At 65.1% G+C, this 54620-nt stretch carries 58 protein-coding genes and 1 tRNA gene (1 of these 59 running past the window's edge); 25 read left to right on the top strand and 34 right to left on the bottom strand.

Going from position 1 to position 54620, the window contains the following annotated elements; all coding sequences use genetic code 11:
* The 3 genes from GJ698_RS09330 to GJ698_RS09340 all read right to left on the bottom strand — a co-directional run.
* Positions 1-3138: response regulator (locus GJ698_RS09330; RefSeq protein WP_154357350.1), on the bottom strand; the 3138-nt coding region annotated here is incomplete at its 3' end.
* A 119-nt stretch (positions 3139-3257) separates the two neighbouring features.
* The gene (locus GJ698_RS09335; protein ID WP_154357351.1) at positions 3258-4004 is read right to left on the bottom strand and encodes an alpha/beta fold hydrolase; all 747 of its coding nucleotides are present in this window, start codon (positions 4002-4004) and stop codon (positions 3258-3260) included.
* 145 nt (positions 4005-4149) lie between these two features.
* Positions 4150-4584 (bottom strand): MarR family winged helix-turn-helix transcriptional regulator, encoded by a 435-nt coding sequence (locus GJ698_RS09340; RefSeq protein WP_154357352.1) that lies wholly within the window; start codon positions 4582-4584, stop codon positions 4150-4152.
* Positions 4585-4682: 98 nt separating this feature from the next.
* Here GJ698_RS09340 and fnr point away from each other — a divergent pair, with 98 nt between their 5' ends.
* Positions 4683-5441, top strand: coding sequence for a fumarate/nitrate reduction transcriptional regulator Fnr (gene fnr, locus GJ698_RS09345; protein ID WP_154357353.1), 759 nt, complete (start codon positions 4683-4685; stop codon positions 5439-5441).
* Between the two features lie 6 nt (positions 5442-5447).
* Here fnr and GJ698_RS09350 read toward each other — a convergent pair whose 3' ends face one another.
* The 12 genes from GJ698_RS09350 to GJ698_RS09405 all read right to left on the bottom strand — a co-directional run bounded on the left by GJ698_RS09350 (position 5448) and on the right by GJ698_RS09405 (position 18122).
* The gene (locus tag GJ698_RS09350) at positions 5448-5951 is read right to left on the bottom strand and encodes a FixH family protein (protein WP_154357354.1); all 504 of its coding nucleotides are present in this window, start codon (positions 5949-5951) and stop codon (positions 5448-5450) included.
* Between the two features lie 11 nt (positions 5952-5962).
* Positions 5963-7348, bottom strand: coding sequence for a cytochrome c oxidase accessory protein CcoG (gene ccoG, locus GJ698_RS09355; RefSeq protein ID WP_154357355.1), 1386 nt, complete (start codon positions 7346-7348; stop codon positions 5963-5965).
* Positions 7345-8301 (bottom strand): cytochrome-c oxidase, cbb3-type subunit III, encoded by a 957-nt coding sequence (gene ccoP / locus GJ698_RS09360; protein ID WP_154357356.1) that lies wholly within the window; start codon positions 8299-8301, stop codon positions 7345-7347. Before ccoP ends, ccoG begins: the two co-directional genes overlap by 4 nt.
* A complete protein-coding gene (locus GJ698_RS09365; protein WP_154357357.1) occupies positions 8294-8458 on the bottom strand; it encodes a cbb3-type cytochrome oxidase subunit 3 in 165 nt (54 codons plus the stop codon). Before GJ698_RS09365 ends, ccoP begins: the two co-directional genes overlap by 8 nt.
* A 1-nt stretch (position 8459) precedes the next feature.
* On the bottom strand, positions 8460-9074 hold the full coding sequence (gene ccoO / locus GJ698_RS09370; RefSeq protein WP_154357358.1) for a cytochrome-c oxidase, cbb3-type subunit II: 615 nt from the start codon (positions 9072-9074) through the stop codon (positions 8460-8462).
* 14 nt (positions 9075-9088) lie between these two features.
* Positions 9089-10510 (bottom strand): cytochrome-c oxidase, cbb3-type subunit I, encoded by a 1422-nt coding sequence (ccoN, locus tag GJ698_RS09375; RefSeq protein WP_154357359.1) that lies wholly within the window; start codon positions 10508-10510, stop codon positions 9089-9091.
* A gap of 91 nt (positions 10511-10601) precedes the next feature.
* Positions 10602-10763, bottom strand: coding sequence for a cbb3-type cytochrome oxidase assembly protein CcoS (gene ccoS / locus GJ698_RS09380; RefSeq protein WP_154357360.1), 162 nt, complete (start codon positions 10761-10763; stop codon positions 10602-10604).
* Entirely contained in the window at positions 10763-13225 is a 2463-nt protein-coding gene (locus GJ698_RS09385; RefSeq protein ID WP_154357361.1) for a heavy metal translocating P-type ATPase, read from the bottom strand. Before GJ698_RS09385 ends, ccoS begins: the two co-directional genes overlap by 1 nt.
* Positions 13204-13962 (bottom strand): sulfite exporter TauE/SafE family protein, encoded by a 759-nt coding sequence (locus tag GJ698_RS09390; RefSeq protein WP_154357362.1) that lies wholly within the window; start codon positions 13960-13962, stop codon positions 13204-13206. The genes GJ698_RS09385 and GJ698_RS09390 overlap by 22 nt, the downstream gene beginning before the upstream one ends.
* Positions 13963-13969: 7 nt before the next feature.
* The gene (hemN, locus tag GJ698_RS09395) at positions 13970-15382 is read right to left on the bottom strand and encodes an oxygen-independent coproporphyrinogen III oxidase (RefSeq protein ID WP_154357363.1); all 1413 of its coding nucleotides are present in this window, start codon (positions 15380-15382) and stop codon (positions 13970-13972) included.
* Positions 15383-15385: 3 nt separating this feature from the next.
* On the bottom strand, positions 15386-17026 hold the full coding sequence (locus tag GJ698_RS09400) for a methyl-accepting chemotaxis protein (protein WP_154357364.1): 1641 nt from the start codon (positions 17024-17026) through the stop codon (positions 15386-15388).
* 160 nt (positions 17027-17186) lie between these two features.
* A complete protein-coding gene (locus GJ698_RS09405; protein WP_154357365.1) occupies positions 17187-18122 on the bottom strand; it encodes a DUF808 domain-containing protein in 936 nt (311 codons plus the stop codon).
* Between the two features lie 100 nt (positions 18123-18222).
* Between GJ698_RS09405 and GJ698_RS09410 the strand changes: the two genes are divergently transcribed.
* Both GJ698_RS09410 and GJ698_RS09415 read left to right on the top strand, forming a co-directional pair.
* Entirely contained in the window at positions 18223-18861 is a 639-nt protein-coding gene (locus tag GJ698_RS09410) for a LysE family transporter (RefSeq protein ID WP_154357366.1), read from the top strand.
* Between the two features lie 91 nt (positions 18862-18952).
* Complete coding sequence (locus GJ698_RS09415) at positions 18953-20833, top strand: DUF6600 domain-containing protein (RefSeq protein ID WP_154357367.1); 1881 nt, start codon at positions 18953-18955, stop codon at positions 20831-20833.
* A gap of 118 nt (positions 20834-20951) precedes the next feature.
* On the opposite strand, the gene GJ698_RS09420 is transcribed toward GJ698_RS09415, so the two are convergent.
* Positions 20952-21434, bottom strand: a complete 483-nt coding sequence (locus tag GJ698_RS09420; RefSeq protein ID WP_154357368.1) for a phage regulatory CII family protein — start codon at positions 21432-21434, stop codon at positions 20952-20954.
* A gap of 83 nt (positions 21435-21517) precedes the next feature.
* On the opposite strand from GJ698_RS09420, the gene GJ698_RS09425 reads away from it, so the two are divergent.
* The 5 genes from GJ698_RS09425 (at position 21518) to GJ698_RS09440 (ending at position 24231) form a co-directional block, all read left to right on the top strand.
* Complete coding sequence (locus GJ698_RS09425) at positions 21518-22288, top strand: hypothetical protein (protein WP_154357369.1); 771 nt, start codon at positions 21518-21520, stop codon at positions 22286-22288.
* Complete coding sequence (locus GJ698_RS09430) at positions 22288-23067, top strand: DUF2491 family protein (RefSeq protein WP_229259910.1); 780 nt, start codon at positions 22288-22290, stop codon at positions 23065-23067. Before GJ698_RS09425 ends, GJ698_RS09430 begins: the two co-directional genes overlap by 1 nt.
* A gap of 30 nt (positions 23068-23097) precedes the next feature.
* A complete protein-coding gene (locus GJ698_RS09435; RefSeq protein ID WP_229259911.1) occupies positions 23098-23655 on the top strand; it encodes a restriction endonuclease subunit S domain-containing protein in 558 nt (185 codons plus the stop codon).
* 60 nt (positions 23656-23715) lie between these two features.
* Positions 23716-23886, top strand: coding sequence for a hypothetical protein (locus GJ698_RS30885; RefSeq protein WP_229259912.1), 171 nt, complete (start codon positions 23716-23718; stop codon positions 23884-23886).
* 69 nt (positions 23887-23955) lie between these two features.
* Positions 23956-24231: a DUF493 family protein gene (locus tag GJ698_RS09440; RefSeq protein WP_154357370.1), complete on the top strand. Its 276-nt coding sequence runs from the start codon at positions 23956-23958 to the stop codon at positions 24229-24231.
* On the opposite strand, the gene GJ698_RS09445 is transcribed toward GJ698_RS09440, so the two are convergent.
* Complete coding sequence (locus GJ698_RS09445; RefSeq protein WP_154357371.1) at positions 24232-25125, bottom strand: transcriptional regulator GcvA; 894 nt, start codon at positions 25123-25125, stop codon at positions 24232-24234.
* A 111-nt stretch (positions 25126-25236) separates the two neighbouring features.
* Here GJ698_RS09445 and yfcF point away from each other — a divergent pair, with 111 nt between their 5' ends.
* The 3 genes from yfcF to lipA are packed head-to-tail and all read left to right on the top strand — an operon-like array spanning position 25237 to position 27533.
* Positions 25237-25863 (top strand): glutathione transferase, encoded by a 627-nt coding sequence (gene yfcF, locus GJ698_RS09450; protein ID WP_154357372.1) that lies wholly within the window; start codon positions 25237-25239, stop codon positions 25861-25863.
* Positions 25864-25891: 28 nt separating this feature from the next.
* Entirely contained in the window at positions 25892-26551 is a 660-nt protein-coding gene (lipB, locus tag GJ698_RS09455) for a lipoyl(octanoyl) transferase LipB (RefSeq protein ID WP_154357373.1), read from the top strand.
* Positions 26552-26558: 7 nt separating this feature from the next.
* A complete protein-coding gene (lipA, locus tag GJ698_RS09460) occupies positions 26559-27533 on the top strand; it encodes a lipoyl synthase (RefSeq protein WP_154357374.1) in 975 nt (324 codons plus the stop codon).
* 29 nt (positions 27534-27562) lie between these two features.
* On the opposite strand, the gene GJ698_RS09465 is transcribed toward lipA, so the two are convergent.
* Positions 27563-27832 (bottom strand): hypothetical protein, encoded by a 270-nt coding sequence (locus tag GJ698_RS09465; protein ID WP_154357375.1) that lies wholly within the window; start codon positions 27830-27832, stop codon positions 27563-27565.
* Positions 27833-28009: 177 nt separating this feature from the next.
* On the opposite strand from GJ698_RS09465, the gene GJ698_RS09470 reads away from it, so the two are divergent.
* From GJ698_RS09470 to GJ698_RS09480, 3 genes are read left to right on the top strand one after another with little or no spacing between them, the layout of a single operon-like run.
* Positions 28010-28171: a hypothetical protein gene (locus tag GJ698_RS09470; protein WP_154357376.1), complete on the top strand. Its 162-nt coding sequence runs from the start codon at positions 28010-28012 to the stop codon at positions 28169-28171.
* 15 nt (positions 28172-28186) lie between these two features.
* Positions 28187-29620 (top strand): efflux transporter outer membrane subunit, encoded by a 1434-nt coding sequence (locus tag GJ698_RS09475; protein WP_154357377.1) that lies wholly within the window; start codon positions 28187-28189, stop codon positions 29618-29620.
* Positions 29621-29623: 3 nt separating this feature from the next.
* Positions 29624-31798, top strand: a complete 2175-nt coding sequence (locus tag GJ698_RS09480) for an FUSC family protein (RefSeq protein ID WP_154357378.1) — start codon at positions 29624-29626, stop codon at positions 31796-31798.
* Here the strand turns inward: GJ698_RS09480 and GJ698_RS09485 are convergent.
* Positions 31773-32669, bottom strand: a complete 897-nt coding sequence (locus GJ698_RS09485) for a LysR family transcriptional regulator (protein WP_154357379.1) — start codon at positions 32667-32669, stop codon at positions 31773-31775. The two genes, GJ698_RS09480 and GJ698_RS09485, sit on opposite strands and share 26 nt — an antisense overlap.
* Positions 32670-32797: 128 nt before the next feature.
* On the opposite strand from GJ698_RS09485, the gene cfa reads away from it, so the two are divergent.
* On the top strand, positions 32798-33973 hold the full coding sequence (gene cfa / locus GJ698_RS09490; protein WP_371865217.1) for a cyclopropane fatty acyl phospholipid synthase: 1176 nt from the start codon (positions 32798-32800) through the stop codon (positions 33971-33973).
* 74 nt (positions 33974-34047) lie between these two features.
* Positions 34048-34710, top strand: coding sequence for a uracil-DNA glycosylase (locus GJ698_RS09495; protein ID WP_154357380.1), 663 nt, complete (start codon positions 34048-34050; stop codon positions 34708-34710).
* Here the strand turns inward: GJ698_RS09495 and GJ698_RS09500 are convergent.
* The 5 genes from GJ698_RS09500 to GJ698_RS09520 all read right to left on the bottom strand — a co-directional run bounded on the left by GJ698_RS09500 (position 34686) and on the right by GJ698_RS09520 (position 40962).
* Positions 34686-35801, bottom strand: a complete 1116-nt coding sequence (locus tag GJ698_RS09500; protein ID WP_154357381.1) for a HupE/UreJ family protein — start codon at positions 35799-35801, stop codon at positions 34686-34688. The two genes, GJ698_RS09495 and GJ698_RS09500, sit on opposite strands and share 25 nt — an antisense overlap.
* Positions 35798-36961, bottom strand: coding sequence for a tetratricopeptide repeat protein (locus tag GJ698_RS09505; protein WP_154357382.1), 1164 nt, complete (start codon positions 36959-36961; stop codon positions 35798-35800). Before GJ698_RS09505 ends, GJ698_RS09500 begins: the two co-directional genes overlap by 4 nt.
* Before the next feature lie 130 nt (positions 36962-37091).
* A complete protein-coding gene (locus GJ698_RS09510; RefSeq protein WP_154357383.1) occupies positions 37092-37349 on the bottom strand; it encodes a hypothetical protein in 258 nt (85 codons plus the stop codon).
* Entirely contained in the window at positions 37346-38875 is a 1530-nt protein-coding gene (locus tag GJ698_RS09515; RefSeq protein ID WP_154357384.1) for a DUF4331 domain-containing protein, read from the bottom strand. The genes GJ698_RS09510 and GJ698_RS09515 overlap by 4 nt, the downstream gene beginning before the upstream one ends.
* 95 nt (positions 38876-38970) lie before the next feature.
* Positions 38971-40962, bottom strand: coding sequence for a TonB-dependent receptor (locus GJ698_RS09520; protein WP_229259913.1), 1992 nt, complete (start codon positions 40960-40962; stop codon positions 38971-38973).
* Positions 40963-41118: 156 nt separating this feature from the next.
* Here GJ698_RS09520 and GJ698_RS09525 point away from each other — a divergent pair, with 156 nt between their 5' ends.
* From GJ698_RS09525 to GJ698_RS09545, 5 genes are all read left to right on the top strand, one after another.
* Complete coding sequence (locus GJ698_RS09525) at positions 41119-41706, top strand: sigma-70 family RNA polymerase sigma factor (RefSeq protein WP_371865218.1); 588 nt, start codon at positions 41119-41121, stop codon at positions 41704-41706.
* A complete protein-coding gene (locus GJ698_RS09530; RefSeq protein WP_154357387.1) occupies positions 41703-42395 on the top strand; it encodes an anti-sigma factor in 693 nt (230 codons plus the stop codon). The genes GJ698_RS09525 and GJ698_RS09530 overlap by 4 nt, the downstream gene beginning before the upstream one ends.
* Positions 42396-42407: 12 nt before the next feature.
* Positions 42408-42830, top strand: coding sequence for a PaaI family thioesterase (locus GJ698_RS09535; protein WP_154357388.1), 423 nt, complete (start codon positions 42408-42410; stop codon positions 42828-42830).
* 67 nt (positions 42831-42897) lie between these two features.
* Complete coding sequence (locus GJ698_RS09540; protein ID WP_154357389.1) at positions 42898-43371, top strand: group I truncated hemoglobin; 474 nt, start codon at positions 42898-42900, stop codon at positions 43369-43371.
* 18 nt (positions 43372-43389) lie between these two features.
* The gene (locus GJ698_RS09545) at positions 43390-44274 is read left to right on the top strand and encodes a DUF3034 family protein (RefSeq protein ID WP_154357390.1); all 885 of its coding nucleotides are present in this window, start codon (positions 43390-43392) and stop codon (positions 44272-44274) included.
* A gap of 5 nt (positions 44275-44279) precedes the next feature.
* Here the strand turns inward: GJ698_RS09545 and cynS are convergent, their stop codons facing one another.
* From cynS to GJ698_RS09575, 6 genes are read right to left on the bottom strand one after another with little or no spacing between them, the layout of a single operon-like run.
* Positions 44280-44723 carry a cyanase gene (cynS, locus tag GJ698_RS09550; RefSeq protein WP_154357391.1) on the bottom strand — a complete coding sequence of 148 codons (444 nt, stop codon included), beginning with the start codon at positions 44721-44723 and terminating at the stop codon, positions 44280-44282.
* A gap of 54 nt (positions 44724-44777) precedes the next feature.
* A complete protein-coding gene (locus tag GJ698_RS09555) occupies positions 44778-45290 on the bottom strand; it encodes a peroxiredoxin family protein (protein ID WP_154357392.1) in 513 nt (170 codons plus the stop codon).
* A complete protein-coding gene (locus tag GJ698_RS09560) occupies positions 45287-45949 on the bottom strand; it encodes a BON domain-containing protein (protein WP_154357393.1) in 663 nt (220 codons plus the stop codon). The genes GJ698_RS09555 and GJ698_RS09560 overlap by 4 nt, the downstream gene beginning before the upstream one ends.
* Complete coding sequence (locus GJ698_RS09565) at positions 45942-46538, bottom strand: phosphoheptose isomerase (protein ID WP_154357394.1); 597 nt, start codon at positions 46536-46538, stop codon at positions 45942-45944. The genes GJ698_RS09560 and GJ698_RS09565 overlap by 8 nt, the downstream gene beginning before the upstream one ends.
* Positions 46539-46595: 57 nt before the next feature.
* Complete coding sequence (locus GJ698_RS09570) at positions 46596-46946, bottom strand: YraN family protein (protein WP_154357395.1); 351 nt, start codon at positions 46944-46946, stop codon at positions 46596-46598.
* 7 nt (positions 46947-46953) lie between these two features.
* Complete coding sequence (locus GJ698_RS09575) at positions 46954-48210, bottom strand: penicillin-binding protein activator (protein ID WP_229259914.1); 1257 nt, start codon at positions 48208-48210, stop codon at positions 46954-46956.
* Between the two features lie 157 nt (positions 48211-48367).
* Between GJ698_RS09575 and rsmI the strand changes: the two genes are divergently transcribed.
* Positions 48368-49270: a 16S rRNA (cytidine(1402)-2'-O)-methyltransferase gene (gene rsmI, locus GJ698_RS09580; protein WP_154357397.1), complete on the top strand. Its 903-nt coding sequence runs from the start codon at positions 48368-48370 to the stop codon at positions 49268-49270.
* Here the strand turns inward: rsmI and GJ698_RS09585 are convergent.
* On the bottom strand, positions 49267-49893 hold the full coding sequence (locus GJ698_RS09585) for a hypothetical protein (protein WP_154357398.1): 627 nt from the start codon (positions 49891-49893) through the stop codon (positions 49267-49269). The genes rsmI and GJ698_RS09585 overlap by 4 nt on opposite strands.
* Positions 49894-49968: 75 nt before the next feature.
* Here GJ698_RS09585 and GJ698_RS09590 point away from each other — a divergent pair.
* The 3 genes from GJ698_RS09590 (at position 49969) to GJ698_RS09600 (ending at position 52179) form a co-directional block, all read left to right on the top strand.
* A tRNA-Pro gene (locus GJ698_RS09590) sits at positions 49969-50045 on the top strand.
* Positions 50046-50164: 119 nt separating this feature from the next.
* Positions 50165-51448 carry a sensor histidine kinase gene (locus GJ698_RS09595; protein ID WP_166454841.1) on the top strand — a complete coding sequence of 428 codons (1284 nt, stop codon included), beginning with the start codon at positions 50165-50167 and terminating at the stop codon, positions 51446-51448.
* Positions 51449-51450: 2 nt separating this feature from the next.
* Positions 51451-52179, top strand: a complete 729-nt coding sequence (locus GJ698_RS09600; protein ID WP_154357400.1) for a LytR/AlgR family response regulator transcription factor — start codon at positions 51451-51453, stop codon at positions 52177-52179.
* Between the two features lie 79 nt (positions 52180-52258).
* Here GJ698_RS09600 and GJ698_RS09605 read toward each other — a convergent pair whose 3' ends face one another.
* The 3 genes in view from GJ698_RS09605 to GJ698_RS09615 are tightly spaced (at most 12 nt apart) and all read right to left on the bottom strand, a layout consistent with a single transcriptional unit that may run on beyond the window.
* Positions 52259-53170, bottom strand: a complete 912-nt coding sequence (locus tag GJ698_RS09605; RefSeq protein WP_154357401.1) for a hydroxymethylglutaryl-CoA lyase — start codon at positions 53168-53170, stop codon at positions 52259-52261.
* Between the two features lies 1 nt (position 53171).
* Positions 53172-54104 (bottom strand): 2-hydroxyacid dehydrogenase, encoded by a 933-nt coding sequence (locus GJ698_RS09610; RefSeq protein ID WP_154357402.1) that lies wholly within the window; start codon positions 54102-54104, stop codon positions 53172-53174.
* A gap of 12 nt (positions 54105-54116) precedes the next feature.
* Positions 54117-54620, bottom strand: partial view of an acetyl/propionyl/methylcrotonyl-CoA carboxylase subunit alpha gene (locus GJ698_RS09615; protein WP_154357403.1) — the end only. The gene runs 1428 nt beyond the window's last position; 504 of the gene's 1932 nt are visible here — the last part of the coding sequence; its start codon lies beyond the right edge, outside the window; its stop codon occupies positions 54117-54119.

The following is a 54620-nucleotide window of genomic DNA, read 5'->3' on the forward strand; positions in this document are numbered from 1 at the left end:
AGTCGTTGCCCATCGAACCGGTGGCTTCTTCGCCGGCGGCGGCGTCAGTGTCGGCGCCGGCACCGGCGCTGCTGCCGGGGCTGGCGCCGACGGCGTGGGCAGCTGGCGCCGCAGCACGTCCAGCATCTCGTCGACTTCGATCGGCTTGGGGATGAAATCGGTGATGCCGGCCTCGCGGCTGCGCTCGCGCTCGGATTCCAGCACGCCGGCCGTCATGGCGATGATCGGCAGCGTCAGCTTGAGTTCCTGGCGCAGGATGCGGGTAGCGGTGAAGCCGTCCATCACCGGCATCTGCATGTCCATCAGCACCATGTCGTAGTCGGCGGCGCGGGTGCGCATGATGTCGACCGCCTGGCGGCCGTCGCCGGCGATGTCCAGCGTGGCGCCGGCGTGTTCCAGGATGCCGCGCGCCACCGCCTGGTTCAGCAGGTTGTCCTCGACCAGCAGGAAGTGGATGTCGGCCAGGGTGCCGACGATGCCGTGTTCGGCCACCGCCTGCGGATCGGACTCGCTCTGCGTGGCCAGCGCCTGGTGCAGCGCGTCGAACAGGTTGGAACTGGTGATCGGCTTGACCAGCACCACGTCCGCCTCCGGCGCGTGCGAGATTTCCTCGATGCGGTCGCGGGCGAAGGCGTTCAGCATCACCACGATGGGCTGCGGCCTGCCGTTGGCGGCGGCGCGGATGCCCTTGGCCGTGGCCAGCCCGTCCATGCCGGGCATGTGCCAGTCGGCCAGCACCACGTCGTAGGGCTGCTGGTGGTCCATGCTCTGGCGGTAGCGGCGCAGCGCGGCTTCGCCGGAATCGACTTCGTCCGCCTGCCAGCCCCAGGCGCGGATCAGGCGCGCCACCAGCTCGCGGCTGGTGCGGTTGTCGTCGGCCACCAGCAGGCGCAGCTGGCCCAGCGCCGGCTTGCGCCGTTCGTCGGTCTGGTCGGACTGGATGTCGAACGGCAGGCTGAACCAGAAGGTCGATCCCTGCCCCGGCCGGCTGTTGACGGCGATCTGCCCGCCCATCAGCTCGATCAGGCGCTTGGTGATGGCCAGGCCCAGGCCGGTGCCGCCGAAGCGCCGGGTGATGCTCTGGTCGCCCTGGGTGAAGGCGTTGAACAACTGCGCCAGCTGGTCCTCGGTCATGCCCATGCCGGTGTCGCGCACCTCGAAGCGCAGCAGCGCGCTGTGGGCGTCGCGCGCGCTCAGCTGGACGCTGACCACCACCTCGCCCTGCTCGGTGAACTTGATGGCGTTGCCGGCCAGGTTGACCAGGATCTGCTGCAGCCGCATCGAGTCGCCGCGCAGCCGGTTGGGAATCGCCGCGTCGACGCTGATCGCCAGTTCCAGTTCCTTGTCGCCGGCGTTCATGGTCATCATGGTGGCCAGCGCGTTCATGGTCTCGTCCAGCGCGAAATCGATAGGCGCCAGGTCCAGCTTGCGCGCCTCGATCTTGGAAAAGTCCAGCACGTCGTTGAGGATGCCCAGCAGCGACTGACCCGACACCCGCACCATGTTCAGGTACTTGCGCTGTTGCGGCGTCAGCTGCGTGTTGCCGAGCAAATACACCATGCCCAGCACCGCGTTCATCGGCGTGCGGATCTCGTGGCTCATGTTGGCGACGAAATCGCTCTTGGCGCGGTTGGCGGCCTGCGCGCGGTCGCGTTCGCGTTCCAGCTCCAGCGCGCGGCTTTCCACTTCCTGCTGCAGGCGGTGGCGTTCGGTGATGTCGGAAATCACCGCCAGCACCTTGGTGCCCTGGTCGGTGCGCACCGCGCTCAGGTTGACCTCGACCGGGAACTCGCTGCCGTCGCGGCGCCGGCCGTAGGTGGCGGCGCCGTTGCCCATGCGCACCGGCTCCGCGCTCAGGCGGTCGGCGAAGAAGCGGTTGCGGTGGCCCACGTGCTGCTGGCGCAGGCGTTCCGGCACCAGGATTTCCAGCGGCTGCCCCAGCACCTCGTCGCGCTCGTAGCCGAAGCAGCGCTCGCCTTCACGGTTGAAGGTCTCGATGCGGCCGTCGACGCCGACCACGACGATGGTGTTGGGCGCGAACTCAACCAGGCTTTGCAGGCGGGCGTCGGCCGCCAGCCGCTCGTGCATCAGGTCGTTGAAAGCGGAGGTCAGCTGGCCGATTTCATCGCGCGCATGCACCGGCAGCGGCGTGAAGCGGTCGGGATCGGCGCGCAGCGCGACGATGGCGTTGCGCAGCCGCGCCAGCGGCGCCAGCAGGCGCAGGGTCAGCATGCTGATCAGCAGCGCCGTCAGCACCGCCGCCACGCCGCTCCAGATCAGCACGCGCTTGAGCACGCCGTCGAAGGGTTCGAACGCCTCCTTGGCCGGCAGCGAGGTGGCCAGCAGCCAGTCGACCGACTTCAGCTGCTTGAAGCTGTTCAGCGTCGGCTGGCCGTCGCTGGTGCCCATGATCGTCCCTTCGAAGCCCTCTTCCAGCGCGCGCGTGGTGGCCGGGTTGGCGTTGGCGGCGCGCGGTTTCAGCAGGCGCGTGATGTCGGGATGCAGCACGTACACCGATGTCTCGCCGCGCGTGACGGCAAAGTAGTAGCCGGTGTTGCCGACCTTGGCCGAGCGCAGGTGGCCCAGCAGATTGTCCTTGTACAGCCGCAGCACGCCGATCAGCACGCACACCACTTCGCCCTTGGCGTTGAGCACCGGCGCCACCATCTGCACCACCGGCTGCTTGTTGGCGCGGCCGATGATGGGTTCGGTGATCATCGGCTTGCGGGTGCGCATCACGGTCTTGAAATAGGCGCGGTCGGAAGCGTCGATGCCAACCCGGCCCGGCACCAGCGGCAGATCGGAAATCACCTTGCCTTCGGCGTTCAGCACCAGCAGGTCGTCGAACAGGGCCAGTACGGCGCGGTTCTGGTAGTAGTCGCGCAGCTGTTCGGTGGAGCCGGCCAGCGCGGGCGGCTGGTTGCGGGCGGATAGCGCGATGATATCCAGCAGCATGGTCAGCTTGTCGTCGAGCTCCTGCGCGGTGCGGCTGACCAGCGCGGCCTGTTGCGTGAACAGCACCTTGGTGTAGTCTTCCTGCATGCGCTGGGTTTGCACCAGCGTCACCAGGCCGATCATCAGGACCGAGGTGATGCTAGTAGCGAGCGCGACTTTAGCCTTGATGCCGATAGGCTTCATATCATCCTTGCTGTATGCGGGGCTGAAGCGATTCTCCTATCAAAGACTAACGTTGGCAAGAAACAAAAAAAAGCAGGCGTACCGAACGCACGCCTGCTGTGGTTTTATGTGAAACCAGATTAACGCTGTGCTGCGGCGATGATCACTTCCGCCACCTTGGCCGGCTGCGACACCATCGGCACGTGGCTGGTCGGCAGCGTGGTGACGGTGGCGTTGAGTTTCTTGGCGAAGGCCTGTTCCAGTTCCGGCGCGATCATGCGGTCCTTGCTGGCGACGATGTAGTAGTTGGCTTTGTTTTTCCATGCGGCCACGGTGGTGGTGTCGCCGAAGGCCTTGGCGGCGATCGGACCCTGGGTGGCGGCGATCAGTTTTTTCTCGGCGGGGGTGACGTCCGGCGCGAAGTTCTGCGCCACCGATTCAGCCGGCAGCCACAGGTAGCCGCCGGCGTCGGCTTTCAGGGTGGCGATGCCAGGTGGCACGGCGTAGTCCTTGCCCAGGTTGGCGGTGGCTTCACCTTCGGAAGGCGCGAACGCTGCCACGTAGACCAGCGCCTTGATCTTGTCGCTGGTGCCGGCCTGGGTGATCACGGTGCCGCCCCACGAGTGGCCCACCAGCACCACGTTACCGGTCTGCGCATCGACCACGCGCTGGGTGGCGGCGACGTCGTCGGCCAGCGAGCTCAGCGGGTTTTGGACGGCGACCACCTTGTAGCCCTTGGCTTCCAGGATCGGGATGACCTTGTTCCAGCTGGAACCGTCGGCGAAGGCGCCGTGCACCAGCACGATGGTGGTGTCGCTGGCAGGAGCGGCGGCGTTGGCGAAAGCGGTGGCGGCGAGCAGGGCGGCGGCGATGACAGTGCGTTTCATGATAAATCCTCTTCAGGTTATGTGCTAATGATTAGTGCGCTAAGTATTGCGGTTTTAAAAACGCGCTTCAGGTAAAGCGCGTTCCGTTGGGATGAAATATAGCGCACTAAAAAATCGCACGCAATCTAAATTTCGATTAATTTTTTCAATCGGTGAGATTGCGGTTCAGTTTGCCGAGGGTGGCCATCAGCGTGCCCACCTCGTCATGGCCGATCCGGCATTCGGCGGCGAAGTCCTGGCTGACCTTGAGCGCGGCGGCGCGCAGCGCCTGGCCGACGGCGGTCAGCGTCAGCACGCGGTTGCGTTCGTCGCGCGGATCGCGGTCGCGGGAAAGGTAGCCTTCTGCCTCCAGCCGCTTGACCACCGGCGTCACCGAGCCGGAATCCAGCTGCAGCCGTTCGGCCACGTCCTTGACGCCGAGGCCGTCCTCCTCCCACAACACCACCATCACCAGGTATTGCGGATAGGTGAGGTTGAGCGCGCTCAGCAGCGGCTTGTAGGTCTGGGTCATTTTCAGCGATGTGTTGTAGATCAAAAAACACAAATGCTGGTCGAGAGTGGGAGGCTTGGGCAGGGTCATCCCGCTAGCCTAACAAAATATCTTCCCGCGCGCGAATACCTGATCAGCTGACTGCGGAATAGCGGCCTAAATCAAGTCCAATGGGCTACACTAGCTGCATGATACGAGAACTTCCTTCGCTGGTGATCCCCGGCGCGACGATAGAGGTGCTGAAGGCAAGCTGCGCGTCATGCAGCATGCACCAGCTGTGCCTGCCCATGGGGCTGGATAACAACGATATGGAGCGTCTGGACCAGATTATCGGCCGCCGCCGCAAGGTGGCGCGCGGTTCGACGCTGTTCCGCATCGGCGATCCATTCCAGAACCTGTACGCGATCCGCCTCGGCCATTTCAAGACCTACCAGGTCAACCGCGAAGGCGCGGAGCAGATCACCGGTTTCCAGATGGCCGGCGAGCTGCTGGGCATGGACGCCATCAGCGCCGACGAGCACCATTGCACCGCCGTGGCGCTGGAAGACAGCGAGGTGTGCGAGATTCCGTTCGGCACGCTGCAATCGCTGCTGGCTGAAATGCCGACCTTGTTGCGGCATTTCCACCGCATGATGAGCCAGGAAATCACGCGCGAGCAGAGCGTGATGCTGTTGTTGGGGAATATGCAGGCGACCCAGCGCTTTGCCGCCTTCCTGGTCAACCTGTCGTCGCGCTACGAGGCGCGCGGCTATTCGCCGAACACTTTCCAGCTGCGCATGTCGCGCGAAGAGATCGGCAACTACCTGGGCCTGACCATCGAGAGCATCAGCCGCCTGCTGTCGAAGTTCAAGAAGGAAGGCCTGCTGCGCGTCAGCAACCGCGAAATCGAATTGCTCGATCCGCGCATGCTGAAAGCGATTACCGCCGGCACCGAGACCTGCGGCTAAACCACCTTAGTCCGGCAGCAGCTTGATGCTGCGGTTGGCTGGCCACACCCAGGCGCCCGCGAGGCGCCATTCACGTTTTTGCCCTTCCACCAGCACCACCCAGCGGCTGCGTTCCAGCATCGGCAAACGTGTGCTGAAATGGCCGTCGGCGTCCGGCACCAGCATCAGCTTGATGTCCTTCTCCGGCTGCGTGGCGTGCGACAGGTGCAGCATCAGCGGGCCGGTGTCCAGGCGGTTGATGCGGCCGGTCATCACGCCGCTGGCGACGTCATACCCCAGCGTCATCGACAAGCCCAGCTGCGCGGCCACGCGGTCGCGCCGCAAGTCCTGGTTGATGGCCTTGCCCTGCGTGTAGTAGTCGCCGACCACCACCGCGTCGGGCGTCTTGATCGCCAGCCAGGCGGTGTAGCTGGTGGCCACCATCACGCTGGCCGGGCCGAGCATCAGCAGCCACGGCCAGCGTTGTTTCCACCACGGCGTGACAGGCATATTGAGTATGGCGTTGGACATGGTATCTCTCCTTAGCGCGGCACGATAAACACCGCGGATTCTTGCACATGCAGCGACGGATCATCGACTGCGGTCAGGGTGACCTGGATCTTGTTCGAGCCGGTATGGCCGGCGCCATGCGCCACCCGCAGGCGGACCGGATGCGAGCGCGTTTCGGTCGCTTCCACCCGCAGCGTGCCGGCGTCGGCCACCGTCAGCGTGTCGATGCCGCTGACGGCGATCTGGTACACGTGGGCCTGCTCGGACGTGTTCATGATCTGCAGGCGGTAGACGTTTTCGATCATGCCGTCCTCCACTTCGCGGCCCATCGAGCCGCGGTCGCGGATCACGTCGAGCTTCAGCGGCGTGCGCAGGTACAGGGCGCTACAGGTGACCAGCACGATCACGCCCAGCACGGCGGTGTAGATCTTGACGCGGGTGCGCGTGGTGCGGCGGCGGATTTCGGTCGGCGTCAGGTGCTCGTCCATGGCGCGCTCGGTGCTGTAGCGGATCAGGCCGCGCGCCTGGCCGGTCTTGTCCATCACGTTGTTGCAGGCGTCGACGCAGGCGGCGCAGCCGATGCACTCGTATTGCAGGCCGTTGCGGATGTCGATGCCGGTCGGGCACACCTGCACGCACAGCGAGCAGTCGATGCAGGAGCCGCCGTTGCCGTTGCCGGTTTTCGACAGCGGGCCGCGCGGTTCGCCGCGTTGCGCGTCGTAGGTGATGATCAGGGTGTCGCGGTCGAACATCGAGCTCTGGAAGCGGGCGTACGGGCACATGTATTTGCACACCTGCTCGCGCATCCAGCCGGCGTTGCCGTAGGTGGCGAAGGCGTAGAACAGCACCCAGAACCATTCCCACGGGCCGAAGTCGAAGGTGGCCACTTCGCCCAGCAGGTGCTGGATCGGCGTGAAGTAGCCGACAAAGGTAAAGCCGGTCCACAGCGCGAACAGCAGCCAGGCCACGTGCTTGGCGCTCTTCTTGCCGAACTTGCGCAGCGACGCCGGCTGGCGGTCCAGCGCGATACGCGCGCTGCGCTTGCCTTCAATCTTGCGTTCAATCCACAGGAAGATTTCGGTGTAGACCGTTTGCGGGCAGGCGAAACCGCACCATACCCGCCCTGCTATCGCTGTCGCCAGGAACAGCAGGTAGGCAGAGATGATGAGCAGGACCGCGAGGTAAATGAAGTCCTGCGGCCAAAGGACCAAGCCAAAGATGTAGAACTTGCGCGTGCCCAGGTCGAACAGCAGGGCCTGGCGGCCGTTCCACTGCAGCCAGGGCGTGCAGTAGAACACCAGTTGCGTCAGCCAGACAAACAGCCAGCGCAGACGGGCATAGCGGCCGTCGATCTCGCGCGGGTAAATCTCTTCCCGCGCCGCATACATCTTGATGACTTGTTCCTTGGGGGCGTTCATTTTTCAGCTGCTATCGGTGGTGGGTCTGCTGGCGCTGGTTGGTTCGGATCGTTGGACAGGCTCCATACATAGGCAGCCAGCACATGCACCTTGGCTTCGCCGAGGAAATCGGCAAACGCCGGCATGGTGGTGGTACGGCCCTTGTTGATGGTTTCCTTGATGGTGTCCACGCTGCCGCCGAACAGCCAGATCTTGTCGGTCAGGTTGGGCGCGCCCAGCGTCTGGTTGCCCTTGGCGTCGGGACCATGGCAAGCCATGCAGGCGGCGAACTTCTCTTTGCCGAACACGGCCTTGATCGGATCGTGGGTCGAGCCGGACAGGCTCAGCACGTAGTTGGCGACCGCTTCCACATCCTTGTCGCCGCCCACCGCGGCGCCCATCGGCGGCATGGCGCCAACGCGGCCGTGCAGGATGGTTTGCTGGATGGTTTCCGGCGCGCCGCCGAACAGCCAGTCCTTGTCGGTCAGGTTGGGGAAGCCCTTGTTGCCGCGTGCATCCGAACCGTGGCACTGCGCGCAGTAGGTCAGGAACAGGCGCTCGCCGATGGCGTGCGCTTGCGGATCGGCCGCCACCGTTCTCAGATCCTGTTTCTGGTACTTGGCGAACAGCGGACCATACTCGGCGTCGGCTTTTTCCAGTTCGACCTGGTACTGGCCGCTGGATTTCCAGCCCAGCTTGCCGGCGTAGCTGCCCAGGCCCGGGTACAGGAACAGATAGGCCAGCGCGAACACGATGGTGATGTAGAACAGCCACATCCACCAGCGCGGCATCGGCGTGTTCAGTTCGGTCAAGTCTTCGTCCCACACGTGGCCGGTGGTATCGACATTGCCTTCGCTGGTCTTGGCGACCTTCACCTTCGATTGCGAATACAGCAGGATGCCGCAGCCGATGATGCCGAGCAGGGTCAGGGCGGCGATGTAGATATCCCAGAAGCCGTTGGTAAAATCAGCCATGGTGCGCCTCCTCGTCGTCAAACGGCAGATGGGCCGCCGCAGCGAAGTCGTCGGCCTTGCGGTGGACATACACCCACCACAGGATGCCGCCAAAGGTGATGAACGAGATCACCGTCATGATGCTGCTGGCGTGGTCAAACAAAGTTTCGATAGCCATGCTAGTTCCTCGTTTTGATCAGGGTGCCCAGGCCTTGCAGATAGGCGATCAGGGCGTCTTGTTCGGTCTTGTCCTTGAGCTCTTCCGGCGCGGCGGCGATCTCGGCGTCGGTGTACGGCACGCCGGTGCGGCGCAGCGCGCGCATTTTCGGCTGGATGTCGTTGGCCACCAGCGTGTTCTTCGCCAGCCAGGGGTAGTTCGGCATATTCGATTCCGGCACCACGTCACGCGGATTGTTCAGGTGGTCGCGGTGCCATTCGTCGGAGTAGCGGCCGCCCACGCGCGCCAGGTCGGGACCGGTGCGCTTGGAACCCCACTGGAACGGGTGGTCGTAGACGAACTCGCCGGCCACCGAGTAGTGGCCATAGCGCTCGGTCTCGGCGCGCAGCGGACGCACCATCTGCGAATGGCAGTTGTAGCAGCCTTCGCGGATGTAGATGTCGCGGCCCGCCAGGCGCAGCGGCGAGTACGGTTTCAGGCCGGCCACCGGTTCGGTGGTCGACTTCTGGAAGAACAGCGGCACGATCTCGACGGCGCCGCCGACGCTGACCACCAACGTCACCAGCGCGATCAGCAGCCAGGGATTTTTCTCGATCCATTCATGTGAAAATTTCATACTGTGCTCCGAGTTCAGGCGTGGGCCGGATTGACGGCCGGGATAATTGCCACGGCGGTGTCGCGGTTACGCAGGGTCATCCAGGTGTTGTAGGCCATCACGCACATGCCCGCCAGGTACAGGCCGCCGCCGGCGACACGCACCACGTAGTACGGATAGGTGGCCTTGACGCCTTCGACAAAGGTGTAGGTCAGCGTGCCGTCCGGATTGACCGCGCGCCACATCAGGCCCTGCATCACGCCGGCAATCCACATCGCGGCGATGTACAGCACCACGCCAATGGTGGCGACCCAGAAGTGCAGGTCGATCAGCTTGGTCGAATACATCTTCTGGTCGCCGGCGATGCGCGGGATGATGTAGTAGATCGAACCCATGGTGATGAAGCCCACCCAGCCCAGTGCGCCGCCGTGTACGTGGGCGATGGTCCAGTCGGTGTAGTGCGACAGCGAGTTGATGGTCTTGATCGACATCATCGGACCTTCGAAGGTGGCGATGCCGTAGAACGACAGCGAGACGATCATGAATTTCAGGATCGGATCGGTGCGCAGCTTGTGCCAGGCGCCCGACAGGGTCATCATGCCGTTGATCATGCCGCCCCAGCTCGGCGCCAGCAGCACCAGCGAGAACACCATGCCGACCGATTGCGTCCAGTCCGGCAAGGCGGTGTAATGCAGGTGGTGCGGACCAGCCCACATATAGGTGAAGATCAGCGCCCAGAAGTGGACGATCGACAGGCGGTACGAGTACACGGGGCGTTCGGCCTGCTTCGGAATGAAGTAGTAGACCATGCCCAGGTAGCCGGCGGTCAGGATGAAGCCCACCGCGTTATGGCCGTACCACCACTGGATCATCGCGTCCTGCACGCCGGCGTAGACCGAGTACGACTTGAACAGCGAGGCCGGCATCGACATGCTGTTCACCACGTGCAGGATGGTCACGGCGATGATGTAGGCGGCGAAGAACCAGTTGGCCACGTAGATGTGCTTGACGCGGCGCTTGATCAGCGTGCCGAAGAACACCACGGCGTAGGACACCCACACCAGCGCGATCAGGATCGAGATCGGCCATTCCAGTTCGGCGTATTCCTTGCCGCGGGTCAGACCCATCGGCAAGGTGACGACCGCGCTCAGAATCACGGCCTGCCAGCCCCAGAAGGTGAAGGCAGCCAATTTATCCGAAAATAAGCGCACCTGGCAGGTGCGTTGTACAACGTAATACGAAGTTGCAAACAGGCCGCAGATACCGAACGCAAAAATCACCGCGTTGGTATGGAGCGGACGCAGACGGCCATAAGTCAGCCATGGAATGTCCAGATTCAGCGCCGGCCATGCAAGCTGCGCGGCAATGATGACGCCGACGAGCATGCCGACGACGCCCCAGACTACGGTCGCAATCGTGAATTGCTTGACGACCTTGTAGTTGTAGTGTTGATCCAATTGAGTTCTCCCCGGAACACTTTGATGATGTAGGTCAAAGGTTACTTAGGAGAAGCTTAAAAATCCTTGATATAAGTCAAAATCCACAGGATCACTGGTGATCGACGGGCGGCTTGTCGTCGTCTTGCAGGATGCGCAGCGCCGGGCCGACCAGGTCGTCGAACTGGCCGTCGTCGGAGGCATGGAAAAAGATCCACAACGCGACGAACACCAGCGCCACGCTGAGCGGAATGAGCAGGTACAGGGCTTCCATCAGCACACCTTGCGCAGGCGCAGCGCGTTGAGCACCACCACCGCCGAACTGAGCGCCATGCCGACGCCGGACAGCCATGGATTGAGCAGGCCCAGCGCCGCCGCCGGAATCGCCGTGACGTTGTAGATGGTGGCCCAGCCGAGGTTCTGGCGGATGATGCGCATGGTGCGTTCGGCCACGCGCGCGCTGTCCGCCACGGCGCCGAGGCGGCCGTTGAGCAGCACCGCGTCGGCATGCGCTTGCGCCAGCGCGGCGCCGCTGCCCATGGCGAAGGAAACGTCGGCGGCGCCGAGCACGGCGGCGTCGTTGATGCCGTCGCCGATCATCGCCACCACGCAGCCGCGCCGCTGCATCTGCTGCACGAAATTAAGCTTGTCGGCCGGCAGGTAGCCGCCGACGGTGGTCTCGATGCCCAGCTGGTCGCCGACGCGGCGCGCCAGCACGTCATCGTCGCCGCTGACCAGCACCACGGTCTTGCCGGCCCTGCGGAAGTAATCGACCGTCTCCTGCGCATCCGGGCGCAGGCCGTCGCGCAGCTGCAGGCAGGCCAGCCACTGGCCCTCGACGCCGAGATAGACCGGCGTGACGCCATCGGCTGCGATGCGTTCCGGCGGCAGGCCGCTGATGCCGGCCACGAACTGCGCGCTGCCCAGGCGGTAGCGGCGGTTGTGCACCGTGCCTTCCAGGCCGCAGCCGGCGGTCTCGGTCAACATGCAGGCGCTCCAGTTCTGCCGCCCTGCTTCGTCGGCGGCGTCGGTGATGGCGCGCGCCAGCGGGTGGGCGCTGCCGGCTTCCAGCGCGGCCGCCACCTGCAGGCAGAAGTCGGCGCGCATCGCGCCCAATTCCTGTATCCCTTGCAGCACCGGACGGCCCCAGGTCAGCGTGCCGGTTTTGTCCAGCACCACGTGGGTGGTGCGATGCAGGGTTTCCAATGTTTGCGGACCGGTCACCAGCACGCCCTGGCGCAGCAGGTTGTCGGTGGCGGCGGCCAGCGCGGTCGGCGTCGCCAGCGACAGCGCGCACGGGCAGGACACCACCAGCACCGCGATGGCGATCGGCCACGCGCGGGTGATGCCGCCGTCGTGCCAGTACCAGAAGCCGAAGGCGGCCAGCGCAAACAGCAGCAGTCCGGCCACGAACCACGCGGCCACGCGGTCGGCCCACAGCGAAATGCGCGGCTTTTCGCCGCCGGCGCGGTTGATCAGTTTCACCAGGTCGGACAAGGTGCTGTCCTGCGCCTTGCGCGTGACGCGCGCGATCACCATGCCGCCGGCGTTGATGGCGCCGCCGGGAATGGCGTCGCCGGCATTCTTCGGCACCGGCGCGCTTTCGCCGCTGAGCAGCGACAGGTCGAGCGAAGTACGGCCTTCGATGATGACGCTGTCGGCGGCCACCGCTTCGCCGGGCTTGATAACGATGATGTTATCCACAGCCAGCGCCGCCGCGCGCACGATGGTGGCGGCGCGGCTGGCCGGATAATTTTCCAGCAGCGAGGCCGATGCCGGCAGCGCGTGCTGCAAGCGCTCCAGCGCGGCGCCGGCCTTGCGCCGTGCGCGCAGTTCGAGATAGCGGCTGCACAGCAGCAGGAAGATGAACATGGTGACCGAGTCGAACCACACTTCGCCCTTGCCGCTGAAGGTGGCGATCACGCTGGCGCCAAACGCGGCGGCGATGCCCAGCGCCACCGGCACGTCCATTCCCAGCGCACGGGCGCGCAGGCTGGCCCAGGCGCCGCGCCAGAACGGCAGCGCCGCGTAGCAGATGGCGGGTAAGGTCAGCAGCAGGCTGGCCCAGCGCATCAGCGACGCCATGCTGTCGTCCAGCGTGCCGTCGTCGTGCGCGAGATAGGACGGGGCGACGTACATCATCACCTGCATCATCGACAGGCCGGCGACAAACAGCTGGCGCCCCAGCGTTTTCGCGGCGCGCTGCTGCTGGTCGGCGTGGCGGCCGGCGTCGTAGGGATAGGCGGCGTAGCCGATGGTGTGCAGCGCGCCGAGGATGTCGCCCGGCTTGCAGGCGTCGCTGCGCCAGCGCACATAGAGTTTTTCGGTGGCGACGTTGAGCTGCGCGCTGTCGACGCCGGGCAGGCGCGCCAGCCGCTGCTCGATCAGCCACACGCAGGCGGCGCAGCGGATGCCTTCGACGGTGAAGATGGATTCGCGGCTGTCTTCATCGAGCGCGAAGCGCGGGTCGGCGTTGTCGTACAGTTGCAGCTCCGGCGGCAGCTGCTGCGCGCCGTCGGCGCTGGCGGCATAGGCGGTGCGGTCGCGGTAGTAGCTTTCCTGGCCCAGGTCGACGATGGTCTGCGCCACCGCCGCGCAGCCGGGGCAGCACATGATGTGCGAGACGCCGGCGATCCCCACCGTCCAGGCGGCGTGGTCGACCACGTCGGGCAGCGGCTGGCCGCAGTGGTAGCAGGTGGCCAGGGCCGGGTCGTTCAAGGGTGTGGTGTGAGGCATAACATTTCCATCCATTCGGGCGTAACGCCTCCCGCTGCGCGGGCAAGCCCGATCACGCCGAACGCCAGCACCAGCAAGCCGCAGGCGATGCGCACCGGACGGCGCTGCATGGCTTTCTGCAGGCGCGCGCCAAGCAGGCCAAGGCCGGTCAGCATCGGCAGCGTGCCGAGGCCGAAGGCCAGCATCAGCGCGGCGCCGTCGGCGGCCGAGCCGCTCAGCAGCGCGGTGGTCAGCACGCTGTACACCATGCCGCAGGGCAGCCAGCCCCACAGCGCGCCGAGGGCGAAGGATTTTGGGGCGGTATCGGCGGGCATCAGGGTTTTCATGGCGGGACCGATGACGGGCTGGGCGCGCTGCCACAGCACACGGCCGCCCTGCTCCAGCACGGCCAGGCCGCGCCAGGCGTTCATCAGGTACAGGCCGAGCGCCACCAGCATCAGGTTGGCCAGCCAGTAAAAGCTCATCTGCACGCCAGCCACGGCGGCCAGGTTGCGCGCGCCGCCGGCCAGTCCGCCGGCCAGCGCGCCGGCGATCATGTAGCTGCCGATGCGGCCGGCGTTGTAGGCGAGGACATGGGACAGCGCATCGGCGCGCGCCGCCACGATGGGGATGACGGCGCGCGGCGGCGGCCGCGATGCCGCCGACATCGCGGTGACGATGCCGCCGCACATGCCGACGCAGTGGATGCTGCCGGCCAGGCCGACAACAAACACTGGCAGGAGCTGTGCGCCGTTCATCGCATCCTCAGATCGTCTTCGAATAGCGCAGCGGCTGCGGCGCCACGTCCTGCGCGACGCCCAGGTAACGGTCGAACACCATGCAGATATTGCGGATCAGCAGACGGCCTTTCGGCGTCACCGAAATCCATTCGTCGTCGATGGTAATCAGGCCATCCTCCACGAAGGCTTTCAGCTTCTCCAGCTCCGCCGCGAAATACTGCTGGAACTTGATCGGGAAGCCCTGTTCGATCGACGACAGCGACAGCTCGAAATTGCACATCAACTTGCCGATCACGATACGGCGCAGCAGGTCGTCGTTGTCCATCTTGATGCCGCGCGTGATCGGCAGCACGCCGCCGTCGAGTTTCTCGTAGTAGGCGTCGAGCGTCTTTTCGTTCTGGCTGTAGGTCGCGCCGACCGCGCTGATGGCCGATACGCCGCACGAAATCAGCTCCGATTCCGCGCGCGTCGAATAGCCCTGGAAGTTGCGCTGCAAGCGGCCCTGGCGCTGGGCGATGGCCAGCTCGTCGTCCGGCTTGGCGAAATGGTCCATGCCGATGTAGATGTAGCCGGCGTCGCACAGGCGCTGGATGCACATCGCCAGCAGCTCCAGCTTGACGGCCGGCGTCGGCATGTCGGCGTCGGCGATGCGGCGCTGCGGCTTGAAGATGTGCGGCAGGTGCGCGTAGTTGTACAGCGCGATGCGGTCCGGGCTGGCGGCGATCACCTTTTCCAGCGTCTGCGCCATGCTGGTCATGGTCTGCTTCGGCAGGCCGTAAATCAGGTCGATGCTGATCGAGCGGTAGCCGGCGGCGCGCGCGGCGTCCATCACGGCGCGCGTTTCGGCTTCCGGCTGGATGCGGTTGACGGCCTTCTGCACTTCCGGATCGAAGTCCTGTACACCGAGGCTGATGCGGTTGAAGCCCTGCGCGCGCAGGCTGTGCACGCGCTCCACGCTGACCGTGCGCGGATCGATCTCGATCGAGTATTCGCCATGGGCGTCGTCGGCGAAATCGAAGTTGGCGTGCAGGTGGGCCATCAAGTCGCCCATCTGCTTGTCGCTCAGGTAGGTCGGCGTGCCGCCGCCGAAGTGCAGCTGCTCGATCTGACCCATGCCGTCGAACAGGCGGCCCTGCATGTCGATCTCCTGCTTCAGGTAGCCGAGGTAGACGGCGGCCTTGCTGTGATCCTTGGTGACGATCTTGTTGCAGCCGCAGTAGTAGCAGACCGTATCGCAGAACGGAATGTGGATGTAAAGCGACAAGGGCCGGCGACTGCGGCGCATGCGCAGGCCGGCCACCGCTTCCAGGAACTGGCTGTAGCCAAAGTCGCCCTGGAAGCGGTCCGCAGTCGGGTAGGAGGTGTAGCGTGGGCCCGACTGACTCAGTTTGCTGATGATGGCAGCATCAAATTCGACGGGTGGAAAAGGCGTATTCATAATTTATGCTGCGAGGCGTTTCACTGTGGATGAAGACTTCTGGTTCGTGGCCGCGCGCACTGCGCGCGAGCTGCGTGCCGGACCGAACTTGAACAGGCTGACCGCTTGCGTCAGGCCGCCCGCTTCCAGCGCCAGGCTGGCGGTGGCGGCGGCGGCTTCCTCGACCAGCGCAGCGTTCTGCTGGGTCACCTGGTCCATGTGGGCGATGGCCGAGTTGACCTGGTCGACGCCGATGCTCTGCTCGTGCGAGGCGACCGAGATTTCGCGCATGATGGCGGTCACCTGCTGCACCGAGGCCACCACTTCCTTCATGGTGGCGCCGGCGCGGTCGACCTGCACCATGCCGGCGCTGACCTTGCCGACCGAGACATCGATCAGGTTCTTGATGTCCTTGGCGGCGGTGGCGCTGCGTTGGGCCAGGTTGCGTACTTCGCCGGCCACGACGGCGAAGCCGCGGCCTTGTTCGCCGGCGCGGGCTGCTTCAACCGCAGCGTTCAGCGCCAGGATGTTGGTCTGGAAGGCGATGCCTTCGATCAGGCCGATGATGTCGACGATCTTGCGCGACGAGCTGTTGATTTCGTCCATGGTGGCGATGACGTCGGCCACGATCACGCCGCCCTGCACCGCCACTTCGGAGGCGTTCTGCGCCAGCTTGTTGGCCTGCTCGGAGTTGTCGGCGTTCTGCTTGACGGTCGAGGAGAACTGCTCGACGCTCGATGCGGTTTCTTCCAGGCTGGCGGCCTGCGCCTCGGTGCGGCCGGACAGGTCGGCGTTGCCGGCGGCGATCTGGCGCGTGGCCACGGCCATGGTCTCGACGTTGACGCGGACGTCGCGGATGGTGGCGATCAGGTTGCTGTTCATTTGCTGCAGGGCGCGCAGCAGCTGGCCCACTTCGTCGGTGGCTTCGGTGTCGAAGGAGCCGGACAGGTCGCCGGCGGCGATGGCGCGGGCGCCGTGCAGCGCGCGGTCCAGCGGTTGCAGCACCGAGACGCGCAGCGTGTACCACAGGAACACGTTGATGATCAGACCGAGGAAGGTGGCGGTGAAGATGCCGTAGTTATTCGCGCTGCTGCCGTTCAGCAGCGTGGCGCCGCAGACGATCACCTGCAGCACGTTGACGATGCTGGTGGCGGCCCAAATGCGGAAGCCGAGCGACACATGGCTCAGGCGCGCGACCAGATGGCCCAGGCCCGGCTCGATGACCTGGCCGTTCTTGATGCGGATGCGGTGGTGGGCTTCGGTGCGGATGGTGCGGTAGGCCTGTTCGGCCTTGGCGATCTGGTGGCGTTCGGCCTTGACGCGCACCGACATGTAGCCGATGGTCTTGCCGTTTTCGCGGATCGGCGTGATGTTGGCGCGCACCCAGTAGTGGTCGCCGTTCTTGCAGCGGTTCTTGACGATGCCGGTCCATGGCGTGCCGGACTGGATCGACGACCACAGGTCAGCGAAGGCTTCGGCCGGCATGTCCGGGTGACGCACGAGGTTTTGCGGAGCGCCCAACAATTCATCCTCGCTGAAACCGCTGATCTGCGTGAAGTACGGATTCACGTAGGTGATGTTGCCGTTCAGGTCAGTCTTCGACACGATGGCCTGGTCGTCGAGGACTTCGACTTCCCGGTTGGTGACTGGTTGATTGTTGCGCATTATTGTCTCTCCGACTTGATTTTATTGCTTTATCGCAATAGATATGGCCAGTTTACGTAGTCCCCCGGTCGAATTTATTGATTTAGATCAAATTTCACCGGATTGACGGGCGCGACTGCCCATCCGGGGTAGGACCGGACGGGCGCAAGGGGATGGGGATTTAAGCGGGCTTTTTGACCAGGCGCACGATTTTGCTGAGGGCGGTGACGACCGCCAGGGCCAGCGCGCCGGCGATCAGGCCGGCGACGGCGTCGAGCAGGCTGGGGACGATCACGGCCAGCAGCGGGCCGACCGTCGGCGTGGCGGCGACAGCTTCGGTGGCGTGGTGGATGATGTCGTGGGCGAACGGCAGGCCGTGGGTCAGGATGCCGCCGCCGACCATGAACATGGCCACCGTGCCGACAATGCCCAGCAATTTCATCAGGATAGGCGCGGCCGACAGCAGCACCCGGCCCAGCGCGCGCACCGCCGCGCCGCCGCGCTGGCTCAGGTAGAGACCGGCGTCGTCCATCTTGACGATGGCGGCCACCAGGCCGTACACGCCCACCGTCATCACCACGGCGATGCCGACCACCACCGTCACCTGCTGCGCAAAGGTCGCCGTCGCCACCGTGCCCAGCGCGATGACGATGATTTCCGCCGACAGGATGAAGTCGGTGCGCACCGCGCCCTTGATCTTCTCTTTTTCCAGCGCCACCAGGTCGACGTTGGGATCGGCCAGCGCCTCGCGCAGTTCGTTCTTGTGCTCGTCCTCGCCGCCGTGGAACAGGCTGTGGGCGATTTTCTCGAAGCCCTCGAAGCACAGGTACAAGCCACCCACCATCAGTAGCGGCGTGATGGCCCACGGCGCAAACGCGCTGATCGTCAGCGCCGCCGGCACCAGGATGGCCTTGTTCTTCAGCGAGCCGACGCCTACCGCCCACACCACCGGCAGCTCGCGCTCGGCGCGCACGCCGGCCACCTGCTGGGCATTCAGCGCCAGGTCGTCGCCCAGCACGCCGGCGGTTTTCTTGGCCGCCATTTTGCTCATCAGGGCGACATCATCGAGGATGGTTGCGATATCGTCGATCAGGGCTAACAGGCTGGAACCGGCCATCGAAGGCACTCCTTGTATGGTTTGACAGGCAATATTAACCCAAGCGAGTGCCGCGATGATGCGGCACAATACAGATTGCCACTATTTCCATGGATCGATGATGAGCTTTGCCACCTGGATTACCTTTTTTGTTGCCGCCTGCATTATTGCCGTGTCGCCCGGGTCCGGCGCGGTGTTGTCGATGTCACATGGCCTGTCGTACGGCGTGCGCCGCGCCAGCGCCACCATCCTCGGTCTGCAAACCGGCTTGCTGCTGGTGTTCTTCATCGCCGGCGCCGGCGTCGGTTCGCTGCTGATGGCGTCCGAAGTGGCGTTCAACATCGTCAAGACGGTCGGCGCGCTGTACCTGATCTACCTCGGCCTGAGCCAGTGGCGCGCCAAGGTCCACATCAGCGAGCAGAAACAGGCGGAAATGGTGGTGCCCACCGTTAAAAAGCGCTTCCTGACCGGTTTCCTGACCAATGCCACCAATCCCAAGGGCATCATCTTCATGGTGGCGGTGCTGCCGCAATTCATTACCCATGGCCAGCCGCTGCTGCCGCAACTGCTGATCCTGGCCGTGACCATGTGCTGCATCGACCTGGTGGTGATGCACAGCTACGCCTTCCTGGCCTCGTCGATGCAGCGCTTTTTCCGTGACGCCAGCGCGGTCAAGAAGCAGAACCGCGTGTTTGGCGGCCTGCTGATGGCGGTCGGCGCGGCGCTGTTCTTCGTCAAGCGCGGCGGCGCGGCTGCCTGAATTGCAACTTATTTTGTAACCCCGTGTAACCCCTGTAGTCGGACTTTAGCGTGCGGCGTTAAATCAGGCATCACCCACAGGAGACGCAGCCATGAGCCGCAAGATCATCCACACCGTCCTGCTGGCCGCTCTGGCCGGCTTTAGTGCATTGGCGCAGGCCGAAGACCCGCCGGCCATCGTCGGCCGCATTTCCGCCGTCCAGGGCAACGTCACGCTGGTCGGCGATGGCGACCCGGTCGGCGCTGCGCTGAACTGGCCGGTCACGGCCGCCAACCACATCAACACCGCTTCCGGCGCGCGCGCCGAATTCCGCGTCGGCTCGACGGCGGTGCGGGTGGACGGCGATTCCGACCTGGAAATCACCGGCATGGACGACGACCTGCTGCGCCTGCGCCTGAACTACGGCAGCGTCAGCATCCGCGTGCGCAACGCCGAGCTGCTGCGCGACTTCGAACTGACCACGCCGCAGGCCCGCGTCACCATGCTGGAGCCGGGCATTCTGCGCGTCGATGTCGACCGCGTGCCGGATACCAGCCAGATCAGCATGCTGGCCGGCAGCGCGCGGGTGGAAGGCGCCGGCTCGTCGGTGGTAGTCAGCAACGGCCGCCATGTGGATGTCAGCGGCGAGGACGTGCGCACCAGCGTGGCGCGCCGCGACGGCTTCGACATCTGGTCCGAGGACCGCGACCGCCTCGACAACAGCGCCACGGTGACCCGCTTCGTTTCCAGCGGCATGACCGGCTACGAGGAACTGGACCGCAACGGCACCTGGGTCGACAACGTCGAATACGGTCCGCTGTGGACGCCGCGTAACGTGGGACTGGACTGGTCGCCGTACAGCGACGGCCGCTGGATCTGGCTGGCGCCGTGGGGCTGGACCTGGGTCGACAACGCGCCGTGGGGATATGCGCCGTCGCACTACGGGCGCTGGGTGATGGTCAACCGCCGCTGGTGCTGGGCGCCGGGACGTCCGGCGGGACGGCCGGTGTGGGCGCCGGCGCTGGTGGGCTGGGTCGGCGGCAATGGTGGCGGACCGCGTCCGGGACCGGGATTGGGCTGGTATCCGCTGTCGCCGCGCGACCGCTTCGTGCCGACCTACCGCGTATCGGCCGACTACGAACGCCGCGTGACCTGGACCCACAACGGCAAGCCGTTCACGCCGCGCAACGACTGGAACGGCCATCGCGATGGCCTGACGGTGCTGCCACGCGATCAGTTTGAAGGCCGCCGCAATGTGGTGGTGAATCGTGGTGCGCAGGTGATTCCGGCCGCGAGCTTTGTGAAGAATGTGGCGCCGGTGGCGCCGCCGCAGCCGCCTGGCCGTCCGCTGAGCACCAATCGCGGTGGCGGCGATCGCGATCATGATGGCATTCCGGACCGCTTCGACCGCAATGATGGGCGCAACGACCGTCCGGGACGTGTGCTGACGGCGCCGTCGCAGCCGGTGCCGGTGCCGGCGCAACAGCCGCGCGGCCAGATCAGCACCTTGGCGCCAAACCAGTTCGGCCATCCGGATGCGCCGGCGCAGACCATCAATCCGAACGATGTGCGGATCGATGTGCGTCCGCGTGGCAATCAGCCGTGGCAGGGGCAGCCGCGCGGGCAGTCGCCGGTGAATCCGCAGCCGTCGTTGCAAGTGTCGCCGCAGCAGGTGCAGCCTGTGCAGCAGCCGCAACCGCAGCAACAACAACCGCGTGAACGCGAACGCACCGACCGTGGCGGCGACGACAACCAGCGCCGCTTCCGTCCGCACGACGAAGCGCGCCAGCAGCCGGTGCAGCAGCCGCAGCAAGTGCAGCAACAGCAGGCGCCGCAGCAGCCGCAGCCTCAGCCGCGCCAGTTCACGCCGCCGCCACAGCAAGCGCAGCCGGTTCAGCGTCAGGAACCGCGCCGCGAGCCTGAGCGTCCACGCGAAGAAAAGCACGACAACAAGCGCGACAACAACTCCGACCGTCGCGAGAACCGCCAATAAACTCCAGGGTCAAGAACCGCCAATAAACTCCAGGGTCAGGTCCCTCATTTCTACACGAGCTCAGCTCTAGCGTTTGATAAGGCCGAGGCCGTGTAGAAATGAAGGACCTGACCCCGGGTTATTGCTGGGCTTTGAGGCGCAAGCGCGCGCGCCATTCGCCCAGGGCCGATAGCGCGCCCTGGAATTCCCGCTCAATCAAATCCGCCTCCGCAGCGGTCACCTTGCCATCCATCAGCGCGCTGGAGACCGCTTCCGCCACCGCGCCCACCTGGCTCATCACCTTGCACACGGTCTGCGACAGGTCGTCTTCGCCGATGCTGTCCGGCGTCGGCACCACGAACGCGGCCATGCCGTGCCGCACCAGCAGCGCGTGCAGCGGCAGGTGGGCGTCCGCCACGCCGGCCTTGTGGCAGAAGTCCACCACCGTTGAAACCTCCTCGAACGACGGATAGTGCGAGGCGATCGTCGGCGCCAGCTTGTTGCGCAGGACGTTGACCGAGATCCCCATCGCCTGCGCCAGGGCGTCGATGCCGCCGGGATAGGCGCGCGCCACCTTGTAGAGCGCGTCGTGCTGATTCATGTCCAGATATTTGCGTGTCATGGTGAAGCGAGCCTTTTATTACCGATGCAACCGCCGACGCGCGGCGCTATGCTGTTTTTCATTCAACTCTTTGTGAAAACATCATGAAGTCATTTCGATCCGCGCTGCTTTTGATGGTTTGCCTTGCCGTGGCAGGCAACGTGCCGGCGCTAGCGCGGCCGGCTTCACATTCTGGCACATCGTCGTCGTTTAAAAGCGGTTTTTCTTCACAAAAGAGCAACTCCGCCAGACATAACCAAACGCCGGCGCCGCCCGCCAACCGCCAGAGCGGACCGGGCGCCTTCGGCCAGCAGGCCGGTTCGCCGGCCCAGCCGCAACGCGGCACCTCGGCCATGTCGCGCGACGTCGACCAGAGCGCCGCCCGCGCCAACGCGCTGAAGACGCTGGATGAACGCCGCGCTGCCAGCGCCACGCCACAGCCCCTGCCGCCGCTGAACGACACCTTGCGCCAGCCGCAGCAGGCACAACGGCCGCCGGCCGGAGCGTATCCGGGACCGGTCTACCAGCAGGCGCCATCCGGCAACGGCAATGGCCTGATGGCCGGCGTCATGGGCTTCATGCTGGGCCGGGCGATGAGCCAGAGCCATCAGCCGGTGGCCTACCCGACCACCAGTGGCAACCCGCAGGTGCAGCAGCCGGCCACGACGACGCAGGACGCTGCCACGGTGACCGGCATGCCCGGCCTCGGCGTCCCGGCAGCGGCGCCGGCGCCTAAGCCATCGTTCTTCATGAGCGTGCTGCGCTGGCTGGCCTGGCTGGGCGTGCTGAGTTTGCTGATGTGGGCAGTGGTGTATTCGGTGCGTAAGTTCCGCCGTCTGCGCACCGGACCGAATTATTCGTTTGAAAGGAATTGATGATGGGCTGGACCGATGCATACAACTATCTGCGCAATGGCGCGGCCAAGCTGGCGGGCAACGAGGCGCCGCGCACCGACGGCGACCTGCCGCTGGGCGCGCGCATCGGCAGCGTGGTCGGCATACAGCAGTCGCCGCTGCTGCGCGCCGTCAGCGGCGGTTCGCTGATCACGCTGCCGGATGCCGACGACACCCGCATCGTCGCCGTCTCGCAGATCCGCCTCAAGCAGTCGGGCGGCCTGTACCGCTACTACCTGGAAACCGGCGACCTGGACGACAAGGAGAAATTCCTGCAGGTCTACCAGAACGCCAGCGGCGAGGTCAGCGAAATCATGTACTGCACCCAGCTGGCGCGCGTGATTCCGCAAACCGCCGAGGACCAGGACGCCTACACCGGCCAGGCCGGCGCCGGCCTCGGCGACCGCAGCTACACGCTGTGGCGCGAGCAGCTGAACGACCTGGATCTGGACCTGGAACTGATCTTTGGCGCTGGAGAAGGCGTCGACTACTGGCGCGACGCCGGCGATCCGGAGGTGGCCTACATGCCGCCGTTCACCGGCACCGAGGTGCGGCTGGACGACGCCAGCGGCAGCACCGGCCTGCGCCAGGACATGTACTTCATGCCCTACGTGCGCGAACTGCGCGGCGGCGGCCACGAATATCTGCTGATCACGACGGAAATCATCCACAGCGTGAACGGCGATGCCTCAAAACGCGGGATCCATGTCGACTTCGTCATCGGCATCCCGGTGGAGCAGCAACGCATCGTTATCCAATGATGCGCAACTTTGAACTGAAGGAAGACTGACATGAGCAACTTGAATGGCTGGGGTTTGACCGCGCGACTGATCACCAAGCATTTCGGCGCGCTGGGCAATCGCGTCTCCGAGGCGATCGCCAACTTCGACCCGGAAACCGCCACCGAGGCCGACCGCGACCGTCTGGCCGACAACTTGCGCAGCGCCGCCCAGAAGCTGGCCGCCGCCCATGCCGCCTTCGACAAGGAAGCCGGCGACGTGGTCAAGCTGCGCCAGCTGATCGCCACCGACGAGCAGGCCGCCGGCACCCTGGCCGAGCGTCTGGCCAGTGGCAAGATTTCGGAATCGACCATCACGCTGTTCTGCGACGAGCTGGAAGCCAACAAGGCCCGCATGCCGCAGGAGCTGCAGGAGGAAGCCGACGCCAAACAGTATATGAACGAGCTGCAAACCATCGTCGACGCGCTGTCGAAGCAGCTGGCCGAGTTCGATGCGCAGGCGAAGAAGGCGCTGCAGGCGCTGTCGTCGGCCCGCGCCCAGCAGGATCTGCAGCAGCTGCGCGCCGAACGCCAGGCCCAGCTGACCGGCTTGCAGGGCATGAGCGGCTAGTCCAGCGCGCTGAGCGCCCTGACCCGCCGCGCCGAGACCATCCGCACCAATGCCGAAGGCTTGCGCATCGTCACCGACATCGGCCAGAAGCCGCTGGACCAGGCCGCCGAGCTGGAGGCGATCCGCAAATCGGTGAGCCAGCCGGCGCTGGGCAACGAGTCGGCGCTGGCCCGTTTGCAGCGTCTTTCTGGCCAGCAGAGTGGGGAGCCGCTTGCGCTTGCAAAGTCCTGATCCGGCTACAATATAGGCCTGAGACGCCATTTGGCGTTTCAGGTTTTATATTTTTAGATTGGAAAGAATATGCAAGCGATCCCGCCATCAGAGTCCCTCATCGAGTACCCGAGCGACTTCCCGATCAAGGTCATGGGTCCGACTCATATCGATTTCGCCCCGACCATTACCGTGGTTGTGCAAAAGCACGACCAGGATTTCCATGAAGGCAAGATGGAGGTCCGTCCTTCGGCCAAAGGCAATTACACCGGCCTGACCTGCACCGTGCGCGCCACCAGCCGCGAGCAGCTGGATGCGCTGTACACCGAACTGTCGGCACATCCGATGGTCAAGATTGTCATGTAATCAAGCATGCTGGCGCTGGAAGACGGCAATCTCTTCCAGCAGCCAGTCGCGGAACGCCGTCACCTGTGGCTTGCCCACGGCGCCGGGCGGCGTGACGAAGTAGTACTCATCCGGGCTCGGCGTTGCGACGTTGAACAGTCGCAGCAGCTGCCCGGAGGCGATTTCCTGCATCGCCACCACGTGCCGCACCAGCGCCACGCCATTGCCATCGGCAGCGGAACGGATCAGCATCGATAAATCCTCGAACAGCAGCCCGCCGGACGGTTCCGGCAGGTCGACGCCGGCCGCGTGCAGCCACGGCGTCCAGCGCTCCACCGAGCGCAACAGCGTGTGCCGCGCCAGGTCGGCAGGCACCACCGGTAGCTGCCCACCGCGATAGTGTGGACTCACTACCGGGTAATACACATCCCCCATCAGCCGCAGCACCACCATGCCCGGATAGTTGCCGCGCCCGAAGCGGATGCCCACATCCACGCCTTCGCGCGCCAGATCCTGCATGTGGCCGCTCGATTGCAGCACCACCTCGATATCCGGATGCAGCTCGATGAATTTACCGAGGCGGGGCGCCAGCCAGCGCGCCGCAAACGAGGGAATCGAGGTGATCGTCAGCCGCTGGTTGATGCTGGTGGCGCGCATGGCGTCGGTGGCGGCGCCGATGTCGGCGAAAGCCTTGCCGAGGAACTGGGCAAACTTCAGCCCGTCGTTAGTTATTTTCACCTGTCGGCCGTGGCGCACGAACAGTTGCCGTCCCAATTCCTCTTCCAGCGCCCGCACCTGGTGGCTGATGGCGCCGTGCGTCAGGTGCAGCTCTTCCGCCGCGCGCGAGAAATTCTCGTGGCGGGCCGCCGCCTCGAAGGCGCGCAATGCGGAAAAATTGGGCAGCCTGCGAGCCATGCTGTGGATAACTTTGTGAATAAAACTAACAAGAATTGCGAAAATATACCGTTATACAGGCACTTAGACAAGGTTTACTATGTGAATAAATCTACCCAAGCCGGAGCCGCCATGTCTTTTGAACTGTACGTCGACAGCCTTTTCACCAGTCCTTATGCCTTGTCGGCGTTTGTGGCGCTGACCGAGAAGGGCCTGCCCTTCAGCGTCAAGACGGTGGATCTGGGCAGCGGCGAGCAGAAACTGGCGCCGTTTGCCGACCGTGCGCTGACCGCCCGCGTGCCGGCGCTGGTCGAGGGCGACTTTGTGCTGACCGAGTCGAGCGCCATCACCGAATACCTGGACGAGAGCTTCCCGCCGCCGGAATACCTCGCGCTGTATCCGCAGGACCGCCGCCAGCGCGCGCTGGCGCGGCAGATCCAGGCCTGGGTGCGCAGCGACCTGGTGCCGGTGCGCGTCGAGCGGGATACCGAAACCGTATTCTTCAAGAAACCATGCGCGCCGCTGACCGAGAGTGCGCAGCAGGCCGCCGCCAAGCTGGTGCACGTGGCCGAGCGCTTCGTCCGGGGTCCGCAGCACCTGTTCGGCGCCTGGTCGATCGCCGACGTCGATCTGGCCATCATGCTGGGCCGGCTGGTGCGCAACGGCGACGAGGTGCCCGCCAAGCTGCGCGAATACGTCGATTACCAGTGGCAGCGGCCGTCGGTACAGGCCTGGCTGGCCCGCCACCAGCCGGGATGAAACTGACGCACAGGCGTATAATGCCGGGATGACGTCTCCTACCTTCCCTGAGATCAAGCATCTCGGCAAAGCCGATTACGACAGCACTTTCGCCGCCATGCGCGCCTTCACCGACGCGCGCACGCCGGACACCCGCGATGAATTGTGGATCGTCGAACATCCGCCGGTGTTCACGCTGGGCCTGGGCGCGGACCGCGGCCACCTGCTGGCGGGCGCCGCGGCGATCCCCGTCGTGCAGACCGACCGCGGCGGCGAAGTCACCTACCACGGCCCCGGCCAGGTGGTGATTTACCTGCTGATGGACCTGCGCCGCAACAAGCCTGGCGGCAAGCTGTACGCCCGGCAATTCGTGCATAAAATCGAGCAGGCGATCATCAATGTCTTGCAGGCGTATAATCTCGTCGGTGAGCGCGTGGAAGGCGCGCCGGGCATCTACATCGCCGGCGGCGACCACCAAGGCGCGAAGATTGCCGCGCTGGGCTTGAAGGTACGCGGCAATGGCTGCACCTACCATGGACTGTCGCTGAACGTGGCGATGGACCTGGCGCCGTTTTCCTGGATTAATCCTTGCGGCTATGCCGGACTGGAAACAGTCGATATGCGCACCGTTGGCGCGCAGGCAACGCTGTCGGATGTGCAACAGCAATTGGCCGAGGAATTAGTCCGCGTCCTTGCGACAAACGAATGAATTGATTATGACCACCGAAACCACTATTGCGTACAACCCGAGCGAAAAGCAAAAAGGCGCCAGCAAGACTTCGCGCATTCCGATCAAGATCGTGCCGATCGAGCAGGTCGAGCGCCTGAAGAAGCCTGACTGGATCCGCGTCAAGGCCGGTTCGCCGAACACCCGTTTCTACGAAATCAAGGAAACGCTGCGCGAGAACAAGCTGGTCACCGTGTGCGAAGAAGCGAGCTGCCCGAACATCGGCGAATGCTTCGGCAAGGGCACGGCCACCTTCATGATCATGGGCGACAAGTGCACCCGCCGCTGCCCGTTCTGCGACGTCGGCCACGGCCGCCCGGACCCGCTGGACAAGGATGAGCCGACCAACCTGTCGCACACCATCGCCAAGCTGCGCCTGAGCTATGTCGTGATCACCTCGGTGGACCGCGACGACCTGCGCGACGGCGGCGCCCAGCACTTTGTCGAGTGCATCCAGAACACCCGCGCGCTGTCGCCGAAAACCCAGATCGAAGTGCTGGTGCCGGACTTCCGCGGCCGCCTGGAAAAAGCGCTGGCGATCTTCGCCGACGGCCTGCCGGACGTGATGAACCACAACCTGGAAACCGCGCCGCGCCTGTACAAGGAAGCGCGTCCGGGTTCGGACTATATGCACTCGCTGAAGCTGCTGAAGGATTTCAAGGCGCTGTACCCGAGCGTGAAAACCAAGTCGGGCATCATGGTCGGCCTGGGCGAGACCGACGAGGAAGTGCTGCAGGTGATGCGCGACATGCGCGAGCACGACATCGACATGCTGACCATCGGCCAGTACCTTGCGCCGTCGAACAGCCACCTGCCGGTGCGCCGCTACGTGCACCCGGACGTGTTCAAGATGTACGAAGAAGAAGCCTACAAAATGGGCTTCAAGCACGCCGCCGTCGGCGCCATGGTGCGCAGTTCGTACCACGCGGACGAACAGGCACACAACGTGCTGGCAGCAGGCTAAAACAAAAAGGCTCCTCGCGGAGCCTTTTTTTATGCGGCGTCCAGGCCCTTGGCCAGGACTTCGGCGACGGTCTGGTTCATGTCGAGGCCACGCTCGGTGGCCAGGGCGTGCAGGCGTTTCACCAGCTCGTCATTCAGTTTGACGGCGAACGGCACCAGGCCCAGCGCCTGATCGCGTTTGCGCTGCTCGCGCTTGTCGATGACGGCGGTGCTGGCGTTGCCGAAAGCGGCGGCGCCCGGCGCGCCCATCTTGCCCATCAGCTTTTTGGCGTCGGCCTTGGCCAAATCTGTTTTCTTCATCTTGATGTCCTTTTAAAGTCGCCATTCTACGCGCTTGGCGCTCCGGCGCTTTCCCCTGCCGCCGGCAATGCATGAATTTTCCGAATGATCTTGTGCTTCACAAGTCATGTCAGTCATGGTTTCGCGAATTTATACTTCACTTATTCCCTGTTTCGCCGAATCGGCAAGGAGTATCAAATGAAGTTTTTCGCTACCGCTGTCATGTTGTTGTCCGTCGCTGCCGCCAATGCCAGCGCCCACAAGCTGCCGCTGGACCATGGTCCGCGCGCCACCTCCACGCCGTGGGTGAACCAGCATATCCGCGACCGTGAGGCTACTCACGCCGGCGCAAAACGCTGATCGCTGCCGGCGGCCATGAACGTCCCGCGCTTCGCTCCCTCGCGCCTCGCCGCGCTCGGCCTGGCCCTGCTGCTGGCCGGCTGCGCCGACATGGGCCATATTCATCCGGAGGCGAAGCTGCTGCCCGCCGCCACGCTGAACGCCGGCCACACGATCCAGTCGGCCAGCCCGATGGCCTGGCCGACCGACACCTGGTGGCAGGCGCTGGGCGACGCGCAACTGAACAAACTGGTCGATGCGGCGATCGCGGACAACCCGACGCTGAAAGTCGCCCAGGCGCGCGTGCGTCTGGCGCAATCCCTGAGCGGCGTCGCCAAGGCGGCGACCCAGCCCCACGTGAACGCCGCCGCCTCGGTCGACCGCCAGCGCTTTTCCGACCAGGGCACGGCGCCGCCGCCGATTGCCGGCACCTGGCGCTGGCTGAGCGACGCCCAGGTCAGCGTCGCCTACGACCTGGATTTGTGGGGACGCGACCACGACCTGCTGGCGGCCGCCCTGAACGACACGCAGGTGGCGTCGGCGGAAGCGCAGGCGGCGCGCCTGGCGCTGGAAACCGCCGTCGTGCGCAGCTACATCCAGCTGTGGTACGAGCATGAATTGCTGGACAGCGTGCGCGCCAGCCTGGCCCAGCGCGAGCGCATCCTCGACATCACGCGCCGCCGCCAGCGCGCCGGCCTGGCCACCGCCATCGATGTCGCCACGGTGGACCTGACGCTGCCGGCCGGCCGACGCGAGCAAGAGCGGCTGGAGGAAGCGGTGGCGCTGCGGCGCCATCAGCTGGCGGCGCTGACCGGCAAAGGCCCGGGCGACGGCGAAACCATCGCCCGGCCGCAGTTGGTCCTGCGCGCCGCCGTGGGCCTGCCCAGCACGGTCCCCGCCGACCTTGTGGGCCGCCGCCCCGACATCGCCGCCCAGCGCTGGCGCGTCGAAGCGGCCGGCCATGGCATTCAAGCGGCCAAGGCGGCCTTTTACCCGAACATCAATATCGCGGCCTTCGCCGGCTTGCAGTCGTTCGGCTTCAGCAAATTCCTTAGCGCCAGCTCCAGCGTGCGCGGCGTGACGCCGGCGCTGAGCCTGCCCATTTTCGACGGCGGCCGCCTGCGCGGCCAGCTCGGCGGGCAAACGGCGCTGTACGACGCCGCCGTGGAGCAATACAACGCCACCCTGATCCAGGCGCTGCTGGAAGTGGCCAACACGGTCACGCAGATGGAATCGGTGGAAGGACAGCGCCACCTGGCCGAACAGGCGCTCGACGCCGCCCGCAACGCCCATGCCCTGGCGGACAAGTCCTACCGCGCCGGCCTGACCGACACGCTGGCCGTGCTGTCCACCCGCCTCACCCTGTTGAACGAAGAGGACCAGGCCAGGCGCGTGGAAATGGAGCGGCTGGACAACTATGTCAACCTGATGGCGGCGCTGGGCGGCGGCCTGCAACTGCCCACGCCCTGAGCGATGACGTCTGTTTCCGCATCGCGCCACGCCGCTGTGGCGGGCTGGCTGGCCGGCGAACTGCGTGGCTGGGCCGCCAGCGACGGCGCGCGCTGCATATTCGTGGCCCGCACGCTGGTGGCGGTCTTCCTGTCGCTATGGCTGGCGTTCCGCTTCAGCCTCGATTCGCCGGCCACGGCGATGACCACCACCTTCATCCTGGCCCTGCCCAGCAGCGGCATGGTGCTGGAGAAGGCGTTCTACCGCATGCTGGGCACCGTGGTCGGCTGCGCCGCCTCGCTGGCGCTGGTGGCCTGCTTTCCGCAGCACGCGCCGGCGCTGTACCTGGGGCTGGCGCTGTGGATGGGCCTGTGCACCGCCGGCGCGGCCATGTACCGCAACCAGCAGTCCTACAGTTTCGTGTTGGCCGGCTACACCGCCGTGATCATCGCCGTGCCGTCGCTGGACCATGCGACGGCGGTGTTTTCGATCGCCGTCACCCGCGTGTCCGAGGTGGGACTGGGCATTATTTGCGCCGCCGTCGCCAGCGACACCCTGTTCCCGCGCACCCAGGGGCCGCTGGTGATGCGCACCGTGCAGGCGCGCTTCGAAAGCTTCCTCGGCCTGTGCCGCAATGTGCTGGAGCACCGCCTGCCGCCGTCGGAAGCGGAAATATCGCACCTGCACTTCGCCGCCGACATCGCGGCGCTGGAGTCGGGCCGCGCGGCGGCCTTCTTCGAAGCGGCGCACTCGCTCACGCAGACCCGCCAGCTGCACGCCTTCAACGAGGCCTTCATGACGGCGCTGACCACCTTCTACACGCTGCACCGGCTGATCCACCGCGCCAGCGCGCAGCCGGATTCGCCGGTGCCGGGGCTGCTGGAACCGCTGCACCGCCAGCTGGCGGCTGCCATGTCCGCCGCCATGGATGGCGCCCGCGGCCAGGCGCACGGCGCGGCCGGCGCATTTGAAGCGGCGGTGCCGCAGCTGGCGGCCGCCATCGCCGATGCGCGCGATGCGCTGGCCTTGTCCGAGATCGACAGCAGCGTGGACGACGCGCTACGCTGGCGCATGGATTTCGACACCGCGGTCGAACTGCTGGCGCGCTTCGCCACCGACATCATCGCCTTCGCCAGCGTGTACGACGGCCTGGCGCAACGGCGCCGCATGCAGGCCAGCGAGCCGCGCGCCTATGCGCCGAAAACGCCGCCCGGTATCGTCGCGGCCAACGGCCTGCGCGCCGCGCTGATGCTGCTGGCCGCGGCCGGCATCTGGTACTGGCTGGAGCTGCCGTCGCTGTCCAGCATGGTGGTGATGGGGGCCATCTTCGGCGCGCTGGCGTCCTCGTCGCCGCGCCCCCGGCGGATGTTACAGCAGGTGATGGCCGGTTTCCTGCTGGCGGTACCGCTGTGCTTTGCCACCGTGTTCTGCCTGATGGTGCAGGCCGTCGACTACCCGACGCTGGTGCTGGCGACCATGCCGCTGATGGCGCTCAGCGCATGGCTGATCAGCAATCCGCAGCGCGCCGGCATGGGCGTCGGCATGGCCATGTTCAGCAGCATATTCCTGGCGCCGACCAGCCGCATGGCCTTCGACGCCGTCAATTACTTCAACGTCGCGCTGGCGCAGCTGATGGGCGTGGGCCTGGCCTACGTCGCCTTCCTGGCGCTGCTGCCGGAGCACACCATGGGCAACCGCAAGCACGTGGCCGCCGCTCTGTGGCGTGAAGCGCTGGGCGCCTGCACCGCGCGCCTGCCGGCGGCCAGCCTGCACGCCGCGCGCGGCCTGCGTCACCGCTTCGACAACCGCGTGCGCGACCTGCTGAGTCAATTGAATGCGGCGGCCGGTCCGACGCCGAACGCGGAAACCCGCGCCGTGGTGCGCGACGGCCTGACCCTGCTGGAACTGGGCCATGCCACCATCGAGCTGCGCGCCGTGCTGGCGACTTCGCCGTCGCCTGTCGTGCGCGATGCGCTGCAGCGCGTGCTGGTGGCGCTGGCCGCGCATTTGCGCGCCCCGGACGACGCCTCCGGCGCGGCGGTGTGCGCCACCGTGCTGGCGGCCAGTCCGCTGCTGCGCGCCGCCGTGCCCGACGCGGCGGCCGAGCGCCTGCCGCGCCTGCACACCGCGCTGACCAATCTGCACGCCATCTACACTTCGATGCTCGACCAGGCTACAGCCAGTGCCCGCTACCGGTAAGCATGGTCTGGCATAGCTCGACCCAGGCGCGGGCCGCATGCGACAGGTAGCGGCCGTTCCAGATGTGGGCCAGCCGCCAATGGATGTCCGGTTCCACCACGCGCACCGCCGCCACTTCGACGCCGTTGAGCCGGTGGATGAACGGCTCGGGCAGCAGGGCCACGCCGACGCCGGCCGATGCCATCGACAGCAGCCAGTCCCACTGGCCGCTCTGCGCCGCGATCACCGGTTCCAGGCCGTGCTGCTGAAAGACCTGGCGCAGGGCGCGCGTCAACGCAAATTCATCCTTCAGCAGCACCAGCGGCATCGACGCCAGGTTGGACAGCTTGATGGACGATGCATTGCGCCGGAAGGTATCGGGCTTGGCCACCGCCCAAATGGGGAACTTGGCGACTTCCTTCGATTGCAGGTCCAGCGACGGATCGACCGGCGACACCGTCATGCCGAGTTCCAGTTCGCCGGTCGCCACCAGCCGCTCGATGACCTGTCCGGTATCTTCCCGCAAGCTCAGTTCGATGTCCGGATGGCGCTCGCGGAACGCCTTCAGCACCGGCGTGAAGAGCAGGTTGATCATCGGCGGAATGCCGACCGTCAGGCGGCCGCGCTGCAAGGCACGGGTATCGGTCAGTTCCGTGCTCAACAGGCGCATGGAATTGAGCATTTCCTGCCCGCGCTCGAACACGATGCGGCCGGCGTCGGTCAGGACCAGCTTGCGGCCTTGCCGTATCAGCAGCGCCTCGCCGACCTCATCCTCCAGCTGCCGCACCATTTTGCTGATGGTGGACTGGGTGACGTGCATCGATTCGGCGGCCTGGGTAAAGCTGTTCAGCTGCACCGTGGTGATGAAATAACGTAGAGAGCGGATGTCCAAAATAGTCCCGTCGAGGTCGCTGATACATCATGAATTTTACGACTTATGGATTGCATTGTAAGTCATACAGTCCATGGAGGCGGAAATTATACTGGCTCAATGACATGCCTATCCTACGGGAGTTTGAGATGAAAAATACGCTGACCATGAATACGGTGGAGCGCCGCCACGCAAGCAGCCGCCCGCTCGCGGCATCGGGCGCGCAGCAGGCGGTGGCGGACCTGCTGGCCAAGGCCAATGTCGCCATCAACGGCGGCCGCGCCTGGGATCTGCAAGTGGCGGACCCCAGCGTGCTCGATTGCGTGATTTCCAACGGCAACCTCGGCCTGGGCGAAGCCTATATGGACGGACTGTGGGACGTCGAGCACCTGGACCAGTTCTTCCACCGCGTGCTGTCGGCGCACCTGGATCAGCAGGTAAAGCCGCTGGGCTTGGCGTTCCACGCCATGCGCGCGCGCATGCTGAACCTGCAAAACCTGAAGCGCGCCTGGACCGTCGGCGAGGCGCACTACGACCTGGGCAACGAATTCTACGCGGCGATGCTCGATCCGCGCATGACCTACACCTGCGGCTACTGGCGCGACGCCGGCAGCCTGGCCGAGGCGCAGGAGGCCAAGCTGGATCTGATTTGCCGCAAGCTGCGGCTGGAACCGGGGATGCGGGTGCTGGACATCGGCTGCGGCTGGGGCAGTTTCATGGGCTACGCGGCGGAGCATTACGGCGTCGAGTGCGTGGGAGTCACCATCTCCAGGGAACAGGCGGAGTGGGCCAAGGCGCGCTATGCCGGCCTGCCGCTGGAATTCCGCTTGCAGGACTACCGCGACATCGACGAGCGCTTCGACCGCATCGCCAGCGTTGGCATGTTCGAGCACGTCGGCCGCAAGAACCACCGCAAATACATGGAGGTCGCGCATCGCTGCCTGGCGGATGACGGCCTGTTCCTGCTGCATACCATCGGCAAGAACCAGCGCGGCTCGACGCCCGACCCATGGATCGACAAGTATATTTTCCCGAACGGCGACCTGCCGTCGATCGGCCAGATCGGCGACGCCGCCGACGGCCTGTTCGTGGTCGAGGACCTGCATAACTTCGGCGCCGATTACGACAAGACGCTGATGGCCTGGCACGCCAACTTCGAAGCGGCCTGGCCGCGCTTCGCGTCGCAACTGGGCGAACGCTTCCGCCGCATGTGGAAATACTACCTGCTGTCCTGCGCCGGCGCCTTCCGCGCACGTGACATCCAGCTGTGGCAATGGGTGCTGTCCAAGGAAGGCGTGGCGGACGGTTACACCCGGCCGGAGTGAGGCGCTAAAACAGTTGACCTGCGACCGCGTTTTATCGGACTATGCGGGCTGGTTGGCATCGTCCGGGAGCGCAAATGAGTGTACGTATCGAGGAGTCGTGGAAGCGGCAGTTGCAGCAGGAGTTTGAGCAGCCTTACTGGGAGTCGCTGACGTCTTTCGTGCGTGCCGAGTATGCCGCGACGCAGTGCTGCCCCGCCGGAAAAAACATCTTCCGCGCTTTCGATCTGACGCCGTTCGATCAGGTGAAGGTTGTCATTCTCGGGCAGGACCCGTATCACACGCCGGGCGCCGCCATGGGCTTCTGCTTCTCGGTCCCGGAGGGAAATCGTCCGCAGCCCAGCTTGCAGAACATCTTCCAGGAGCTGCACAGCGACCTGGGCGTCGAACGCCGCCAGACCGATCTGTCCGACTGGGCGGAACAAGGCGTGTTCCTGCTGAACAGCGTGCTGACCGTGCGCGCCCGCGCGGCCGGTTCGCACGCCAACCACGGCTGGGAAACTTTCACCGACAGCGCCATCCGCGCGTTGTCGGCGCAGCGCGAACATATCGTGTTCATCCTGTGGGGCAGCTACGCCATCGCCAAGCGCGCGCTGATCGACAGCCGCAAGCACCTGATCATCACGTCGCCGCACCCTTCGCCCTTTTCCGCGCACAAGGGCTTCTTCGGCAGCAAGCCGTTTTCGCGCGCGAACGACTACCTGGTCGCCAACGGTCAAAGCCCGATCGACTGGGCCTGAACGTCAAACGCGCGTTCGACGAACCACACCAGCGCCACCAGCGCGATCACCACCGAACCACCGGTCAGCAGGCGGCGATAGAACCACGTCCGGCGCAGCAGGAAGGCCAGCGGCAGGAACAGCGCGACGATGCACAGCTGGCCGATCTCCACGCCCAGGTTGAAGCCGAACAGGCTGGCCAGCAGCGCGCCTTTCGGCAGTCCGAGGTCGACCAGGACGCTGGCGAAACCGAAGCCGTGTATCAGGCCGAAGCCGAACGCCGCCCACGGCCGCCGTCCGCGAAACAGCGGATAGACATTGTTCACCGCCGCCACGATCACCGAGGCCGCAATCGCCGACTCCACCAGCCGCGAAGGCAGCGATATCAGCGACAGGCTGGCCAGGGTCAAGGTCAGCGAGTGCGCCAGCGTGAAGGCGGTCACCACTTTCAGCACATCGATGAAGGCGCCGCGCAGGTTATCGGCCGGCGCCGCCAGCAGTACCGCCGGCAGCAGCAGCGACAGCAGGAACAGGATGTGGTCATAGCCGATCCAGATATGCCAGACGCCGTCGCGCACATAGGCGCTGAACTGCTGCAGCTGGTCCGGCGCGGAGAGCGACAGGCGCTGCTCCGCATGCGACGGGTCAAAGATCGCGGTGGTGGTGGCGCCATCGTGCGTCAGCCGCAGCAGGCCTTTGTGTTGCGGATCGAGGTCGGCAAACAGGCGGTAGCCGATGGTGAGCGCCGTCACCGGTGCGGGACAGCTGGCCTGGAAGCGCAGCACGCTGTAGGCGCCGTCGGTGTGATCGTCGATCAGCTGTTCACCGGCGACGATGCGGCAGGCGCCATTGTCGGCCTTCAGTTGCAGGCGTTCCAGCGCATAGGCGGCGATTGCCGCGTGACGGACGCGGATTTCGTCCCAGGTCAGCTTGCCGTCGCCATCCTGATCGAGGCCGATGGCGTAATCCAGGTCGCGCAGCGCGATGTCCCACTGGCCCGTCACGCGTTGGCCTTGCACATCGATCGATAGATAGCTGTCGCTGGGTTTGTGCGCGGCGGCTGGCGCCAGTACGCAGCACAGCAGCAGAGCAAAGAGCAGGCGTTTCATCATGTCCCCGTTGGTAGTTGGCGCAGCAGGCGCACCGCCGCCACGTCCTCGGTATGGTGCGTGGCGATCCAGTCGGTGACCGGCTTGGCGTTATCGTGCGCCTGCACGGCGGCTTCAAGGTAGATGCGGATATCGGCCGGCTCTTTTTGTACATCCCAGTTTTTGCGCGCCAGCGCCAGTGCGGTGCGGGGATCGTGACGCAGCTGGAGTTCGAAGCGCGCCTGTTCACGCTGGTGGACGGTGTCGCCGCGCTGGCTGGCGGCATCGAAGCGGGCCGCCAGTTCGCGGATGTCGGCCTGCATGGCGTTGCGTTGGCCGGCCTGCTGCAATGCCAGCGCGCGGCGCAGCAGCAGCGCGTCGATGCGGTCCAGTCCTTGCAGCAGTGTCAGCACGTCGGCTGCGCGGCCTTGTTCCAGCAGCAGGTCGGCGTAAGCGCCTTGCAGGTAGCTGTCGCGAGGACTGAGGGCGAGCGCCTGGCGGAAGCGTTTCTCGGCGGTGGCGCCGTCACCGCGACGTTGCGCCATTTCGGCCAGCAGGGTCAATGCCCACACTTGCAGTTCGGTCGGGGCGTTGGGGCTGCGTTCCAGCGTCAGGTCCAGCAGCTGTTCGCTGGTGGCGGCCTTGCCGTTCACCGCGCCGATGTTGGCGATGCAGGTGATGGCCACCAGTTCGATCGTCAGGCTGGATACGTGCGCGCAGCTGGCCGTGGCGGCGGCGTAGTCGCCCTGCACGGTTTGCACGGTGGCCTGTGTCAGCCATGCCTGCGTGTTGCGCGGATCGGTTGCCAGCACCGCCTTGAGGTCGGCCAGCGCCGGTGTGAACTGGTGGGTGCTTTGCAGCAGGGTGGCGCGCAGCAGACGGATATCGGTGGGCGGCGCTGCCTGTCGCCACCACGGTTCCAGCGCGGATTGTGCGTAGCCGAGGTAGCGCGGATCGGTTTCGTTGCGGGCCAGGGCGATGTAGCGGCGCGCCACGGTGGCGGCCAGCGCGATGTCGGTTGGATTGGCGTTCAGCTGGCTGCGCAGGCGACGGACTTCCTGTTGTATCGGATCGCCGCGGCGCGGGACGGTTTCCACCACTTGGCTGCCGTTGGCCGGAATGTAGGGCGCTGAATGTGCAGCAGCGGTAACGCAGCATGCCAGCGCAAGTATCAGTTTATGCATGATGTTTTTTGTGTGGTTGCGGCACCTGTGAAACCCGCACACCGCTGCGGCCAGGGGCCGGCCCATGGGCCGGCGGGGCGTAGCCCCTATCCCTGACCGTGGGTCAGACCCTTTCGTCAGGGGTGCAGGATTACTTCAATGCGACAGGCTCCGTATCTTCCGGCGTGGTCGCGGCGATGCTATCGATCGCTTGCGGCTCCGTCGTCGTTTCCTCCCCATCGCCGATGATCGCCAGCACGGCGGTGTAGAACTTGTCGACCATCGACACCGGCGGCGTCACCGGCGGCATGGTCGGCGTCGACGGCCCTTCTTCATGGCTGCTGCTGCCTCCGCACGCGCTCAGCACCAGCAGCGCGCTCAGGCCCAGCGTCAGGCTCAGTATTCTCATGGCGCCCTCCGTGCGGCTTGTACCACGGCGCCGGTCTGCGGCGAACCTGGCAGCGGATTTTTCAGGTACGGGAATGCGGCCGTGAAGTAGCTGTCGTCAAGATACGCGCCGTCAGTAAAGTGCAGACCGCCCGCAGGTGCATCGGCCGGTGCACAGCCCAGGTTCAGCGTGCACAGTTTGCCCATCACCACGCGCAGCGCGATGTCGACCACGTCATCGCCAGGACGGCGCCCGTTCGGGAAGCCGGCGTTGTCGCCACCGATCACGCCCAGGCGGTTCTGGCTGCCCATGGCGACAGCGGCGGTGGTGGTATTCAGGCGCAGCATTTCCGACGCGGTCACCGTGGCCGGCTGGTTCAGCCCTTTCACGCCGGTCAGGAAGGCCGCCACCAGGTCATTGCGCGGGAAGTTGGTCGGCGCCTTGGCGCCGGCGCTTCCGTACAGGATTTCAATCAGCGCCGGCAGCGTTGGATTGGTGACGTAGGTGGCAAACTGCGCATCGCCGGAAGGCTTGCTGGCGTTGAAGGTATCCTTGTCCTTCAGGCCGATGACCACTTCGTTCACCAGCGGCATGCCGAGGCGCGATACCTGCGTCCACGCGCCGCCTTCTTTTGATGGCGTGCCGGTGTTCGGCGTCGGATTCAGCAGACGGCCCTGGCGCACGCTGGCCGTGGTCCAGCCGCCGATCACCGGATCGCTGCTGCCGGCGGCGGTCAGGCAGGATGCCGCCACTTCCATTTCGATGGCGGTGACGTTCTTGCCGGCCAGGTCATCCTTGGCTGCGCTTTCCGCATTGGCGGCAAACTCGGTGGCCGGCGCCTTGATGTTCACCAGGTCGAAGGTCTCGCCCAGGTTGACCACGAACGGGTCCTTGCGCTGGCCGACAAACACGCGCGCCGGCGTGCTGCAACCGGGGATGTTGACGTTGTAGACGTGCGCTGCGGCATAGGCCGCGTAGTTCGGAATCGACTTGTTGCCGATATTGTCGAGCGGCTTGTCGAAGGTGGTGCTGCCATCGGCGGCATTGGTGACGTTGGCGCGGGTGCCGGTGCGGCGGTCGCCGCGCACCACGCTGATGGTGTAGGTCTCGCGCACGTTGGCGCCGGCCGCATTCGGTGCGGCGATGGGGCCGCCGTTGATCACCAGCGGTATCGACACCTGCTTGCCGCCGACGGTCAGCTTGGTGTCCTTGTTGGTGTTATTGAAGCGGAACTGGAAGGTCAGGTCTTCCTTGGCGTCGCCGTTGTTGTCGATGTGGATTTCGTACAGCGCGTTCGGGTCCATCTCGAAGTAGTTCGGACCGGCGCCGGGATCCTGCAGCGGCACGTAGTCGGCAATCAGGGTGATGAAGTTGGCGCGGCCGGTTTCGTAGCTGCGGAACATGTAGAAGTCGGTGCCGTCGACCTTGGGGCTTTGCGTAATGAACGGCGCTTCGCGGTGGCTGGACGCCATTGCTGCCGGCAGACAGGCGCCGGCCAGTGTGCCCGCAACCGCCAGGCGCACGGCTTGATTGATGATAGTTTGCATCTCGCTTCCTCCGAATGAGTGGACCTTCTGTGGGTACTGCAGGCTGATATACGCGGCGCACCGCGCGTCAGATTCAGATTTAATAAGATTAATTTTTAGAAACTGTGGCTGAGCGTCAGCCGCAGCGTGCGCGGCTCGACCGGATGGAAGTGCACGTCGTTGACGCCCTCGGCCGGCTCGCCCGCCAGACGCGAGGTGTAGTAGTAATCGATGTCGCTGGCCTGGCGGTCGAACAGGTTGAAACCGTCCAGGGTCAGTTTGGTGCGGCGGCTGAGCTGATAGCCGATGCGGCCATAGGCCAGTGTGGTGGCGGCCGAGCGCACGCTGTTGTCTTCCACCAGCGGACGCTGGCCGAAGTAGCGCAGCTCAAAGCCGCCGAACCAGCGGCCGATATCCTTGACCGTCATGCCGAATGAGGCCACCTTGTCCAAAGCCTCCGGCACGTAGTTGCCCACCGGGTCGCTCTGGCGATAGCGCGCGTGCGACACCGCCAGGTCCAGATCGAACAGCAGCCACGGCGCGGCGATGTAGTGGTTGCTCCATTCGACGCCGGTGCGGCGGCTGGCGCGGCTGGCTTCGGTCTGGCCGCTGTCGCCGGCGTAGACCAGCTCCGAATCGATGTCCAGCGCCCACAGCGACAGCGAACTTTGCAGGCTTGGCAGCCACTCGCTGCGCACACCCAGTTCGGCACCGCGCGTGCCCACCAGCGGCGGTGCCGGATCGGGACCGGTGACGCCGCGCGCATCGTTGCTGTGGAAGCCGGCGCCGTAGTTGATGAAGTATTCGGTCTTCGCCCACGGGCCGAAGATCAGCGACAGCTTGGGCGAGAACTTGTGCGCGTTGGTGCTGTCGTCGTTGACCTTGAAGCGGTAGGCGTCATAACGCAGGCCGGCGATGCTGCGGAAGGACGGCGTCCAGTAGCTGGTGTTTTCCGCATACAGGCCGACGCTGGCCTCGTCGACGCGGTCTTCGCGCACGGTGGCCAGCCGCTGGCGCGCCACGGTGGCGTACAGGCCGATGGGCGCGATGTGGTCGTAGCGCGTCTGCACGCCCAGCTGGTTGCGCATGTCGATGCCGCCGATGTTGTTCAGCCACGCGTGGCTGGCGCTGGCGCCGCCCATGGTGCGGCGTTCGCTTTGCTGGAACTGGTCGCCGTTGACCGGATCGTTCAGCAGGTAGGTGAAGTTGCTGTACAGGTCCAGGCTGGAATGCAGCAGGTAGGCCGAGGCCTGCGTGACCTGGTCGCTGTCGCGGCGGTGCATATTCCAGGCCAGGCTGGTGCGCGAGGTGTCGCCGCCGTCGCTGGGATCGAGACTGCCGAAGCGGCCGATCAGGCCTGCCTGCACGGCGCGCTGCGGCACCTGGTCGGTGGCGTTCCAGCGGTTGCGGTAGGCCATGGCGGTGATGCTGTAGCCGTCCTGCGCGTCGCCGTGGCTGTAGCGCAGGGTGCCGCTGTACTTGCGCACCTGCTCCGGTGTTTGCCACGGGCCGTTGTTGCGGCTGATTTCCAGCCCGTACAGCAACGTGCCGCCGGCTGCGGCAAAGGAGTCGGCCAGCACGCCGCGCTGGTAGCCGTAGCTGCCGACGGTGAGATTGGCGATGCCCTGCTTGAGCTGGTCGCTCAGGCCGATGTGGGCGGCGCCCGCCGAGGAGAAGTCGCCTTCGTCCGCGAAGTAGCTGCCCTTCTTGTAGTCGATGCGCTGCACCAGTTCCGGGATCAGGAAGTTGAGGTCGGAGTAGCCCTGGCCGTGCGCGTTGCTGCGCATGTTGACCGGCACGCCGTCGACCCAGGTGGCGAAGTCGGTGCCGTGATCGAGGTTGAAGCCGCGCAGGAAGTACTGGTTGGCCTTGCCGTCGCCGCTGTGCTGCGTGACGATCATGCCCGGCACGAACTCCAGCAGCTCGCCGGTGCGCAACGCGGGACGGTTGGCGATCAGGTTGGCGGTCACCGTGCCCTGGCTGGCGGCGTCGGAGGTGCCGACCGCATTGTCGTAATGACCCAACACCGTCACGCTGGCCAGCGCGCCGTTGGTATCCTCGGTGGCCAGCGCCGCGCCGTGCCACATCATTGCCAACACCGCAGCCATCCTGCATCTGATCGTCATCCTGTCCCCTCGCGCGCATTGTTGAATGCTTCATGTTGTTAGGCTTGTACGCACGCGGGATGCAACTGGATTCACGATTTTGTTTCGTGCAGCGTTGAGAATATGGTAATTTTCGTCATCTTCCGATTAAGGCACGCCGTGTCCGACGCCCATACCCTCGATCCTCAACAGCTGCGCACGTGGCTGAACGGCGCCGCCCAGCGCGACGCCGTGGCTTTCCGCTCGTTATATGACGCTACTTCAGCGAAACTGTTTGGCTTCGCGCTGCGTATATTGGTCAAGCGCGAGCTTGCGGAAGAAGTGCTGCAAGAGAGTTTCGTCGCGATCTGGCACAACGCCGGCAGCTATCAAAGCCACCTGGCCGCACCGATGACGTGGATGACCACCATCGTGCGCAACAAGGCTTTCGATTTGCTACGCCGCAGCGATGTCGCCGCCGAAATCGATGGAGACCCGTTTGATGAAGCAATCATGAATGCACTGCACGATCCCTCCGCCACGCCGATCGAGGCGCTGGAACTGAGCCGCGACGCCAAGGCGCTGGCATATTGCATGTCGGCGCTGGAAGGCTTGCACCGGCAGGTGGTGGGCTTGGCGTTCTTTCACGATTTGTCGCATAGCGAGGTGGCGCAGCAGATGGCGCTGCCGATCGGGACCGTCAAGACCTGGATACGCCGCAGCCTGGAAAAGCTGAAGACGTGCCTGGCCAAGGGAGACCGTCCATGAACATCCGCGACAACGCACCACTGCGCGAAAAGCTGGCCGCGGAATATGTGCTGGGCACGTTGAAGGGCGGCGCGCGCCGCCGCTTCGAAGGTTATCTGCACAACGACGCCGCGCTGCGCCGCCTGACGGCCGAGTGGCAGGACCGGCTGGTGCCGATGGCCGAGTTTTCCGCCGCCGAGAAGCCGCGCAAGCAGGTGTGGCTGGGCATCGAGCGCCGCTTGCATCTGCGGCCGGAGCGCGCCGGCTGGCTGGAGTCGCTGAACTTCTGGCGCTGGCTGGGCGTCGCCTCGACCGCGATGGCGGCCCTGCTGGTGATCGTCATCGGCACGCGCATGCTCGACCAGCCGCAGCTCGATTACGTCGCCACGCTGACCGACGAAAAAGCGCAGACCGCGCTGGTGCTGACCGGCGATACGCAGCACAAGGCGCTGACCGTGCGCCTGGTCGGCAACGCGCCGGTGGCCAGCGACAAGACGCTGCAGCTGTGGGCCGTGCCGAAGCAGGGCCATCCACGTTCGCTGGGCCTGCTGGCTGACAAAGGCGAGGTCAGGCTGGCGCTGGGCAGCAATGCGGTTGGCGACGATGTCGCGCTGCTGGCCGTGTCGCTGGAGCCAAAAGGCGGCTCGCCCGATCCGAATGGTCCAACTGGCCCTATACTCTACAAAGGCGCGTGGGTACGCGTAATGTAAAGAGGGAGCTTTATGGATGCTGCAAAATTTACCACCGAATACTTTAACCAGTTCGGCAAAGGCACGCTGCCGGACCACCTAGGCATCGTCATCACTTCCGTGAAGGAAGGCGAGATTGTGGCGGAGTTCGCGGTGAGCGGTTATCATCTCGCGCCGAACGGTTTTCTGCATGCGGGCAGCGTGGTCACGCTGGCCGATACCGCCTGCGGTTACGCGTGCTTCTCGCATCTGCCGGAAGGCGCGCAGAACTTCACCACCATCGAGTTGAAATCGAATCATCTCGGCACCGCGCGCGAGGGCACGGTGGTGGCGACTGCCACGGCAGTGCATCTGGGCCGCACCACGCAGGTGTGGGATGCGACCGTGACCAATAAAGATACTGGCAAAACAATAGCGTTGTTCAGATGCACGCAAATGATCTTATACCCCAAATAATCTGATAAATTGCAGTAGAAGCCGAGACCCCGCTGAATTCTCTTTATCGTTTTTAATCAGGACTGATATGAAAAAATTCATCAAGCGGCTCGGCTGTGGCCTGTTGCTGGCGTCTTCGCTGGCCATGGCGCAAACCCCGTACACCGAAGACTCCACCTACCAGGGCCTGGGCGGCAAGGACGGTATCAAGAAGATCGTCGATACCTTCATCACGCTGGTGCTGGCCGATCCGCGCATCAAGGACAACTTCACCGACTTCGACATCCCGCAATTGAACTCGCGCCTGCAGGAGCAGTTCTGCGAGTTCGCCGGCGGTCCCTGCAAGTACACCGGCAAATACCACGACAAGGCGATGGAGGGCGTGGGCCCGGTACGCGACATGAAGACCGTGCACCAGGATCTGAAGATCACCAACGCCATGTTCAATGCGCTGACCGAGGATTTGCAGATCGCGATGGAACAGCACAATGTGCCGAGCCGCGTTGCGCTCAAGCTGGTCGCCAAGCTGGCGCCGATGCAGCGCGACATCGTGACCAAATAATCCATCAGGAGCAGAACAATGAAGAAAATCATTCCAGCCTTGATGGCTGCGCTGGCATGCGCCGGCGCCTGGGCGCAATCGTCGTCGCCCGACATGGGCAAACTGCTGGCCACCGGCGGCGTGTCGCAGGTGGAAGGCGCGGGTGGCGGCGGCATCACGCCGTGGGCGCTGATCACCGGCTACGGCACGCGCGACAGCTGGGGCGCCAATGCGCACTACACCTACATCAACACGCAGGACTACAAGCTGGGCAGCTACGGCGTGGCGGTCGGCCTGGCGGACCGTCTTGAAGTGTCGTTCGCCAACCAGGAATTCAAGGGCAGCCTGGCGCCGCTGGACAAGCTCAACATCAAGCAGGATATCGTCGGCCTCAAGCTGAAGGTGCTGGGCGATGCGGTGTATGAGCAGGACAGCTGGGTGCCGCAGGTGGCCATCGGCGTGATGTACAAGAAGAACAAGGGCGTGCACGGCCTGGAGGCGCTGGGCGTCACCAACGTCAAGCAGCTGGGCGCCAAGGACGATCATGGCTACGACTACTATGTCTCGGCCACCAAGATCTACCTGGAGCAAAGCCTGCTGCTGAACGCCACGCTGCGCGCCACGCGCGCCAACCAGATGGGCATCCTCGGCTTCGGCGGCGACAAGAACGACGACACGCGGCTGATGCCGGAGTTCTCCGCCGCCTACCTGATCACGCGCAAGGTGGCGCTGGGCGCCGAGTACCGCCGCAAGCCGCACAACCTCGGCGTGGACAACGAGAAGGCGTACTACGACGCCTTCGTGGCCTGGTTCCCGACCCGGAATTTCTCGGTGACGGCCGCCTATGCGGAACTGGGCGACATCACGGTGTTCAATCCGAAGAAGCAGCACGGCCTGTACCTGTCGCTGCAGGCAGGCTTCTAGCCGGCCTAGTAGGATTTGTAGGGCAGGAATTTGCCGCTCAGGACCACCTGTACGCGGTCGCCCTTGGGATCGGCTTCTCGCTGGATATCCATCGAGAAGTCGATGGCGCTCATGATGCCGTCGCCGAATTCCTCGTGGATCAGTTCCTTGATGGTGGTGCCATAGACGCTGACGATTTCGTACCAGCGGTAGATCAGCGGATCGGTCGGCACGGCGGTCGGCAGCGAGCCTTTGTAGGGCACGATCTGCAGCCAGGCCGCTTCTTCATCGGTGAGGTCGAACAGCTGCTGCGCCTTGTCGGCCTGCGCGCGGCTGAAGGTCATCTGGCCCAGCAGCGCGGCGGTCGTCCATTCCTTGCTCTGGCCGAATTCCCTGGCGAGGTCGGCCCAGCGCATCTGCTTGGTGACCTTGGTCGAGAGGATTTTTTGCGTCACTTGGTTGCGGTCCATGGCGGCTTTCCTGGTAGTTGAGGAGAGCTTTAGGCCATGCAAGCCGCATGCCAGCTAGCTTTTCAGCGATTCATCCAGCAGCTTGTGCAGCGCCGGGAAATCCGGTTCGCCGAGGTAGCGCTTGAGGATTTTGCCATCCTTGCCGATGACGAAGGTGGTTGGCGTCATGTTGACGTTGCCGTAGGCCTTGGCGGCCGAGCCGTCGCTGTCCAGCGCCACCTTGAACGGCAGCTGGCGCGTCTGCGCGTAGTTGGCCACGTAGTTGGCCGGGTCGTAGCTCATCGCCACGGCGACGAACTCCAGGCCCTGGCCCTTGAACTTGTTGTAGGTGTCGACCATCTTCGGCATCTCGCCCACGCAGGTGGTGCACGAGGTGGCCCAGAAGTTGACCATGACCACCTTGCCGCGCAGGCTTTCCGGCGTGATCTTCTCGCCGTTGAGGCTGACGAAGGTCAGCTGCGGCGCCACCTCGCGCTTGGCCAGCGCGGTGTAACCGCCGAAACCGATGGCGGCAATCGCTACGGCGGCGATCACCGGCTTGATCCAGGCGCGGGATGAGGTGCTCATGAGTTGCTCTGCGTGTTGGGGTTGGCGGGTTTAGGCTGATACTGCTTCCACTCTTCCTCGGTGATGTATTCAAACACCTTGACCACCTTGGTCACGCCGCTGACGCCACGGGCGATGTCGGCGCCGATCTGGCCTTCGCGCTGGGTCACGCGACCCTGCAGGTAAACCACGCCGCGCTCGGTCACCACCTGGTAGGAATTGGCGGAGATGTCCTTGGCGTCGACCAGGCTGGCCTTGACCTTGCCGGTGATGATGGTGTCGCTGGAGCGCGAGGTGTAGCTGGCCAGGCCGGCGACGTCGAGTTCGTTGATGACGTCGATCACGCCTTCGATGCTGCGCACTTCGCGCTCGACGGCGGCCTTCATCGCGTCATCGCGCACCTCGCCGGTCAGCAGGGCGCGGCGGTTGAAGCTGTTGATGTTGACGTGGCCGGCGTCGCCGGTCACGTTGTTGATCTTGATGCCGCCCTTGACTTCGATCGCGCGGTCTTCCGTTTGCGCGCCGAAGGTGCGGCGGTCGGAGGCAGCCAGCGTACCGGAAATCGCACCGCCCGCAACCAGCGCGACGCAGCCCGACAGCGATGCCAGCATGGCGCCGCACAGCACGCTCATGGCCAGCGGACGTTGTACTTGTTTCCAGATAGCGCTGGGATTACTCATTCACATCTCCTCCGAACAGGGCGACGTCGATGCCGTCGCAAATAGCATGGATGGTCACCAGGTGAACTTCCTGGATCCGGGCAGTACGGTCGTGCGGGACGCAGATATGGACATCGGCGTCGGTCAGCATCTTGCCGATGGCGCCGCCGCCCTTGCCGGTCATGGCCACCACGCGCATTTCGCGCTCCAGCGCCGCTTCGATCGCCGCCACCACGTTGCCGGAGTTGCCCGAGGTGGAGAACGCCAGCAGGATGTCGCCGGCCTGGCCGAAGGCCTGCACCTGCTTGGAGAAGATCTCGCGGTAGCTGTAATCGTTGGCCACCGCCGTCAGGATCGAGGTGTCGGTGGTCAGCGCGATGGCCGGCAGCGGGAAACGCTCGCGCTCGAAGCGGCCCACCAGCTCGGCGGCGAAGTGCTGCGAGTCGGCGGCCGAACCACCGTTGCCGCAGACCAGAATCTTGTTGCCGTTGGAAAGCGCCGAGAACATCAGGTCGATCGCTTGCGCAATGTGCGGGGCGAGGACGGTGGCGGACTGGATTTTGGTTTCGGCACTTTCGTGGAAGTGCGCCAGGATGCGTTGATTAGTCATAGTGTGCTGATTATAGTGCAGTCGTCCGGCAGACCGGACAAGCGCTGTTAAAAATGCTTACATCTCCAGGACATTTTGTATCCAGGACAACTTTTCATCGTCGATGGCGACCAGGTCGAAGCGGCACGGCGGCGGCAGTTTGTAGCGTAAAAGATAATATTGTGCCGCGCGCAACAGGCGCTGCTGCTTGGCTGGCGTGACGCTGTAGACGGCGCCGCCGAAGCGGCTGCTGGCGCGCTGCCGCACCTCGATGAACACCAGATGGGGACCGTCCTGCATGATCAGGTCGATTTCCCCGGACTTGCACAGGAAATTGCGCTCCTGCAGCGTCAGGCCCTGGGCCAGGAGGTGGGCCAGGGCCCGGTCCTCGCCCAGCCGGCCCAGCCGCTGCTGTGGGGTGCGCGGCATGGCATCCTCATGGGCGAACCGGCTGCGCCGCGCCGTTCTGGTAGACGGCCGACTGCTCGATCCGCTCGAAACTGGACGGCCCCTGGCCGAAATCGATGCTCAGGCGGCCGGTGACGCCGTCCAGCTGGAAGCGGCCGGCCGGGTGGCGGCCGATTTCGCGCGCCACGCGGAAAGCGTCGATGCCGAGCGCATACAGGCGCGCCATGTCGGCGCTGCCGACCCCGGTTTGCAGCGGACGCGGATAGACCATCACCGCCGGATGGTCGCGCTGGACCTGCCACGGCAGGTCCAGCAGGCGCACGCCTTCCAGGTCCTGGGCCGGGAAGCCGGCGCCGGGATTGAGCGCCGAGGTGCCGTAGATCGGCAGGCTGCTGAATTGTTCCGCAGGTGCGGACGGCGGCGGAGGCGGCAGCGCGTCGGCGGTGCTGAAGATCGGATTGACCGGCTCGCTGCTGACGGCGCTGCCCAGCGCCAGGCGCAGCTGGCGGGTCTGGTCGGCGCCCATGGCGGAGAACAGCAGCGCCGGCAGGCCCTGGCGCAGGGTGGCGCGCAGCTGCACCAGTTCCGGATCGCTGAGGTAGCCGTCCGGCGAGCTCAGTTCGATGGTGCGCACCGGGCGGCCCAGTTTCTGCCACTGGCCGGCGAAGGCGGCCGCCACGCGGCGCTGCCAGGCCGAGCCGGTGGTCAGCACCAGCGCGGCGCCGTCCGGCTGCTCGCTGGCGGCCCATTGCGCGGCCTGGCGCGCTTCTTCCTCGATCGACAGGCCGATCGCCAGCATGTGCGGCGGCAGCGGCAAGGCGCCCGGCTGGCCGTAGCCTTCCGGATAATTCAGGGCGATGGTCGGCTTGCTGACCAGCGGGCTGGCGGCCACCGAGGCCACCGCTGAACGCGACAGCGGGCCGACCACGAGGTCCTGGGTTTGCAGCGCGCGGGCGTAGACCGACAGGATGTCCTGCGCCACGTCGCCGGTTTCCAGCACGGTGACGGTGATGTTGGCGCGGTCGCGCTCCCAGGCCGCCATGAAGCCGGCGCGCAGCGCATCGGCGGCGGCGCCCAGGGTTTCCGAGCGCAGCGGCAGCAGCAGGCCGATGCGGATCGGCGTATCGGGCGGCAAGGCGTTATAGTCGACCTCGCGCTCGGCGGCCGGCGCTTCGGCGCGCGGCGGCAGTTCGCTGCGGTCTTCGCCCGCCGGCGCGGCGCCCGGCAGGGTGATGGCGAAGGTTTCGGCGGGCGGCAGCGGCGGCTCCGGCGGCGGCTTGGGCAAGGGTTGCGGCGGCACGACCGGCGGCGGCGGACTTGTTTTTGCCGGCTGGGGCGAGCACAATCCCCCCGGCGCGTCGCAAAACGGCGTGCTGCATGCACTCAGCACTGCGGCAGCCATGCACAGCAGCGTCAACCTCACACTATTCATCCTACCCCCAATGAGCGACCTCGAATCCAGTTCCATCGCCAGTTTGCCCGTCATGGACGAAATGGCGCACCAGACCTATCCTAGCGCAACCTTGTACGTCGTGGCGACCCCCATAGGCAATGTGACGGATATTAGCCTGCGGGCGCTGCACGTTTTGAGCCTGGTCAATGCTGTGGCATGCGAGGACACGCGCAACACCGCGACGCTGATGACGCGCTTCGGCCTGCACAAGCCCTTGATTGCCGCGCATCAGCACAACGAGCGCGAGGCGGCCGAGTTGTTGATCGCCCGTCTGCAGGCCGGCGAGCGCATCGCGCTGGTGTCGGACGCCGGCACGCCGGCCGTGTCCGACCCTGGCGCGCGTATCGTCGACGCGGTGCGGGCGGCCGGCTTGCGGGTGCTGCCGCTGCCGGGCGCGTCGGCGGCGGTGACGGCCTTGTCGGCCAGCGGGCTGGTGAATGACCAGTTCTACTTTGTCGGCTTCCTGCCGGCCAAGGCCAAGCAGCGCGAGAATTTCCTCGGCACGCTGCGCGCGGTGACGGCCACCATGGTGTTTTACGAGGCGCCGCACCGCATCCTGGACTGCGCCAGCGCGCTGGCTTCGGCGTTCGAGCCGACCCGCCAGGTGGTGTTCGCGCGCGAGCTGACCAAGATGTTCGAGGAAATCCACCGCTGCCCGCTGTCCGAGGCGGAAGCCTGGATCAAGGCCGACGGCCACCGGGAAAAAGGCGAGTTCGTGGTGCTGCTGGCAGGCGCGCCGCCGGCCGACGATGAAAATGACGTTGAAGCGGACCGCATCTTGCAGGTGCTGCTGGCGGAACTGCCTGTCAAACAGGCAGCGGGACTGGCCGCGCAAATCACCGGCCGCAAGAAAAACGCGCTGTACGACCGGGCTTTGCAGCTGAAAAACTAGAATTTGCAGTGCTTGTCCAGCGCCCAGATCAGCGGCGCCAGCAGGCCGGCGCCCGCGCCTTTTTGCAGGCAATCGTCCTTCTTGGCGCTGGCGATGCCGCTTTGCAGCTTGGTGGTATGGTTTTCCGGATAGAGCGGATGATCGTCCAGCTGCGCCACCGGCAGGCCGGCGCGGGCCGGATCTTTTTCGTTGGCCACTTTGCGGGCGGTTTTCAGCGCCGCGTTCATGTCGAAAGTTTTAGGCTGCTGGTCCGCGTGCAGCGGATCGGGCGCGGGCGGCAGCGTGATGGCCTGCGATTCGGCCGGCTTCAGCGGCGTCTGCGCGGCCACGGCAGTTTTCTCTTCCGCTGCTGGCGCTGGCGTGCTGCGCACGCGTGGCGTGAGCTTGGCGACTTCGCGCTTCTCCGGTTTTGGCGGCGGCGCGACCCTGGCGACGATCTGCGGCGGCCTGGCCGGCTGCAGCCACACCGTCATCGCCCTGGCTGGCTGCGACGGCGTGGGCGGACTGGACAGCCGATAGCCGAACAGCAGCACCGCATGCAGCACCAGCGATACCGCGACGCCCGCAACGATGCCGGGACGCCGGAGCCGGCTGGGCTGGTCGAAGGAAAAGGTGGCGGTCATGATTTTTAAATCATAGCATCGAAATTTTGCAGGCACTTGACGATCTACTTGCTAGCCTGTATTATCTTGCTTCTTCGGAGTGTAGCGCAGCCCGGTAGCGCACCTGGTTTGGGACCAGGGGGTCCAAGGTTCGAATCCTTGTACTCCGACCAAAATTTAAAAACCCTGTTTGATGGCAACGTCAAACAGGGTTTTTTCCATTTCGTTCCCGATTTCGGCCCCTTCGTCGCATGCGCCGTTGCGGCCCGCCGCCGCGGCTAGAATGGTCGGCATGAAAACACCTTTCTACCTCACGCCTGTCGAAATCGAGCACGATCGCCGGCTGGTGCGCCGCTACTGGCGCCAATCGCTGCTGCGCATGTGGGGCGCGCTGGCCGTCGGCGTGCTGATCCTGTTCTCCGTGGCGATCGGCCTGCTGTCGTCCATCGCTCCCGCGACCGGGCCCAACACCGGCTGGCGCTGGAGTGTGCCGCTCAGCATGATCTGGCCGGTCTTAATCCCCTTCGTCGGCGTCGGCAGCATGGTGCGGCATCGCTTGAAGGAACTGACCGAGGCCGGCACGCCGCTGACCGCGGAGATGTTCAGTGCGCGGCCCAGCCGCATGGTGTTGTCGCCGCTCGATCCGCTGACCACCTACAACGTCTGCACCGAAACGCTGTCCGGCCTGGCGATGGGCATGGCGCTCGGCTATGGCGGGCCGGCGGTGTTCAGCTATTTCCCGTTTCATGGCCGCATCCTGATCGGACCACGGCGGCCGGTGTGGCTGACCCAATGCACGGAAGTGGTGGTCGGCGGCGAGCCGGGCCAGCCGGTGGAAGTGCGCATCCGCCGCCGCTTCGGCCTGGACTTCTTCACCGTGCAGCGCGGCGGCGCACTGCATGCGGTGGAAAGCGTGGCGGCGCATCTGCGCACCCAGTTCGAACAACGGGAGCGCGCGCTGCGCGCCATCCGTCGCGAACAGGAACTGGAACGCGCGGCGCTGAATGCCAAGCTGTCGGCGTTGCAGGCGCAGGTCGAGCCGCACTTTTTGTTCAACACCCTGGCCAATCTCAAATACCTGATCCGCACCGATGCCAACACCGCGCAGCAGATGCTGGACCATCTGGTCGGCTATCTGCAGAACGCGCTGCCGGACATGCGCTCCGTGTCGTCGACGCTGGAACGCGAGCTGGCGCTGGCGCGCAGCTACCTGTCGATCATGCAGATCCGCATGGGACAGCGGCTGCAGTTCCGCATCGAGGCCGATGACGCGCTGCTGGCGCGGCCCTTCCCGCCGGCGATGCTGATCTCGCTGGTGGAAAACGCCGTCAAGCACGGCCTGGAACGCGCCAGCCGGCCGGGCGCCATCACCATCACGGCGAAGCAGCTTGGCGATGCGCTGTGCGTGCAGGTGATCGACGACGGCGTCGGCCTGACGGAGCAGATGGGCCAGGGCTTCGGCCTGGCGAATATTCACGAGCGCCTGCAACTGCTGTATGGTGACAAGGCGGCGCTGTCGGTCACGGCGGCGGAACACGGCGGCGTGGTCGCCACGCTGGCCATCAATAAGGAATGAGGATGCCGACTGCTTTAATCGTCGAAGACGAACCGCTGCTGATGGCGGAACTGCGCGACCAACTGCACGCGCTGTGGCCGGAACTGGACATCGCCGGCCATGCCGAGAACGGCGTGGAGGCGGTATCGATGTTGGAGTCGCTGCAGCCGGACGTGGTGTTCCTGGACATCCAGATCCCCGGCCTGACCGGCATCGAGGTGGCGCAGCACATTCCCGAAGCGACGCAGATCGTATTCGTGACCGCCTACGCCGAGCACGCGGTGCAGGCGTTCGAGGCCGGCGCGGTGGACTACATCGTCAAGCCGGTGACGGCGGCGCGGCTGCTGCAAACCGTCAAGCGGCTGAAGACGCGCAGCGGCGCGCAGGTGCCGCCGGGCGTGTGGCAGCAGGTGCTGGCCAAGGCGCCGGCCTACATGAAGTGGATCAAGGCGTCGGCCGGCAACACGGTGCGGCTGGTGATGGTGCGCGACGTGCAGTATTTCCAGTCCGACGGCAAGTACACGCGCGTGGTCACGCACGATGGCGAAGCGCTGATCCGGCTGCCGCTGAAAAGCCTGATCGAGCAGCTGGACCCGGCGCAGTTCACGCAGATCCACCGCGGCGCCATCGTCAACCTGGAAGCGGTGGACCGCATCGACCGCGACGGCACCGCGATGGAAATCCGCATCAAGGGCCGCACCGAAAAACTCACCGTCAGCGAAGCCTACACCCGCCAGTTCCGGCAGATGTAAAAAAACCGGGGTCAGTGCCGACATTCGGACATTAGGTCGCGCGCGATCCAATGTCCGAATGTCGGCACTGACCCCGGTTTTAGCCGGCCCGCTTGGCGGCGATGGCGTTGCCGGCGCGGCTGGCGCCTTTGCGGTTGAGGAATTGCGAAATGAACTGGCCCGCATCCACCACGATATCGAGATCGATGCCGGTGTCGATGCCCAGGCCCTGCATCATGTACAGCACATCTTCGGTGGCGACGTTGCCGGTCGCGCCTTTCGCATACGGGCAGCCGCCCAAGCCCGATACCGACGAGTGGTAAATCGAAATGCCCAGCTCCAGGCTGGCGTAGATGTTGGCCAGCGCCTGGCCGTAGGTGTCGTGGAAGTGGCCGGACAAGCCGTCCACGCGGAATTCGCCGATGGCGCGTTCCATCACCGCCTGCGTCTTGCGCGGCGTGGCGACGCCGATGGTGTCGGCGATGTCGATTTCGTCGCAGCCCAGGTCGCGCATGCGGCCCACCACGTCGGCCACCGCATCCAGCGGCACCTCGCCCTGGTACGGGCAGCCGAAGGCGCAACTGATGCTGCCGCGCAGGCGGATGCCGTGCTCTTTCGCCGCCTTCGCCACGCCCTCGAAGCGCGCGATCGATTCGGCGATCGAGCAGTTGATGTTTTTCTGCGAGAAGGCCTCGGAGGCCGAACCGAAGATCACCACTTCATCCGCGCGCGCCGCCAGCGCCGCTTCAAAGCCCTGCATGTTCGGCGTCAGCGCGGAGTAGATCACGTCCGGCTTGCGCGTGATCGCCGCCATCACTTCGGCGCTGGTGGCCATCTGCGGCACCCACTTCGGCGACACGAAGGCCGCCGCTTCGATATTCTGGAAGCCGGCGGAGGTCAGGCGGTTCACCAGCGCGATCTTGATCTCGGCCGGGACGTTTTCCTTTTCGTTCTGCAGGCCGTCGCGCGGGCCGACTTCGACGATTTTGACTTGCTTCGGTAAGCTGCTCATTTCAATATCCCAGTGTGCGGTCGACCACGCCGGCGATTTGTTCGCCCGCTTCGGTCTTGCGTATGTTATCGGCGATCTGCTGCACGCTTTCGCGGCGCAAGGTCAGCGCCGAGATGTGCGGCGTGATGGTGATGCGCGGCTCCTGCCAGAACGGATGCTGCGCCGGCAGCGGCTCGTTGCGGAACACGTCCAGCGTGGCGGCGGCGATGTGGCCGGACTTGATCAGCGTGAGCAGGTCCGGCTCGGCGATGTGCGCGCCGCGCGCCACGTTGATGATGTACGAACCTTCCGGCAGCTTGCACATATTGGTGCGGTCCATGATGTTGCTGGTGTCCGGCGTCAGCGGCAGCATGCAGACCAGCACGCGGCTGCCGCGCAGGAAGGTGTCCAGGCCATCGGCGCCGTGGAAGCATTGCACGCCCGGCATGCTCTTCTCGGTGCGGCTCCAGCCGCGCAGCGGGAAGCCGAACGGCGCCAGCGCTTCCAGCACGCGCGTGCCCAGCACGCCCATGCCGAGCACACCGACTGCGAAGTCCTGCTTGTGATGCTGCGGCAGCGGCGCCCACTGTCCGGCGCGCGCCTGCGCTTCGTATTCGTCGAAGCGGCGGAAGTAGCGCAGCACCGAGTGCGTGACGTATTCGGCCATCTGCACCGCCATGCCCGCATCTTCCAGGCGGATGATGGGGATATGGTGCGGCAGCGCGTCGCCAAACTTGAGCAGCGCATCGACGCCGGCGCCGGTGACGAAGATGGCCTTGACGGTGGCCAGTTCGGCCAGCATCGCCTCGGGCGGCGACCACACGACGGCGTAGTCGCACACTTGGCATTTTTCGCCGGCGTGCCAGATTTCGATCTCGGCGTCCGGCAGGTACTTGGCAAAGTCCTTGATCCACGGTTCGGTCTTGCCGTCCGCGCGGTGTAGCAGGATGCGCATGGTGATTCTCCTTTATGCCGCCTTGATGGCCAGCAGCGGTGCGCCGTCCGCGACTTGATCGCCTACGCTGTAGAGGATGTCGTCGATCACGCCATCGTGCGGCGCGGCGATGGTGTGTTCCATTTTCATGGCTTCCATGATGACCAGCGCTTCGCCTTTTTTCACTTCCTGGCCTTTGGCGGCGAGGACGGCGACCACTTTGCCGGGCATCGGCGCGGTGAGGCGTCCACCTTCGGATTCGGCTTCGCCGGCGTGCGCCATCGGATCGTTCCACACCAGCTGGTAATGCGCGCCGTTGGTGAAGACGTGGAAGGTGTCGCCGTCGCGCAGCACGGTGCCGCGCGCTGCCTGGCCGCCGGTGCTGAACTGCCGGCCGTCGGGTCCATAGGTGACGCTGATGTCGTAGCTCGCATATTCGTCGGCGAACGACAGCTTGCGGCTGTAGGTCTGGTTCATGCGCCAGCCGCTGGTCTGGCTCCATGGATCGGCGCCGCCGGTTTGCTCCGCTTCGAGCAG

This window comes from Duganella aquatilis, from assembly GCF_009674565.1.
Taxonomy (GTDB): domain Bacteria; phylum Pseudomonadota; class Gammaproteobacteria; order Burkholderiales; family Burkholderiaceae_D; genus Rugamonas; species Rugamonas aquatilis.

Excerpts from the sequence above, each read along its gene's own strand:
- GJ698_RS09335 (WP_154357351.1), bottom strand. The coding sequence starts at position 4,004 with ATGAAACGCACTGTCATCGCCGCCGCCCTGCTCGCCGCCACCGCTTTC.
- GJ698_RS09340 (WP_154357352.1), bottom strand. The coding sequence starts at position 4,584 with ATGACCCTGCCCAAGCCTCCCACTCTCGACCAGCATTTGTGTTTTTTG.
- fnr (WP_154357353.1), top strand. The coding sequence starts at position 4,683 with ATGATACGAGAACTTCCTTCGCTGGTGATCCCCGGCGCGACGATAGAG.
- GJ698_RS09350 (WP_154357354.1), bottom strand. The coding sequence starts at position 5,951 with ATGTCCAACGCCATACTCAATATGCCTGTCACGCCGTGGTGGAAACAA.
- ccoG (WP_154357355.1), bottom strand. The coding sequence starts at position 7,348 with ATGAACGCCCCCAAGGAACAAGTCATCAAGATGTATGCGGCGCGGGAA.
- ccoP (WP_154357356.1), bottom strand. The coding sequence starts at position 8,301 with ATGGCTGATTTTACCAACGGCTTCTGGGATATCTACATCGCCGCCCTG.
- GJ698_RS09365 (WP_154357357.1), bottom strand. The coding sequence starts at position 8,458 with ATGGCTATCGAAACTTTGTTTGACCACGCCAGCAGCATCATGACGGTG.
- ccoO (WP_154357358.1), bottom strand. The coding sequence starts at position 9,074 with ATGAAATTTTCACATGAATGGATCGAGAAAAATCCCTGGCTGCTGATC.
- ccoS (WP_154357360.1), bottom strand. The coding sequence starts at position 10,763 with ATGGAAGCCCTGTACCTGCTCATTCCGCTCAGCGTGGCGCTGGTGTTC.
- GJ698_RS09385 (WP_154357361.1), bottom strand. The coding sequence starts at position 13,225 with ATGCCTCACACCACACCCTTGAACGACCCGGCCCTGGCCACCTGCTAC.
- GJ698_RS09390 (WP_154357362.1), bottom strand. The coding sequence starts at position 13,962 with ATGAACGGCGCACAGCTCCTGCCAGTGTTTGTTGTCGGCCTGGCCGGC.
- hemN (WP_154357363.1), bottom strand. The coding sequence starts at position 15,382 with ATGAATACGCCTTTTCCACCCGTCGAATTTGATGCTGCCATCATCAGC.
- GJ698_RS09400 (WP_154357364.1), bottom strand. The coding sequence starts at position 17,026 with ATGCGCAACAATCAACCAGTCACCAACCGGGAAGTCGAAGTCCTCGAC.
- GJ698_RS09405 (WP_154357365.1), bottom strand. The coding sequence starts at position 18,122 with ATGGCCGGTTCCAGCCTGTTAGCCCTGATCGACGATATCGCAACCATC.
- GJ698_RS09410 (WP_154357366.1), top strand. The coding sequence starts at position 18,223 with ATGAGCTTTGCCACCTGGATTACCTTTTTTGTTGCCGCCTGCATTATT.
- GJ698_RS09415 (WP_154357367.1), top strand. The coding sequence starts at position 18,953 with ATGAGCCGCAAGATCATCCACACCGTCCTGCTGGCCGCTCTGGCCGGC.
- GJ698_RS09420 (WP_154357368.1), bottom strand. The coding sequence starts at position 21,434 with ATGACACGCAAATATCTGGACATGAATCAGCACGACGCGCTCTACAAG.
- GJ698_RS09425 (WP_154357369.1), top strand. The coding sequence starts at position 21,518 with ATGAAGTCATTTCGATCCGCGCTGCTTTTGATGGTTTGCCTTGCCGTG.
- GJ698_RS09430 (WP_229259910.1), top strand. The coding sequence starts at position 22,288 with ATGATGGGCTGGACCGATGCATACAACTATCTGCGCAATGGCGCGGCC.
- GJ698_RS09435 (WP_229259911.1), top strand. The coding sequence starts at position 23,098 with ATGAGCAACTTGAATGGCTGGGGTTTGACCGCGCGACTGATCACCAAG.
- GJ698_RS09440 (WP_154357370.1), top strand. The coding sequence starts at position 23,956 with ATGCAAGCGATCCCGCCATCAGAGTCCCTCATCGAGTACCCGAGCGAC.
- GJ698_RS09445 (WP_154357371.1), bottom strand. The coding sequence starts at position 25,125 with ATGGCTCGCAGGCTGCCCAATTTTTCCGCATTGCGCGCCTTCGAGGCG.
- yfcF (WP_154357372.1), top strand. The coding sequence starts at position 25,237 with ATGTCTTTTGAACTGTACGTCGACAGCCTTTTCACCAGTCCTTATGCC.
- lipB (WP_154357373.1), top strand. The coding sequence starts at position 25,892 with ATGACGTCTCCTACCTTCCCTGAGATCAAGCATCTCGGCAAAGCCGAT.
- lipA (WP_154357374.1), top strand. The coding sequence starts at position 26,559 with ATGACCACCGAAACCACTATTGCGTACAACCCGAGCGAAAAGCAAAAA.
- GJ698_RS09465 (WP_154357375.1), bottom strand. The coding sequence starts at position 27,832 with ATGAAGAAAACAGATTTGGCCAAGGCCGACGCCAAAAAGCTGATGGGC.
- GJ698_RS09470 (WP_154357376.1), top strand. The coding sequence starts at position 28,010 with ATGAAGTTTTTCGCTACCGCTGTCATGTTGTTGTCCGTCGCTGCCGCC.
- GJ698_RS09475 (WP_154357377.1), top strand. The coding sequence starts at position 28,187 with ATGAACGTCCCGCGCTTCGCTCCCTCGCGCCTCGCCGCGCTCGGCCTG.
- GJ698_RS09480 (WP_154357378.1), top strand. The coding sequence starts at position 29,624 with ATGACGTCTGTTTCCGCATCGCGCCACGCCGCTGTGGCGGGCTGGCTG.
- cfa (WP_371865217.1), top strand. The coding sequence starts at position 32,798 with ATGAAAAATACGCTGACCATGAATACGGTGGAGCGCCGCCACGCAAGC.
- GJ698_RS09495 (WP_154357380.1), top strand. The coding sequence starts at position 34,048 with ATGAGTGTACGTATCGAGGAGTCGTGGAAGCGGCAGTTGCAGCAGGAG.
- GJ698_RS09500 (WP_154357381.1), bottom strand. The coding sequence starts at position 35,801 with ATGATGAAACGCCTGCTCTTTGCTCTGCTGCTGTGCTGCGTACTGGCG.
- GJ698_RS09505 (WP_154357382.1), bottom strand. The coding sequence starts at position 36,961 with ATGCATAAACTGATACTTGCGCTGGCATGCTGCGTTACCGCTGCTGCA.
- GJ698_RS09510 (WP_154357383.1), bottom strand. The coding sequence starts at position 37,349 with ATGAGAATACTGAGCCTGACGCTGGGCCTGAGCGCGCTGCTGGTGCTG.
- GJ698_RS09515 (WP_154357384.1), bottom strand. The coding sequence starts at position 38,875 with ATGCAAACTATCATCAATCAAGCCGTGCGCCTGGCGGTTGCGGGCACA.
- GJ698_RS09520 (WP_229259913.1), bottom strand. The coding sequence starts at position 40,962 with ATGGCTGCGGTGTTGGCAATGATGTGGCACGGCGCGGCGCTGGCCACC.
- GJ698_RS09530 (WP_154357387.1), top strand. The coding sequence starts at position 41,703 with ATGAACATCCGCGACAACGCACCACTGCGCGAAAAGCTGGCCGCGGAA.
- GJ698_RS09535 (WP_154357388.1), top strand. The coding sequence starts at position 42,408 with ATGGATGCTGCAAAATTTACCACCGAATACTTTAACCAGTTCGGCAAA.
- GJ698_RS09540 (WP_154357389.1), top strand. The coding sequence starts at position 42,898 with ATGAAAAAATTCATCAAGCGGCTCGGCTGTGGCCTGTTGCTGGCGTCT.
- GJ698_RS09545 (WP_154357390.1), top strand. The coding sequence starts at position 43,390 with ATGAAGAAAATCATTCCAGCCTTGATGGCTGCGCTGGCATGCGCCGGC.
- cynS (WP_154357391.1), bottom strand. The coding sequence starts at position 44,723 with ATGGACCGCAACCAAGTGACGCAAAAAATCCTCTCGACCAAGGTCACC.
- GJ698_RS09555 (WP_154357392.1), bottom strand. The coding sequence starts at position 45,290 with ATGAGCACCTCATCCCGCGCCTGGATCAAGCCGGTGATCGCCGCCGTA.
- GJ698_RS09560 (WP_154357393.1), bottom strand. The coding sequence starts at position 45,949 with ATGAGTAATCCCAGCGCTATCTGGAAACAAGTACAACGTCCGCTGGCC.
- GJ698_RS09565 (WP_154357394.1), bottom strand. The coding sequence starts at position 46,538 with ATGACTAATCAACGCATCCTGGCGCACTTCCACGAAAGTGCCGAAACC.
- GJ698_RS09570 (WP_154357395.1), bottom strand. The coding sequence starts at position 46,946 with ATGCCGCGCACCCCACAGCAGCGGCTGGGCCGGCTGGGCGAGGACCGG.
- rsmI (WP_154357397.1), top strand. The coding sequence starts at position 48,368 with ATGAGCGACCTCGAATCCAGTTCCATCGCCAGTTTGCCCGTCATGGAC.
- GJ698_RS09585 (WP_154357398.1), bottom strand. The coding sequence starts at position 49,893 with ATGACCGCCACCTTTTCCTTCGACCAGCCCAGCCGGCTCCGGCGTCCC.
- GJ698_RS09595 (WP_166454841.1), top strand. The coding sequence starts at position 50,165 with ATGAAAACACCTTTCTACCTCACGCCTGTCGAAATCGAGCACGATCGC.
- GJ698_RS09600 (WP_154357400.1), top strand. The coding sequence starts at position 51,451 with ATGCCGACTGCTTTAATCGTCGAAGACGAACCGCTGCTGATGGCGGAA.
- GJ698_RS09605 (WP_154357401.1), bottom strand. The coding sequence starts at position 53,170 with ATGAGCAGCTTACCGAAGCAAGTCAAAATCGTCGAAGTCGGCCCGCGC.
- GJ698_RS09610 (WP_154357402.1), bottom strand. The coding sequence starts at position 54,104 with ATGCGCATCCTGCTACACCGCGCGGACGGCAAGACCGAACCGTGGATC.